We start from the raw sequence: 55567 nt of genomic DNA on the forward strand, positions 1-55567 counted from the left end.
TGGGCAGCACGGGCACGCCCTGGCCTTGCCGCGCACCCAGCGCCAGCCCCTGCGCCACCGCGCAGGCCGTGCGCAGCCCCGTGAACGAGCCCGGCCCGCGGCCGAAGGCGATGGCGTCCAGCGTGTCGAACGACAGCCCCGCTTGCGCGAGCAGCGTGCGCAGCGTGGGGATCAGCGTCGCAGATGCCTGTGCGCCACCCGGGCCGCTGTGCTGCCAGAGGGCAGTGCCGTGTTGCACGGCGATGCTGAGCGTGTCGGTGCTGGTGTCGAAGGCGAGCAGCTTCATGGCGTGATGGCGGCGGGGAGGAATATAAAAATCATAGCTTCTTACGCAGTATCAATGAGCCTTGGTTGCCAAAATCAATGCCAAAAACTGCCCCAATGCCAGCGTGCGGGACGTGGCGCGCTCGCGGCGGGGCGGACGTCGTCGGGGCTGGGGAGTTGGCCGTTGGGTTGCGGCATGGACGCCGCGAGCTCGCGCAGGCGGCGAATGCGCTCGGCGGTCGGCGGGTGCGTGCGCAGCCACGAGGGTTCGGCCTCGCCCCAGCCTGGCAGCAGCCAGGAGCGCCAGTTGCGCGCGCTGCGTTCGATTTTGGCCAAGGCCAGCGCGAGCCCTTCCGGGTCGCCACTGAGCTGTGCGGCGGTCTGGTCGGCGTCGAACTCGCGCACGCGCGACAGGCCCAGCTGCAACAGCATGGCCAGCTGGGGCGAGAAAGCGAGCAGCAGCAAACCCGGCCAATACACCTGCGCGAGCCCCGTGGCGAGCCAGGGCAGCGCGAGCAGCAGCATCATTTGTCCGGCGAGCGCAAACATGCCCGTGAGGCGGCTCACGTAATCGGCCAGTCCGAGCACGCGCAGGTCTTCGTGGGCGATGTGCGCGACCTCGTGCGCGAGCACGCCCGTGAGCTCGCGCGGCGAGAGCGTGCGCAGCAACCCGTCCGTGAGCGCGATCACGGCGCGACGCCGGTTGCCTATCGTGAAGGCATTGACCACGGCGCTGGGCACGTAATAAGGCTGCGGCACGCTGGGCAGGCCCGCGCGCTCGGCCAGCTGGCGCAGCAGCGCCCACAGCTGCGGCGCCTGCTGCGGCGTGATGGGCTGTGCGCGGTACAGCCGCAGCGTAAGCCGGGCGGCAGCGGCGGGTTCGAGCAGCAGCGCCGCAGTGCCAAACCCGAGTGCGAGCCACAAACCCGTGCGCCCGAGCAACATTTGGCCCGCGAGCGCGCAAATACCCAGCAGCAAGCCCACGAGTGCGAGGGTTTGCAGGCGATTCGAGAGGCGGTGGCGAGTCCAGGCAGAGGGCATGGCGAAATATCGGCAACAGTGAGCAAGCGAATGAAGCCACCCCAGCAGCCTGTCGGACTTTGGAATCGTCGGCTGCGAATGCGCCGCAGCGGCCCATTTTTACCGGCTTCTGGCCCCATAGTCCCGCTATGGGGGCTGCGAATCCGGCAAAAACTGGCCTCGCTGGGGCCCATTCTCGCTATCGACGCCCAAAGCCCTACAGGCTGCCAGGGAGGCAGCGCAGCGCCCATTTTGATGCAAGGCAAAAAGCGAGGTGCGGCGGGATTTTCGTACACGCGCAAGCCTTGAAAACAGCCCATGCTTCCTTAACTGAAGGATGAAAGGTGCTGTGAGAAGTGCCTGAACCAGAACCGATAGAGAAAGGAGCTAGATTTATGTATTACCGTTCTCTCTTTCCGGGCTCCGTGCTTGCAGACCTCGACCGCCTGCAGCGCGAAGTACAACAAGCATTGGGCTTGGGGCCGAGCATTCGCGGTTTTGCGCGCGGTTTTCCGGCGCTCAATATCGGCGGCACGCCCCAGTCGGTCGAGATTTACGCCTTCGCGCCCGGTCTCGATCCAGCGAGCTTGGACGTGCAAATCGAAAAAGGCATTTTGACGCTCTCGGGCGAGCGCAAGGCCCCCGAGGTGCCTGAAAAAGCCACCGTGCACATCAACGAGCGCTTTGCGGGGCGTTTCCGCCGCGTCATTTCGCTGCCGGACGACATCGATCCCGCTTCGGTGGCAGCAAAGTATCGCGATGGCGTGCTGCACGTGCGCATCCAGCGCAAAGAAGAAGCCCAGCCGCGCCGCATCACCATCGAATGATTGAGGAGGGTTGCACCATGAGCGAAAACAAAGTCACCCAAACCGCCCCCAACGCGGTCAACAAAGCAGCCGACAAAGCGCAGGAAGACTTCACGCTGCAGCCAGCCGTGGACGTGATCGAGGATGCTGGCGGCATCACTTTGTATGCCGACCTGCCCGGCGTGCCCAAGGACAAGCTGAACCTGCAAATCGAGTCCGACACGCTCACGATCGAAGGGGAGGTCGCGCTCGACATACCGCAAGACATGGAGGCAAGCCACGTCGAAGTCGGCCTGCCGCGCTACCGGCGCGTGTTCACGCTCTCCAAGGAGCTCGATCCCGCCAAGACGCAGGCGAAGTTCGATCAAGGCGTGCTGAGCCTGCGCATCCCCAAAGCCGAGCACGCCCAACCGCGGCGCATCGAAGTGCAGGTGGCCTGAGCGCGCTTGGCCAGCAAAAACGCTACGCCTGGTGTATTGCCAGGCGTTTTTGTTCAATGGAGGTTGGCGATGAAAGTGGAGTCCTTGAAAGAAAACGTCGGTGCCCTGTGGGACAACCTCGCCGAGGGTTGGCGCAGCCTTACGCGCTTTGCGGCGGGGGCTTTGACGCGCTTCAAGCCCGGTGCGCAAACGCAGCTGCCGGCGAAGTCTGAAATGGATGAGGATTTTTTCCTGCCCTCACGCAACTGGGCCGTGCTCGGTGCCGATGTTTTCGAAGATGAAGAGCGCGTGGTCGTGCGGCTCGAACTGCCGGGCATGGACAAGAGCGACCTGCGCGTCGAGGTGCGCGGCGACACGCTCGACATCAGCGGCGAAAAGCGCTTCGAACGCGAAGGTACACAAGGCCGTTGGCGCGTGATGCAGTGCGCCTACGGCAGCTTCCAGCGCAAGGTGCCGCTGCCGGTTCCCGTGCGCGCCGATGGCGCCCGTGCGACCTACAAAAACGGCGTGCTGCGCATCGAGCTGCCCAAGGCCGCGCCTGGCAAACCACTGCCGATGAGCGTGCCGGTCGAGTAAGGCGCAGGTGCAGCGGCATCGGGGCGTTCTACACTCGCCTCCCATGTCGGGCGCACCTTTTCTTTCATATTCGGTGGCCCGTGGGGTCTTCGGCATTTCGCTGGGGGCCGCCCGGGCTTTTTGCGTGGCCGTCCTCTGCGTCGGTATGGCCAGAGCCCAGCCGACGGCGGCGGATACTTCTCCTTCGGTAGCAGCCTCCGCCTTGCCTGCGGTCGTAGAAGCCGCTTTGGCACGGGCGCAGCTGCCGCGTGAGGCGCTGGCTGTCTGGGTGGCCGACGCGCAGGACATACGCCAGCCGCCGCGCCTGGCGCACCGGGCGCAGTCGCCCATGAATCCGGCCTCGGTCATGAAGCTGGTCACCACCTACGCGGCGCTCGACCTGCTCGGCCCGTCCTTCACTTGGCAAACGCCCGTCTATGCCGATGGCACGGTGCAGGGCGGCACGCTGCACGGTAACTTGTACCTGCGTGGCCAGGGTGACCCCAAGCTCGTGGCCGAGCGCCTGTGGCTGCTGCTCAAGCGCGTGCAGGCGCAGGGAATCGAGCGCATCGCTGGCGACATCGTGCTCGACCGTACGGCCTTCGAGCTGCCGCCGCAAGACCCGGCCGATTTCGACGGCGAGCCGCTGCGCCCCTACAACGCCGCGCCCGACGCGCTGCTGCTCAACTACCAGGCCGTCGCCATGACCTTCGTCCCCGACGAGGCCGCGGGCATCGCGCGCATCCAATACGATCTGCCGCTCGCGGGCGTGCAGCGCCAGACGCAGGTGCCGCTCGCGCCTGCCGGCACGCCCTGCGGCGACTGGCGCGCGGGCCTGCGTGCGGAGCTGGCCGACCCGCGGCGCACGCTATTTCGCGGCAGCTACCCGGCGGCCTGTGGCGAGCGCCTCTGGCCCGTGGCGGCGGCCGATCCGCAGAACTTCGCCGCGCAGGCGATCGCGGGTTTGTGGCGCGAGCTCGGTGGGCGGCTCGATGGCAGCGTGCGCTACGGGCGCGTGCCTGCGGGGCTGCAGCCGATGTTCAGCGCGAGTTCACCCACGCTGGCCGAAGTGGTGCGCGACGTGAACAAGTTCAGCAACAACGTCATGGCGCAGCAGATCTTCCTCACGCTCGCGCTGCAAAAAAACGGCGTCGCCACGCGCGAGGGTGCACGCGCCATCATGCGCCAGTGGTGGCGGGAGCGCCTGCCCGACGCCGCGCCGCCGCAGCTCGACAACGGCGCGGGCCTGAGCCGCAGCGCGCGCATCAGCGCGCAAGCGCTCGGGCGCATGCTGCAAAGCGCCTGGCGCGCGCCCGTGATGCCCGAGCTCGCCGCCTCGCTGCCCATTCTCGGCGTCGATGGCACCTTGCGCCGCAACCAGGCCGGCGCCATAGGCCAGGCGCACCTCAAGACGGGCAGCCTGCACGACGTGGTGGCCATCGCCGGCTATGTCGATGCGCCCAGCGGCCGGCGCTGGGTGCTCGTGGCGCTCGTCAACCACCCCAACGCCGCGGCCGCCCGCCCGGCGCTCGAGCGTCTCGTCGAGTGGGTGCACGTGCAGCCCTGACGAACGCCCATCATCCTTTTGCGCTGGGTTGAACCCAGATTGTCCATTAGGCGGCGCTTCGCGCCTACGCGGGCGCTGGCGGACGTCTGACGGTCATTTTGGCCGCGGCTTCGGCGTCCATGGCACCGGCCATGGACTTCTCAGCCGCAACCAAACTGCCTCGCCACCCGCCTCGCCATCATCCCGCGTCCTAATGAACAATCTGGGTTGAACCCAGATTGTCCATTAGGCGGCGCTTCGCGCCTACGCGGGCGCTGGCGGACGTCTGACGGTCATTTTGGCCGCGGCTTCGGCGTCCATGGCGCCGGCCATGGACTTCTCAGCCGCAACCAAACTGCCTCGCCAGCCGCCTCGCCATCATCCCGCGTCCTAATGAACAATCTGGGTTGAACCGCACGCTGGCAGCCCGATATGCAAGGCAGCGAATCCTTCCCCGTTTTCCACTGCGAGACCACCATGACCGAAGCCTTGCACATCGTCTGTCCCCATTGCCACACCACGAACCGCGTGCAGTCCACGCAGCTGCGCAGCGCGCCCAACTGCGGCAAATGCCACAAACCCTTGTTCACGGGCGCGCCGCTGGAGCTCGATGCACAGAGTTTCGAGCGCCAGATCGGGCGCAACCAGATTCCCGTGCTGGTCGATTTCTGGGCGCCTTGGTGCGGTCCGTGCCGCCAAATGGCGCCGGCCTTTGCCGAGGCCGCGCGCCAGCTCGAACCCGAAGTGCGCCTCGCAAAACTCAACACCGAAGAGCACCAGGACATCGCTGCACGCTATGGCATTCGTAGCATCCCGACCATGATCCTGTTTCGCGGCGGGCGCGAAGCGGCGCGCGTCTCGGGTGCCATGGGCGCGGCCGACATCGTGCGCTGGGTACGTTCGGCGCGCTGAGTCAATGCGTCGATGGCTGTAAGGCTTGGGCCACCGCAGCCACGCGCGCAGCGTGGATCAGTTCACCGATTTTTTCGCCGCCGAGGCCCTTGCTCTGGGCGCGGGCAGCTATTTCACTGGTAGCAACCGATTGCACCGCCGCGAGCGCCGCACGCAGCCGCGCGGCCTGCGGGTAGGGCGCATCTTCGCAGTCCAGGCGCCCGCGCACGTCGCATTCGCAGGCGAGCAGGATTTCTTCGAAGCGCTGGGGTTTGCGGATCGCGTCGCAGCGCTCGAGCAGGCGTACCAGCGCGGCGGCGCCCAGGTCGCCGCTGCGGTGGATGTTGCCGTGCTCGCGCGCCACGACTTCGGCGAGTTCGCGGCAGTCGTTGGGCACACGCCAGCGCGCGCACAAGCCCTTGAGCAACTGCACGCTGCGCTGCTCGTGGCCGATGTGGCGCGGCAGGATGTCGGGCGGCGTGGTGCCTTTGCCCAGGTCGTGCGTGAGGCAGGCAAAGCGCACCGTGAGCGGCGCGTGCAGGCGCGCGGCCATGTCCAGCACCAGCAGCAGGTGCACGCCGGTGTCCACCTCGGGGTGGTGCTGCGGCGGCTGCGGCACACCCCAGAGCCTGTCCACCTCGGGCAGCAGCACGCGCAGCGCGCCGCATTCACGCAGCACCTCGAACATGCGCGAGGGTTTGTCCTCCATGAGTCCGCGTGCGAGCTCCTGCCACACGCGCTCGGGCACGAGGTGGTCGGCCTCGCCATGCGCCACCATCTCGCGCATCAGCTGCAGGGTCTCGGGCGCCACGCTGAAGTCGGCAAAGCGCGCCGCAAAGCGCGCCACGCGCAGGATGCGCACCGGGTCTTCGCGAAACGCGTCGCTCACGTGGCGCAGCACGCGGCGCTGCAAATCCTGCACCCCGCCATAAGGGTCGATAATGGCTCCAGCGCTTGCTGGATCAGCGCTGAGTGCTATTGCATTGATAGTCAAGTCGCGCCGTGCGAGGTCTTGCTCCAGCGTCACGTCGGGCGAAGCCTGAACCACGAAGCCGCGGTAGCCGGGCCCGCTCTTGCGCTCGGTGCGCGCCAGCGCATATTCCTCGCGCGTCTGCGGGTGCAAAAACACCGGAAAGTCGCGCCCCACGGGCAGGTAGCCCAGTGCCGTCATCTGCTCGGGCGTGGCGCCCACCACCACCCAATCGTGGTCGTTCACGGGCCGGCCCAGCAACTGATCGCGCACCGCGCCGCCCACCATGTAGATTTGCATGGGGCAAGTGTAGTGGCGGCGCGGCCGACGGGTTGGGCAGCGCGGTTCTCAACGCTGCAGCCGATAAGGCTCCTCGAACGCGCGGAAGTCCTGTTCGGCCAGCGCGCCGGCAATCCAGTCCTGCACGCCAGGCAGGGCACGCACGCGCTCGACGTAGGCGGCAATGTGCGGTGGCACGGGCAGGCCGTAGGTGATGAGGCGCATGCACACCGGCGCGAAATACGCGTCTACGTTGCTGAAGTAACTCTGCAGTTGATGCGGCGTCAACAAGGCAATGCGTTGCAGAGGGGCTCCCAGAGTCTTCTCGAGCTTTGATCTTGTGTTTGGGCACGGCATCGGCCAAACGATCGAATTTGATAGCACTCCAGCTAGGGCGCTAGGGGTGCAATTGACCTTTTAGAAAGTAGGGAAGGCATATGTGTGAGTTGCCAGTGGTTCACTAAGTCGGCGAATCTGCGAATCAGATGGTTCGCTATGCGATACATTGAACCAAAAAACACCACGCACCAAGATTCCGTGCTAGGATTAATAAATCAACGGGATCGGTAATACAGAAAACAAACCGCGCGATCCAAAAAATTCAGTTAGTAAATAGGTGAAAACCCTAGTCTATTATGCGTGAGCAGGAGTGGCTAGCTTTCTCTTGAAGCATGTGCATTGTTCGCGCTGGGCTACGTATTGTTTTAAGAATATGCTGTGGAAAAATAGCGAAAAATTTTAGATCGTAGAGAAGGTTTCGTGGGATTTTTTTGGCTTTGAGTTGAAATCTTTGCGTTACTTTGCTGGGATAACTCTGTAAGCTTTACTTTTAAAATGAAGGCTATAGAAGTGAAAAATGAAAGATCGTCAATTTGTTAATGCGTTGGCGCGTGGCCTCGAGTTGCTTAAATGTTTTAATCCTAACGATCAGTATGTAGGAGTAAGCGAGCTCGCCCGCCGCACTGGCATTCCAAAGCCGACAGTGTCACGACTAGCCGGTACGTTGAGTAAACTCGGTTATTTAGAATACTCAGATTCGTTGGGTAAATACAGCCTAGGAATTGGGGTGTTGGCTTTAGGCCACGCAAAAATCGCGAATTTAGATGTCAGATCTGCTGCAAGACCATTGATGGAGGAATTGGCGGAGTATTCCCAAATTTCAGTTTCCATAGGAATGCGCCATGAACTGAGCATGATATATGTCGACACCGTGCGCAGCAGTGCTCCAATTAGTTTGCAAAGAGGAATAGGCGCACGACTTCCAATTGGGACGACATCCATAGGGCGAGCTTATATCTGTGGAGCATCAGACGAAGAAAGAAATGAAATCTTCGAGGGTCTGCAAGCAAAAAATAAGGAGGACTGGGTAAAAATCAGGGATGGCATTAGAGAAGCTCTCAAAGACTACGCAAAATATGGTTTTTGTATATCGATAGGTGATTGGGTGACTGATATATGGGCTGTCGGTGTGCCTTACAAAAGCCCTGATGGAAAGTTATTGTCATTTAACTGCGGCGGCCCCGCGTTTATGCTGAAAGAGGAGAGGCTTAGAAATGATATCGGCCCACGGCTGCTTGAAATGGTAAACAAAATAAAAACTATTTACAAATAGAATTTAAACTAAAATGAGCTGTGATCCAGTTCCATGTGTCCCAAAGGAGGTGCTTCCCAGATTAAATGCATTTGTAAGACACGCAATTTTTTAGCTTAGTGTTTAGTATTCGATATTAATTAAATTAGGAGATATTATGAGAAAAATGTTTTTAAAAGGTGTAATTGGTAAAGCTGCCCTTTTCATTTGTGCGTGCGCTTCTGCTCAAAGTTCGGTTCAGGTGGCAGGTGTTCTTGATGTTTATGCTGGATCAATGCGTTTTGCTGGGGACGCAGCCAGAGTTAGTGCCGTTGGGAGCGGAGGTCTTACAAGTTCATGGTTTGGCTTGCAAGGTTCTGAAGACCTGGGAAATGGAATCAAGGCTAATTTTTCGCTGACGAGTTTTGTCAGAATGGATACTGGTGAGCCAGGACGATTTACAAATGATCCATTTTTTTCAAGATCTTCTAATGTGGGGTTGTCCGGTGGATTTGGTAGTTTTTATTTAGGCAGAGGCCTTGCTCCAAGTTTCATGCCGGGAGTTTTAGCGAATCCATTCGCCGCTTCTACTACCGTTTCGCCTTTGCTTGTGCACATGTACGTTCCGTCAGCGCATTGGGTTACAACTGTTCCAGCAGATACGGTCTGGCCAAATCAGATAGTGTACACAACTCCTAATATTTATGGGCTGAAGGCAACTTTGCAGTATCAACTTGGTGAGATTCCCGGTGATAATGGCAAAAAGAATGTAGGGGGTAATTTAATATATACCAAAGATGCGTTGACATTGACGGCATTTTATGAAAGTGCTCAAATAAAAAACTTTCCCCCTATTTCTTATTCCGGGACTACGAAAAAGGATTGGATGATTTCTGGGGCCTATGACTTTAATGTGGTTAAGACATACTTAAGCTACGGGCAGTCTAAAGCTGACAATAATCCAAGTAAGGCCAAGACTACACAAATTGGTGTTTCAATACCAATATTTACATCGGGCAAAATTCTCGGGTCTTTTGCAGAAACCAAAAGAGACGTTGTAGATACTTCCAGAAAAACACTTACTGTAGGCTATGACTATAATTTTTCCAAGAGGACAGATGTGTATGCGGTGGCAATGAGCGATAAATTAACAAACACAACAACAGGGAATAGTTTTCTGGTTGGAATAAGGCATGGGTTTTGAGATTCGATTGGTCAACTTTTAAGGAGATTATTATGACAGAAGTTGTTGAGAATTTTGTATCAGCTAATGGGCTGACTTCGTGCGTGCTTACGGCAGGCAACCCAAAAAATCCCGCTGTATTTCTTTTGCATGGAGCGGGGCCTGGGGCAAATGCTGCAGCCAATTGGTATCATTTGATGCCTGATTTAGCAAAACATTTTTTTGTCATTGCTCCAGATTTGATTGGTTTTGGCAAGTCAACGATACCAAGCCCCGCGCCTGACAACATTATGAGATGGATAGGAATTCGCGTGGAGCAATGTTTGGGTTTGATGGATTATTACCAAATTAAGATAGCTCATGTAGTTGGGAACTCGATGGGGGGGGCCCTTACTTTACAAATGATAAGTGAACAACCGGATCGTTTTGACAAAGTTGTGCTCATGGGTTCGATAGGGGCGCCTGCACCAAGAACTCCTGAATTGGTGAGATTGCTTTCTTTCTATTCCGACCCTAGATTTGCAAGGTACAAGCAACTTATGCACAGCTTTGCCTACGATCCTGATTCTTTCGAAGGGATGGATGAAATAATAAACAATAGATATAAGATTGCTACCGATCCAGAGACAATGGAGGTGGCTGCAAAGATGATTGATTCAATGAAAGTTGGCATCGAAGCACTAGCTATGCCTCCTTCGATTTTGAATAAGTTACCCCATCAAGTTTTAATATTCCATGGGCGTCAAGATAGAATAGTTCCATTGGATACTAGTCTTTATTTATTGCAACACCTGAAAAATGCAGAACTTTATGTTTTGGATCGATCTGGACATTGGGCGCAACTACAACGGTGGGATGCTATGGGCCCAATGATTAAGAAGCATTTCGGGGTTGTTAATAATAGCTGAAGAGCATTATTAGCCTAACTATTCAAGGTGAAGGTATTGTTTTGAATTAAACCCAGATCGTTCATTCTGGTTGTATCATCTGAATGTGAGTGGTAGCAAATTTGGGCGCGGATAAGAAGCCGATGCCCCTTATCATGGGCGTTGACGCTGCTCCCAAATTGCCCGGCAGGTGTTACTGGAGGCATGGTCCATCGCGAAATGGACAATCTGGGTTAAATTCACTCTTCCTTTTGTTTTGATAGTTGTCGTCAACACGATTTAATAAAATCGCTTGACCGTAATAGATCGGTCGACTGAGTTCTTAAAGATTTAAGTCGAGTCAGTTGAGTGGAGATTATGATAATTTTATTTTTCCAATTTTAAAATCAGAAGAGAGGTTTATCTATGATTTATAATGCTTTATACGCGAAAGAAATTAAAAAGTAGGTTGGTAATCTTGTTTGTGGCTGTCGAATCCAGATTAAAACGTTTGGTTGAAGATCTCGGCTGCGGATATAGCTACGAAGGCTCGTGGCAGATGTATTTGATGTCGAAACTTAGGTTTCCCGAATGAATAAGATCTGGTGAACTAAATTTACTAATCGCTCAAGGTTATATCTAATATTAAACGCTGAAAGCTAGTGCTGAAAAATTTCTTTCAATAAACGCTGATTTATTATTTCAATAATTCTTAAGATAAAATGGAGCTTAATATGGAGACGCAAAATATATATCTACGTTCTGCAATAACCAAAGTTCAGCGAAAGTTGGTGCCTATTTTTGCTGTGTTATTGCTTTTGTCCTTTATCGATAGATCTAATGTGGCATTTGCTGCACTGGAGATGAATAAGGATCTCGGATTCTCTCCAACTGTATACGCCACGGCAGTTAGTATATTTTTTATAGGATATATAATTTTTGAAATTCCGTCGAACTATGCTCTTGGGATCTTTGGTGCAAAAAAATGGCTTGGATTGATAATATTTTTATGGGGCATTGCTTCGACCTGTTTGTTTCTTGTTAAGGACAGTCAGAGTTTTTATTTGCTTAGATTTTTGCTGGGCGTGGCTGAAGCGGGACTTTTGCCTGGTATTTTGTTGTATATGACATATTGGTTTCCTCAGGAGAACAGAGGGAAGATAAATGCATGGATTTTGGTGTCTATGCCATTGTCTATTGTGATTGGTGGCCCTGTTTCTGGCTTAATATTGGGGATGCCATTTTTTAATGGATTGCTTGGACTGAAGACTTGGCAGTGGATGTTTATCATCGAAGGGTTGCCGGCTGTCATTGCCGGGGTTCTGATTGCGATTTTTCTTCCTAATAAACCAAAAGATGCTAAGTGGCTTAGTTCGAATGAACTTATGGCACTCCAGTCGTTGTTAGATAGCGAAAAAGCGGTTGCTGTGAAAAAAGAAGCACACGGCTTTTTGCGGGGGATATTTTCGCTCCCAGTTTTGCTTCTTGCTGGTGCATCTTTCGGTTCTCAATTTAGCGGATTCGGTTTGATATTTTGGATGCCGCAAATATTGAAAGGCTTCTCATTTTCCGTTTCGCAGATCGGTTTTTTGGTTGCCTTGCCATATATCTTTGCGCTACTAGGGGTATTGTTATTTGGTTACCTTGGCGATAAAACGGGACGCTACGTAACTTTTGCTGCGGCGCCAATGATTGCCGCCTCCATAGCCTTGATTGTTTCAGGGTTTTCGCATCAACCTATTTTGACGATAGTTTTGTTTTGTATTGCAGCTATTGGTATATTTGGCAATATGCCTTCTTTCTGGGCATTGCCGGGTAAGTATCTTAAAGGTGATGCCGTAGCAGGAAGTTTTGCAACTATTAACACGATCGGAGCTTTGGGGGGGTTTTTTGGGCCGTATGTAGTTGGCAGGCTCAAGGAGTCAAGTGGAGGGTTTACGGAGGCTTTGGTAGTACTTGGTTGCGGCGCTATTTTGCTGCCGATATTTTTGGCAATTTTTGTCAAATATAACCATAAGCAAGGTGAAGTTTATGCTAAGTAAGTCATTGATAGAAAATTTGGCTTTGGAATTGGATGATTGCGAAAGAAATCGAAAGCAAACAAAGCAATTTTCTCTTAGGTATCCAGAGATGACCCTGGAGGATGGTTATGCGATTGCGCAAAAATGGGTTGAGTTGAAATCCAAGAATGGTCAGCGCATTGTTGGGCACAAAATAGGCCTCACCTCTAAAACCATGCAGAGGTATAGCAGGATATCTGAGCCTGATTACGGAGCTCTATTTGACAAAATGGTTTATGAGGCGAATGGGGATGTGCCTATGTCTAATTTCATTGAGCCGAAGGTTGAGGTCGAGTTGGCCTTTGTGCTAAAAAAGAAAATTGAAGGTTCTAATATTCGTATTGATGATGTAATTTCTGCGACGGATTTCGTTGTTCCTGCGGTTGAAATAATCGATGCGAGAATTGAGCGTGTTGATAAAGATACGGGCAAAATGCGTACGGTATTTGATACCATTTCAGACAACGCTGCCAACGCAGGTGTTATCTTGGGCAGTACTGCAGTAAAGCCAGAAAGTATTGATTTGCGTTGGGTGGCTTCACTCTTGTATAAAAACGGTACTATCGAGGAATCGGGCGTGGCCGCGGGAGTATTGAACCATCCAGCTAACGGGATTGTGTGGCTCGCAAATCGGTTAAGCAAATGGGGGCAATCTTTGCAACCAGGGGAAATTGTCCTTTCAGGATCTTTTACGCGCCCAATAGATGTTTCGCCGGGGGATGTATTCCACATTGATTATGGGGCAATGGGCTCTATTCCATTTAGGTTTGCTTGAGGCGGCTAAATGTATACTCATGATAATAAATTCAAAAATAATCTCAAGGAGCCTGGGGTTCAATGTGGTGTGTGGTGTGTTTTGTCTAACCCATGCTCTACCGAGCTCGTCGCTTCTATTGGTTTTGATTGGATTCTGCTGGATGTGGAGCATGCCCCAAACGATTTGCGTTCCATTTTGGCCCAATTGCAGGCCGTAGCTCCATATGACTCGACGCCCATCGTCCGACTTCCTGATCACAGTATTACTGCAATAAAGCAATACCTTGATATTGGTGTTAAAAATTTATTAATACCAATGGTTGAAAATGCAACTCAAGCAAGAGAACTTGTATCTGCAGTGCGTTATCCACCAAGAGGTGTTCGTGGAATTGGCGCGGGATTGGCAAGGGCTTCGCGTTGGGGGGCGATAAAAAATTATTTGCAAGACGCGGATGAGCAAATATGCTTGATTCTTCAGATTGAAACTGAGGATGGCTTGAATAATTTAGAAGAGATATTGGATGTTGAAGGCGTTGGCGCGATTTTTTTTGGGCCTTCCGACCTGGCTGCATCAATGGGTTTCATAGGGAATCCATCTGCTGATGCTGTAAAAAAAATAATTTGCGAGGGAATTTTTGCTGCCAAAAAGAGAAATGTTCCAACAGGAATACTTTCTTTCAATAAGTCCGATATCGTGGAGTACGTAAAAAGTGGTATTAATTTTATTGCGACTGGAGCAGATTCGTATATTTTGAGAGTGGGTGCTGAAGCGTTGCTGAGGGAGGGAAGATCTCTGACTAACTTAAGCCTTCATTCTTAAAATATGACCTTCAGGTCTTCGCGAAACGCGTCGCTCACGTGGCGCAGCACGCGGCGCTGCAAATCCTGCACCCCGCCATAAGGGTCGATAATGGCTCCAGAGCTTGCTGGATCAGCGCTGATAGCTATTGCATTGATAGTCAAGTCGCGCCGCGCGAGGTCTTGCTCCAGCGTCACGTCGGGCGAAGCCTGAACCACGAAGCCGCGGTAGCCGCGCCCGCTCTTGCGCTCGGTGCGCGCCAGCGCATATTCCTCGCGCGTCTGCGGGTGCAAAAACACCGGAAAGTCGCGCCCTACGGGCAAGTAGCCCAGCGCCGTCATCTGCTCTGGCGTGGCGCCCACCACCACCCAGTCGCGGTCGTTCACGGGCCGGCCCAGCAACTGATCGCGCACCGCGCCGCCCACCATGTAGATTTGCATGGGGCAAGTGTAGTGGCGGCGCGGCCGGGTGGCGCGGGTGGTGCAGGGCGCCGGGCGGCGCAGTTTTCAGCGCTGCAGCCGATAGGGCTCCTCGAACGCGCGGAAGTCCTGCTCGGCCAGCGCGCCGGCAATCCAGTCCTGCACGCCGGGCAGGGCACGCACGCGCTCGACGTAGGCGGCGATGTGCGGCGGCACGGGCAGGCCGTAGGTGATGAGGCGCATGCACACCGGCGCGAAATACGCGTCCGCGATGCTGAAGCGGCCCAGCAGCAGCGGGCCGCCCGACGCCTGCAGCAAGGCGTCCCAAAGCTCCACCAGACGCTGCACGTCAGCGCGCACGCCGGCCTGGTCGCGCCAGACGAGGGCACCGATGTCGGGCAGGCGGGCTTCGATGTTCATCGGGCAGTGGCTGCGCAGCGCGGTAAAGCCGCTGTGCATCTCGGCGCAGGCGCTGCGGCCCTGCGCGCGGGCGGCGGGGTCTTGCGGCCAGAGTTGTTTGGCCGGGTACTGTTCGGCCAAGGTCTCGGCAATGGCCAGAGAGTCCCACACGACGAGCGGGCCATCGACCAGCACGGGCACCTTCCCCGCAGGACTGATGCCTTGCAGGCTGCGCTTGAATTGCGAGTCGGGTGCGAAGCTGTCGAAACGTACCTTCACCTCATCGAAGGCGATGCCCGCCTGGCGCATCAGCACCCAGGGGCGCATGGACCACGAGGAGTAGTTTTTGTTGCCGATGTAGAGCTTGGGCATGGTCGGTTCCTTGGAAGTGGGTGTCGCGAAAACAACGCCGATTCTGCACGGGGCGGTCAGCCGATGGCGAAGCGGCCTGCGCTTGCAAGTGCGCAAGAATCGGATGGATGCACGGGGCTTGCATCCGCTATCGTGGCGCCTGCTTTCATTCCATAGCAATGCCATGAATACCGCCAGCCTCGTTCGTCTGCTGCTTTTGTCCGCCATCTGGGGCGCTTCATTCCTGTTCATGCGCATTGGCGTGCCGTTCTTGGGCCCCTCCTTGCTGATTTTTGCGCGCGTGGGGTTTGCAGCCGTTTTTTTGCTGCTGGTAGGTGCCTACCTGCGCAAGCGCCTGCAGGTTCGCCAGCACTGGCGGCATTACCTCGTGCTGGGGCTGTTCAACTCGGCACTGCCCTTCGTCTTGTTTGCCTATGCGGCGCAAACGCTGTCGGCGTCCTTGCTGTCCGTCCTCAATGCGACGGCGCCGATATGGGCCGCAGCCATCGGTGCGGTTTGGCTGCGCACGCGGCTCACGCCCAAGGCGCTGTTCGGCATGGGGTTGGGCGTGCTGGGGGTGGCGCTGTTGGCCGGGGTCGAGGCGCTCACGTTGCCCCAAGGCGGCGCGCTGGCCATTGCGGCCGGCCTTGGGGCTGCTTTTTCGTATGGCATCGCCACCACGTACACCAAAACGGCCAAGTCGGCAGAGCCTTTTGCCAACGCCCACGGCAGCATGTGGGCGGCCACCTTGCTGCTGGCGCCGTTCGCTTTGCATGCGCCCGCGCTGCCGGGCGTGCCGCCGTTGCACGTCATGCTTTCGGTCGTGGCGCTTGGGGTGGTGTGCAGCGGGGTAGCGTATTTGCTGTACTTTCGCTTGATCGCCGACCTTGGCGCCGCGCCTGCGTTGACCGTGACCTTTCTCATCCCGGTGTTCGGCATCCTCTGGGGCGTGATCTTTCTGGGCGAGCACGTGGGTTGGCACACCTTGGTGGGCGGCCTGACGGTGTTGTGGGGAACGGCCTTGGTGACGGGGTTTTCCATTACCACCGTATTCCCCGGGAGGAAGCCCGATGCCGCTTGATGAATCCGCCGAGCAAAGCCGGCAATATGCACTCGTGGCGCGCGCCATTGCTTTCATCCGCGGGCACGCCACGCAACAGCCCTCGCTCGAAGAAATTGCCGCGGCCGTGCATGTCAGCCCTTTTCACCTGCAAAGGATTTTTGCGCAGTGGGCGGGCATATCGCCCAAGCGTTTTTTGCAGTATCTGACTAAGGAATACGCCAAGCAGCAGTTGCTGGCATCGCGCGATGCCTTGTCGGTCACGGAAAACGCGGGGCTGAGCAGCGTCAGCCGCCTGCATGACTTGATGGTGAGCTGCGAAGCCATGACGCCCGCCGAAGTCAAGGCCTCAGGAGCAGGGGTGGAAATTTCTTTCGGCTTTGCCGCATCCCCTTTTGGCGAGGCCATGGTCGGCTGGACGCAGCGCGGGGTTTGCCATTTCGCGTTTTGCATTGCAGATCAACACGCTATGTTCGAGGAACTGGCCACTCGCTGGCCGAGGGCCAACTTGGAGCAGGATGACCTCAGCGCGCAACGCTTGCTGCAGCAAATCTTCCCCGCCACGCCGACCAAGGGGAGCGTGCACCTGGTTCTACGTGGTACCAATTTCCAGATCAAGGTGTGGGAGGCGCTGATTCACACCGAATTCGCCCAGGTGGTTTCATACCGGCAACTGGCCCAGCACGCCGGCTTTGCGCACGCCCAGCGCGCCGTGGGCCATGCGCTGGCAGTCAATCCGATCGGGTTTTTGATTCCGTGCCATCGCGTCATCCGTGAAAGCGGCGCGGCAGGCAACTACCGCTGGGGCGCCGATCGCAAGCTGGCGATGCTGGCGTGGGAGGCGGCCAGGCGCGGCGAACGATCTACACCGGCCACATCACCCCATGGTCGTTGAGGATCGCGTCAAGCGGCTGGTCGTGCGGCTCGGGCTCGAAGTCGTCGATGAAGCCCGGCGCAAAGCCCAGCCCCACGGTGGTGGAGCGTGGCGCCCACCACCACCCAGTCGCGGTCGTTCACGGGCCGGCCCAGCAGTTGATCGCGCACCGCGCCGCCCACCATGTAGATTTGCATGGGGCAAGTGTAGTGGGCTGCGGCAACCCTGACCGCCCCGTGCTGCCTCGCTAAATGGTCGCATTCGTACACGACATCTACAATGTTTTACGTTCTTTGCTAGCAGCCTGTCGGACTTTGGGCGTCGAAAGCGAGAATGGGCCCCAGCGAGGCCAGTTTTTGCCGGAATCGCCGCCCCATAGCGGGACTATGGGGCAAGAAAACGGTAAAAAATGGGCCGCTGCGGCACATTCGCAGCCGACGATTCCAAAGTCCGACAGGCTGCTAGAGTCGCGTTCCGTTTCATTCACCCAGGCCCAGGGAACACCACCATGCGTACTTGGAAAGTCAGCCACCGTCTGCTGGCTGCGTTCGGTTTGATCATTCTTCTGTTGCTCGGTGTTGCGGTCTATAGCTTGTACGTCACGCGCAGCATCGACTTGGCCTTGAGTGCCAATGCTACGCAAAACGTGCGCATCCAGCGTGCCGCCATCAACTTCCGGGGGTCGGCGCACGATCGCTCGATCGCCGTGCGTGACGTGGTGCTCGCGCCCACCGAAAAAGAGCGCGACGCAGAAATCCAGGCCATCCAACGCCTTGCCGCTTTTTATGCCGAGGCGGGGCAGCAGCTCGACAAAACCCTCGCAGACAATGCGGGCAGTGTGCCGCTGGAAGTCCGCGCCATGGCGCAGGCGATTCACGAAGTCGAGCAACGCGCCGTGGCCAGCACCGCGCAAGTCGTGCAACTCGTGCAAGCCGGAGATCGACAGGCCGCAGAGGCTTTGCTGTGGCGCCAGGCCAAGCCCCAATACGTCGAATGGCTCGCGGCGATCAATCGTTTGATCGATTTCGAGGAGCAGCGCATCATCGCGAATACCGAATACGCCAACCATGCGGCAAGCCAATTCGCGGTCGTCCTGAGTGTCATCACGGTGCTGGCGGTGCTGATCGGCGCGGCCGCGATCGTCTGGGTTTCGCGCAGCATCACGCACGAATTGGGTGCCGAGCCCAATCAGGTTCGCGCCGTCGTGCAAGCCCTGCAAGAAGGCAATTTGGTGGTCGCCGTCGCGACCAAACCGGGCGACGAGTCGAGCGTGATAGCAGCGGTGCGGGAGATGCGTGCGCGCTTTCACAACCTCGTGGCCAAGGTGCGATCGAGTGTGATCCGCCTGCGCGATACCAGCGGCGAAATTTCACGCAGCAACCAAGACCTCGCCGAGCGCACGGAGCTGGCGATCCAGAGCCTCAGACAAACGACGCAAAGCATCGATCAGCTGGCAACCCTGGTGCAGCACAACGAACAGTCTGCGCACCAAGCGCGCGACTTGGTGTCTGCCGCAGCCGCGGCCGCCAGCGACGGCGGCGAAGTGATGCAGCGTGCCGTGCGCACCATGCAGGAAATCCACAAGAGCAGCCAGCAAATCGCGGACATCATCGGCGTGATCGACGGCATTGCCTTTCAGACGAACATCCTGGCGCTCAATGCCGCCGTGGAAGCTGCGCGCGCCGGTGAGCAAGGGCGCGGTTTTGCCGTCGTCGCTGCGGAGGTCCGGCGCCTTGCGCAGCGCAGCGCCGAAGCGGCCAAAGAAATCACATCCTTGATCCAGTCGAGCGTCGAAAAAATCGATTCGGGCAGCAAGTTCGTCGCCGACGCGGGGGCGCGCATGGAGCAGATCGTCGCAGGCGTCAAAAAAGCGGCGGAAATCATTGCAGAAACGAGTGCTTCGGCCGTAGAACAAAGCCAAGGCATCGCACAGGTCAATGGCGCCATTACCCAGCTGGAGCAAATGACCGAGCAAAACGGTGAAATGGCACGCAAAAGCCGAGAAATCGTGCAAAAACTGCAAGAGCAAGCCGAGGAGCTTGCACGGCTCGTCGAGGCGTTCCGCGTCGAAGACGATCCGTCCATGCGCACGGCCGCCCTGGTGCAAGGACCGCGCGACTGGCGCGTGCAAAACCGCCCGCAGCTGCGTTGAACCCAGATTGTCCATTTGGACGCGGGATGATGGTTCCCCGTCATTGCGAGGGCCGAAGGCCCGCGGCAATCCATGGGGCCTTGGCAACAGCGCCTGCGCACGCTGCGAAGGACAGGACTGGATTGCCGCGCCCCTGCGGGGCTCGCAATGACGGGTTTCTTTGTTGCGGCCAAAACCACCGCCAACGCCCGCGTAGGTGCGCAGCACCGCCTAATGAACAATCTGGGTTGAAAGCTACACCGGCCACACCACTCCATGTTCGTTGAGGATCGCGTCGAGTGGCTGGTCGTGCGGCTCGGGCTCGAAGTCGTCGATGAAGCCCGGCGCAAAGCCCAGGCCCACGGTGGTGGGGCGCGGCTGCAGCGCGGCCAGGGTGCGGTCGTAAAAGCCGCCGCCGTAGCCCAGCCGGTAGCCGCCCGGCCCGTAGCCCACGCAGGGCACGAGCAGCAGCGTGGGCACGATCAGCTCGGTGTCCTTGGGCTTGGGAATGCCGTAGGCGTCTTGTTCCATGGGGCAGCCGGGGTACCAGGCGTGAAAGCTCAGCGTCTTGTGCGTCTTGTCGATCACGGGCAGGCCGATGCGCCGGCGCACGGGCTGGCTTTGCAGCTCGCCGTCTTCCTTCCAGCGGTGCAGCGCGGGCAGCGGGTCGAACTCGCCCTTGATGGGCCAGTACGCGCCGATCACGGTGTCGGGGCGGCCGAGCAGCCAGATGCGCAGCACCTGCTGCAGGGCACGCACGCGCTCCGCGCGGTCGGGCAGGTTCAGGCGCTGCGCTACCAGGGCGCGCCGCAGGGCTGTTTTGTCCATCGGATAATCCTCTCCCATGCAATGGTCGAAGATTTTGACATCGCTCGCCGCCGTGCTGGCCGTGAGCGCACCACTGGCGTTTGCGCAGCCACAGGTGCCCAACCCCGGCGACGACACCATCCTCGAGATGCAGCAGGCCTTTCGCAAAGGCGACAAGCAAAGGCTGCAACAGCTTTTGCCCGCGGTGCGCGGCCACGCGCTCGAACCCTGGGCCGCGTATTGGGCGCTGCGCGCGCGCCTCGACGAAGCCAGCGCGCAGGAGGTGCAGGACTTTTTACAGCGCTACGCCGGCACCTACCAGGAAGACCGCCTGCGCAACGACTGGCTGCTGCTCTTGGGTCAGCGGCGCGACTGGGCGCAGTTTGCGGCATTTCTGCCCGGCTACCGCATGGGCGACGACCATGAGGTGCGCTGCTACGCGCTGCTGATCGACGAGGTCGAGGGCCGCGCCGACGCGCGCGCCGCCGACGAGCTGCGCCGCCACTGGTACGCGCTGCGCGAGGCTGACGACGGCTGCACACAGGCCGCGAGCCGGTTTTACGCCGACGGCAAGATCAGCGCGCTCGACGTCTGGCGCAAGGCGCGCCTGGCCGTGGAAGCGAACAAGCCGCGTGCAGCGCGCAATGCCGTGGAAATCGTCGCGCCCGAGGCCCTGCCCGAGGCGCGCAGCATGTTCGAGTCGCCAAGCAAATACCTGCTCTCATTTGCCACCACGCGCGGCAGGCTGCGCCAGGAGCTCGTGACGCTCGCGCTGATCCGCCTCGCCGCCAGTGACGTGGACAACGCCGCGCGCCTGCTCGACGCGAAGTGGGCCGGCCAGCTTTCGCCCGAAGAGCGCAACTGGGCTTGGGGCGCAATAGGCAAGCAGGCGGCGCTGCGCCTGGCGCCCGAGGCGCTCGACTACTTTGCCAACGTCACGCGCGAGCGCGACCTGAGCGACGACATGCTGGCCTGGCAGGTGCGCGCCGCTTTGCGCGCGGGCCAGTGGAAAGCCGTGCGCCAGGCCATAGATGCGATGAGCGAGGACGCGCGCCGCGACAGCACCTGGGTGTATTGGAAGGCGCGCGCCCTGCTTGCGGGGCGCCACGTGAGCGACGCCGAGCGCACCCAGGCGCGCCAGCTGCTCGAGAGCATCGCCGGGCCGCAGGGCTTTTACGAGCAGCTCGCGCTCGAAGAGCTGGGCCAGCGCGTCAGCGTGCCGCCCGCGCCCGCGCCGCTCACGCCAGAAGAAAAAGCCGCCGCGCGCGCCAATGCGGCCTTGCAGCGCAGCCTCTACGCGATCGCGCTCGGCCTGCGCAGCGAAGGCGTGCGCGAGTGGAATTACGCCACCAATCTGCACACCCCCGGCGGCATGGGCGAGCGCGAACTGCTCGCGGCGGCCGACCTGGCCTGCGATCGCCACGTGTGGGACCGCTGCATCAACACCAGCGAGCGCACGCGCAGCGTGATGGACTACCGTCAGCGCTTTCCCATGCCGCTGCAGTCGCTCGTGGTGGCGCGCAGTCAGGCCATTGGGCTCGATCCGGCTTACGTCTATGGCTTGATCCGGCAGGAGAGCCGTTTCGTTCTCGACGCGCGCTCGGGCGTGGGCGCAGCGGGCTTGATGCAGATCATGCCCGCGACGGCGCGCTGGACGGCGCGCAAGATCGGCCTGACCGGCCTCACGCCCGATCAACTGGCCGACCGCGACACCAATGTCACGCTGGGCACGGCGTACCTCAAACTCGTGCTCGACAGCTTCGACGGCTCCATGCTGCTCGCCGCTGCCGCCTACAACGCCGGCCCGGGCCGTCCACGCAACTGGCGCAACGGCCCCGTGCTCGAAGGTGCGATCTGGGCCGAGAACGTGCCATTCAGCGAAACGCGCGACTACGTGAAGAAGGTGCTTGCCAACACCACCAACTACGCGGCAGTGCTCACGGGCCAGCCGCAGTCGCTCAAGGCCCGCCTGGGCCAGGTGGGGCCGCGCAGCGATGCGCAGGCACAGACGAACGCCGACCTGCCTTGAGGCGCAGGGTGGGTGCGGGCAGCGCTGCCCGCACGCCCGCACCGGGGCTCAGGCATTGATCAGCACATCGCCTTCACGCCGTGCCGCGCCCGAGCGCACGAGCTCGTCCGCCAAGCTCTCGAGCCAGGCGCGGCGGCTCTGGTCGGCGAAATAGTTTTCATGCAGCATGCAAAAGTACGGCGTGCCCTCGCCCCAGGCGCAAATGAAGGTCAGCGTGGTCTGCTGCCATTCGAGCAGCTTGTATTTGAGTAAGACCTTGGCGGCATAGAGCGCGTGCTTGCGCGGGTCTTGCATGAAGCCCTCGAGGCGCCGGCGCGCCACGTCGAGTGCGCGCGCCACGTCGCTGAACATGGGCCCATGGCCCGGCAGCACCAGGCGCGGCTGCAGCGATTCGATCACGTCGAAGGTGGCGCCGACCTCGGCAAACGCGCTCTCGCCTTCGAGCTCGGGGAACACCACGCCAAAGCCGTTCGCCCAGAGCGCGTCGGCCGAGATCAGGATGCGCTCCTGCGGCTCGAACAGCACCACGGCGTGCGGATCATGGCCCGGCGCGGCATGCACCTGCCAGAGCCGGTCGCCGAGCGGGATTTCGCTGCCCGGCTCTAATACGCCGTCGATCTGAAAGCGCGGGCATTCCTGCCCCGTGGGTGTGTAGCTCAGCGCATACGGGTCCCAGTCGCGCACGTGGGCCGCGAGGCCGGGCGGGATGACGGTCTGCACCTCGGGCCAGGCACTTTGCAGGGCCGCGTTGCCGCCGCAGTGGTCGCTGTGCAAATGCGTGTTGAGGATGCGCTCGAGCGGCCGCCCGCCGAGCGCGGCGCGCACCAGTTCCACGGTCTGTGCGCCGTGGCTGTGGTAGCCGGTATCGACGATGGCCGTGCCGTGGCGGCCCTGGAAAATGATGCTGTTGGCCGATAGCCAGCCGCGCTCGAACAAGGCCATGTCTGGCGGGAGTGTGGGCGGTGCAGATGCCATGGTGGTGAAATTTCGAGTGCAGTAAAAGGGCGGTGCAGGGGCGACGTGATGGCAGCGGGCTCTGCGCAGGTTCGCTGAGCGAACGGTTGTTTGGTAAGGTTGCCCGATTTTGCCAATTTTCCGCCGGTTGCGTACAGCCGGTGTTTCGGCAAGGACGTGGACGGCAATGACCCAAAGGAGTGGACATGAATGCACGCTGGCAGCGCGCCGTGGTGTTGGGTTCCTGGCTTGCATGGATCGCCTGGATGGCCTGGCAATGGCCGCGCTCGCCCGCCCATGCGCTTGCGGGCTGGGCCCTGGCCTGGGGGGTGTACGGGCTCGTGCAGGCGCTGCCTTTCATTTTCATGTGGCGCGCCAACCGGCGCGAGCCCGTGCCGCGCCCCGGTTTGGCGCAACTGCTGCACGCCTGGGCCGCCGAAGCGCTGCAGGCTTGCGTGGTGTTCGGCTGGCGCCAGCCTTTTTGCGAACATGCCGGACCCGACTGGCTGCCCGAACCGTCGCCGCAGGGGCAGGCGGCGCGCCGCGGCGTGGTGCTGTTGCATGGTTTTTTGTGCAACCGCGGCTTCTGGCTGCCCTGGATGCGCATGCTGCGCGCGCGCGGTCATGCCTATGTGGCGCTGACGCTGGAGCCCGCGTTCGGCTCGATCGACGACTACGCCCCGGACATAGACGCTGCGGTGCGCCGCGTGACGGCAGCCACGGGCATGCCGCCCGTCATCATCGGCCACAGCATGGGAGGCCTCGCGGCGCGTGCGTGGTTGCGGGCCTACGCCGGTCTTGGCAATGAAAAAGCCGGCACTGCAGACGCAGAGGCAGTAGAGCGTCGCGTGCACCGCATCATCACGCTGGGCTCACCGCACGGGGGCACCTGGAGCGCGCGCTTCAGTGCTGCCGACAACGCGCGCCAAATGCGCCTGGGCAGCGCCTGGTTGCGCGCCCTGCAGCGGCAAGAGCCGGCGAGCCGCGGCGCGCTCTTTACCTGCTGGTATTCGAATTGCGACAGCGTCGTCTTTCCCGCGCGCACGGCCACACTGCCCGGCGCGGACAACCGGCTGGTGCCAGGGGTTGCGCACTTGCAGATGGCTTTCCATGCACCACTGGTGCAAGCCTGCCTGGAACTGCTCGACGCTTGAGCCCCAACGCGGATGGCCGCCATAAGGGCTATTACTTACCCCCAAGAGCGCAGACCACTTCTACAGTTGGGGTAGTACCACAATTTTGTTGCAGCGCAGCAAACGCGGGCGGATAATGCCGGGCATTAGGGTAAACCCTAGGATGAAACCATGATCGCTAGCCAAGACCAGAACAAAACCTCTTCCGAGGCGGCCCCAAATGCGCCGCAGGTCCGTCCTGCTGCCGCTTTTCCATCGCAGCAGACGCACCACCGCCTGCCCGTGATGGTGCCGATTCGCGCGCTCGGGCCGCAGCACCGTGAGCGCATCAAAGCCCATTTGCTGCAACTCGATGCGCGTGACCGCTACCTGCGCTTCGGCTACGCCGCGACCGACGAGCAGATCGAGCGCTACGTCGATTCGATCAATTTCGATCGCGACGAAGTGTTCGGCATCTTCAACCGGCGCCTGGAGCTCATCGCCATGGCGCACCTGGCGTTCAGCGAGCACCCCGAATACAAGCACTGCGCGGAGTTCGGCGTGTCCGTGCTCAAGCAGGCGCGCGGCAAGGGGCTGGGGGCGCGCCTGTTCGAGCGTGCCGTGATGCACGCCCGCAATGAAGGCGTGAACATGATGTTCATCCACGCGCTGACCGAAAACGTGCCCATGCTCAAAATTGCGCGCAAAGCCGGCGCCGTGGTGCGTTACGAGGGCTCGGAATCCGAAGCCTTCTTGCAACTGCCGCCTGCAAATTTCGACACGCGCATGGCCGAGCTGGTGGAGGAGCAGTACGCCGAGCTCGACTACCAGTTCAAAAAGCAGGCCAAGCATTTTTGGGATTTTCTCTCTGGCTTGCAGGAGATCCGCCAGGGAGTGCGCGAAGCGCGCCACAAGTCTGCGCAGTGAGATGATCCCAGATTGTCCATTAGGCGGTGCTGCGCACCTACGCGGGCGTTGGCGGACGTCTGCCGGTCATTTTGGCCGCGGCTTCGGCGTCCATGGCACTGGCCATGGACTTCTCACCCGCGACCAAACTGCCGCGCCAGCCGCCTCGCCACCATCCCGCGTCCTAATGAACAATCTGGGATGATCCCAGATTGTCCATTAGGCGGTGCTGCGCACCTACGCGGGCGTTGGCGGATGTCTGCCGGTCATTTTGGCCGCGGCTTCGGCGTCCATGGCACTGGCCATGGACTTCTCACCCGCGACCAAACTGCCACGCCAGCCGCCTCGCCACCATCCCGCGTCCTAACGAACCATCTGGGATGATGGCTGCGGCCGGAGCGTTGGCGCGGCACGCTCGACGCTCCGTGCGGACGTTCTGTCGCGCCGATCCGCTATCCTAGAGGGCTGATTCGCTTTTCTCGCGTGCCGTGCACGCCAAGATCGTGTCCGACCCTTATCCCGCCCGATTTCCCGAAAAGGAAGACAAGCGCAGTTTCCTGCAAAAAGTGGCCGAGTTCATTCATCCCGGCCCGGAATCCAAGCAGGAGCTCATCGAAGTGCTCGCAGAAGCCGAGGAAAACGGTCTCATCAGCGCCGACGCGCGCGTGATGCTCGAACATGTGATCCGGCTGGCCGACATGAGTGCGGGCGACGTGATGGTCGCCGCACCGCGCATGGATTTGATCGATATCGATGCTCCGCTCGACACCTTGCTGGACCTCGTGATCCAAACCGGGCATTCACGCTTTCCGGTGTACCAGGGCGAGCGCGAGAACATCATCGGCACCTTGATGGCCAAGGATTTGCTCAAGCTGCAGCGCGCCCCGGGCCTGAGCGTGCGTGCGCTGCTGCGCCCGGCGGTGTTCGTGCCCGAGAGCAAGGCGCTCAACGACTTGCTGCGCGAGTTTCGTGCAAACCGCAACCATCTGGCCGTGGTGATCGACGAGTTTGGCCGCGTTGCGGGCCTGATCACCATCGAGGACGTGCTCGAGCAGATCGTCGGCGAGATCGAGGACGAGTTCGACGTCCCCGAAGAAGAAGGCGATATTTTCGCTTTGGCCGACGGCACCTACCGCGTGAGCGGCGACACGCCCGTGGAGCGCATTTGCGAGATGTTTGGCGCGCAGTTGCAAGGCGACGAGGCCGCAGAGCAGTTCGACACCATCGGCGGGCTGGTGGCGCACGAAATGGGCCACGTGCCCAAGCGCGGCGAGCAGCTGCAGCTCGCAGGGCTGCACTTCACGGTGCTGCACACCAAGGGCGGTGCGGTGCGCTGGTTCAAGGTGGCGCGCAGCGCCGACGCTGCGGGCTGATGGGCGCGGTTTTGCATTTGCGCGCTGCGGGGGGGGCGCTTTTCCTCGCTGCGTTGGCCGGCGTCGCGCAGGCCATGTCGCTTGCCTGGCCCGGCAGCGGTGCGCCGCAGTGGTGGCTGCAGATCGTGTCGCTCGCGGTGTTTGCGCGCCTGTTGTGCCAGCCGATTTCGTGGCGGCGCGCCGCGCTGTGGGGCTGGGTTTTCGCGACGGCCTGGCTCGCGGCGACTTTCTGGTGGCTGTTCATCTCCATGCACACCTACGCCGGTTTGGCGGCGCCGCTGGCAGCGGCAGCGGTGCTCGCGCTCGCGCTGTTTCTCGGCAGCTACTATGCCGTGGTTTCAGGGCTTTTTCGGGCATTTGCGCCCGTCCATAAAGCGTGGGCAGCTCTCTTTTTTGCTGCATGCTGGCTGTTTGCGGAGCTCGCGCGCGGCACCTGGTGGACGGGCTTTCCATGGGGCGCGGGCGGCTACGCACATGTAGAGGGGCCGCTGGCCGCGCTCGCGCGCTGGGTCGGCGTCTATGGCATCGGCGCCGTGGCGGCGGCGCTCGCGATGGGGCTGGCGCAGCTCCACCTGCAGGACTTGCGCCGCACGCGCACCTGGGTGCTCGTGGCCGCGCTGGCGCTGCTGCTGGCCGCGGCGCACGGGCAGCGCGCCTGCGCTTTGGGCGCGCTTGACGGGGTGCCTGGTTGCGCCCGATCGGTGGCGGGCACAGAAGGTGGGGCGCAGGCGGCGGGGGGCGTGAGTCTCGCGCTGCTGCAAGGCAATATCCCGCAGGACGAAAAATTCCAGCCCGGCACGGGCGTAGCGCTGGCGCTGCGCTGGTACGGCGAGTCCTTGCGCAGCGCGCAGGCGGCGCTGGTGGTGGCGCCCGAGACGGCGATCCCGCTGCTGCCGCAGCAGCTCATCCCCGGCTACCTCGAGGGCATTGCGGCGCATTTCACGCAAGGCGCGCAGGCGGGCCTGCTCGGCATCCCGCTGGGCGATGCCGACCTCGGCTACACCAATTCGGCGCTGGGTTTCGCGCCGGGGCAGGCTGCGCCGTACCGCTACGACAAGCACCACCTCGTGCCCTTTGGCGAGTTCATCCCGCCGTTTTTCCGCTGGTTCACCGAGATGATGAACATCCCGCTGGGCGACTTCAGCCGCGGCGCCGTGCCCCAGCCTTCGTTCGCCTGGGCCGGGCAGCGCTTTGCGCCCAACATCTGCTACGAGGATTTGTTCGGCGAGGAGCTCGCCGCGCGCTTTGCCGACGCGGCGCAGGCGCCCACGGTGTTCGTCAACCTCAGCAACATCGCGTGGTTCGGTGACACGCTGGCCATAGACCAGCACTTGCAGATCAGCCGCATGCGCGCGCTCGAGTTCGAGCGCCCCATGGTGCGCGCGACGAACACTGGCGCCACGGCCATCATCGACTACCGCGGCGTGGTCACGCACCAGCTCCCGCGCTTCACGCGCGGCGTGCTCTACGGCGCGGTGCAGGGCCGCGGCATGAACGCCGCGCAAGATGGCGACCAGCGCACGCCCTACGCGCGCTGGGCTGCGCGCTGGGGGCTTGCGCCGCTGTGGTTTGCGGCGGTGCTGGTGCTTTTGTGGACCTGTGTTGCGCGACCAGGACGCGACCAGGGCGTGCGGTGATTGGATAATCGCTGTTTTGCGCACAGTACGCGCGGCCGGGGCGCAAGCTTTTTTGCCCCATCTTGGAGCACGTTTGACATGGTAGATTCTTTTTCCTACGAGCAACTGATCGCCTCGGCAGAAGGCCGGTTGTTCGGCCCCGACAGCGGCCGCCTGCCGCTGCCGCCCATGCTGATGTTCGACCGCATCACGCACATCGACGACGATGGCGGTGCGCATGGGCTGGGAAAGATCCGTGCCGAGCTCGACGTGCGCCCTGACCTCTGGTTTTTTGCCTGCCACTTCAAAGGAGACCCGGTGATGCCGGGCTGCCTCGGGCTGGACGCCATGTGGCAGCTGATCGGCTTTTACCTGACCTGGCTGCGCCTGCCGGGCCGCGGGCGCGCGCTCGGTGCGGGCGAGGTCAAGTTCACCGGCGAGGTCGGACCCGAGGCCAAGCTCGTGAGCTACGACATCGACATCAAGCGCGTGATCAAGCGCAAACTGGTCATGGCCATAGGCGACGCGCGCATGTGCGTCGATGGTCAGGAAATCTACGTCGCCAACGACCTGCGCGTGGGGCTGTTCCAGAAGGACAAGGGGCTCGGCGCCGGCGCGCAGCAAAGTCCAGTCTCAGCTTAGCCTTGAGGAGTCACAGCATGAGCAGCAAGCAACGCGTAGTCATCACCGGCACCGGCATCGTCTCTTGCATAGGCAACGACAGCGCCAGCGTTACGGCGGCGCTGCGTGCGGGGCGTTCGGGCATTCGCGCCATGCCCGAATTTGCCGAAATGGGCCTGCGCAGCCAGGTTGCGGGCGTGCCGCAGATCGACCTTGACGCGCATATCGATCGCAAGCAGCGGCGCTTCATGGGCGACGCCGCAGCCTATGCGCATGTGGCGCTGGCGCAGGCGATCGCGCAGGCGGGCCTCACGCCGGCCGAAGTCTCGCACCCGCGCACGGGGCTCATCATGGGCTCGGGCGGCGGCTCGCCGGCCAACCAGATCGAGGCTGCCGATATTTTGCGCAGCAAGGGCATACGGCGCGTGGGGCCCTATCAGGTCACGCGCTGCATGAGTTCCACCGTCTCGGCGTGCCTGTCCACGAACTTTGGCATCAAGGGCATCAACTATTCGATCACCTCGGCCTGCAGCACCTCGGCGCACTGCATAGGCGTGGCCGCGCAGCAGATCGCTTTCGGCCTGCAGGACGTGATGTTCGCGGGTGGCGGCGAGGAGCTGAGCTGGGGCATGGGCATGCTGTTCGACGCCATGGGCGCGATGTCCAGCGCCTACAACGCCACGCCCGAAAAAGCCTCGCGCCCCTACGATGCGCACCGCGACGGCTTCGTGATCGCGGGCGGCGGTGGCGCCGTGGTGCTCGAAAGCCTCGCACACGCGCAGGCGCGCGGCGCCACCATCCTCGGTGAGGTGGTGGGCTTTGGCGCCACCTCGGATGGCGTGGATATGGTTGCGCCCTCGGGCGACGGCGCCGTGGCCTGCATGCGCCAGGCGATCGCGGGCCTGCACGAGCCCATCGACTACATCAACACGCACGGCACCTCCACGCCCGTGGGCGACGTGCCCGAGCTGCGTGCGATCCGCACCGTGTTTGGCGATGCGATTCCGCCGTTTTCCTCGACCAAGTCGCTCACCGGCCACTCGCTCGGCGCGACGGGCGTGCAGGAGGTCATCTATTGCCTCTTGATGCTGCAGCAAGGTTTCATCGCGGGCTCGATCAACGTCGAGACGCCCGATCCTGCGGTAGAAGGCATGCCGCTCGTGCGCGAAACGCGTGACGCGGCTATCCGCACGGCCTTGTCCAACAGCTTCGGCTTCGGCGGCACCAACGCCTGCCTGGTGCTGCGCCGTTGGGACGGCGCTTGAGGGCGCGCGCCGCCATCTTCCGTCTCTTTTCCAATCACCGACCGCCGCGCGGCACCCAGGCCGCGCGCTTCACGCCATGCTCAACTTTCAGCAAATCATCCTCACACTGCAGCAATACTGGGCTGCCCAGGGCTGCGCGCTTTTGCAGCCTTATGACATGGAAGTCGGCGCTGGTACTTCGCATACAGCTACATTTTTAAGAGCAATCGGCCCCGAACCCTGGAAGGCCGCCTACGTGCAGCCCAGCCGCCGCCCCAAGGACGGTCGCTACGGTGAAAACCCCAACCGCCTGCAGCACTACTACCAATACCAGGTCGTGCTCAAGCCCGCACCGAGCAACATCCTCGAGCTGTATCTGGGCTCGCTCGAGGCGCTGGGGTTCGACTTGAAGAAAAACGACGTGCGCTTCGTCGAGGACGATTGGGAAAACCCCACGCTGGGCGCTTGGGGGCTGGGCTGGGAGGTGTGGCTCAACGGCATGGAGGTGACCCAGTTCACCTACTTCCAGCAGGTCGGCGGCCTGGACTGCCGCCCGATCACGGGCGAAATCACCTACGGTCTGGAGCGTCTGGCGATGTACCTGCAAGGCGTGGACAACGTTTACGACCTGCAGTGGACCGAGGGGCTGAGCTATGGCGACGTGTACCTGCAAAACGAAAAAGAGCAGTCCGCGTACAACTTCGAGCACAGCGACGCGGCCTTTTTGTTCACGGCCTTCGACGCGCACGAAAAGCAGGCCAAATACCTGATGGAGCAGCAGCTCGCGTTGCCCGCCTACGAGCAGGTGCTCAAGGCCGCGCACACCTTCAATTTGCTGGACGCGCGCGGCGCGATCAGCGTGACCGAGCGCGCCGCCTACATAGGCCGCATCCGCAACCTCGCGCGCGCCGTGGCGCAGAGCTACTACGACAGCCGCGAGCGCCTGGGCTTTCCGATGGCGCCGCGCGAATGGGTGGCGCAGCTCGCGCCCAAGGCGGCCTGAGCGGTGCGCGATGGGGCGTGCGGCCTCTACAATGTAGATACGAGTATCTACATTTGCGCCGCGAAAGGAGCCGACCATGGGAGCGAATGACCTGCCCACCGAGGGCCTGGACTTGACCGTGAGCCGCTGGGGCAACAGCCTCGCGGTGCGCCTGCCCGCAGCGCTCGCGCGCGAGCTCGGCGTGCGCGAGGGCGACACGCTGCACCTGCAGCCGCCCGAAGCCACGCCGGGCGGTGCCTGGCAGCTGTCGGCACGGCGCCAGCGCCCCAAGCTGAGCAAAGAGGAATGGATTGCGCGTGCGCGGGCGCACCTGGCCAGCATGCCGCTGACCGAGTCGGTGATCGAGGAAGTGCGCGCCAATGAACGCTATTGACAGCGCCTTGAGCACCTGCCGACGCAAGCCCCCCAATCCTCCATGCCCCTCACGACCCTACACCGCCCGCAGCGCCGCTGGGACGCCACCTACGTCGATACCAGCGTATGGTGTGCCTACTGCTTTCATGAAAGCGAAGGCGCAGCCGTGATCGATTGGATGGCGCAGGCCGACATGTCGCACCTGGGCACCGCCTGGTGGGCCGAGACCGAATTTGCCAGCGCCTTGAGCATCCAGGTGCGCAAAAAGGCGCTCACGGGCCCGCGCCTGCAGCTGGCACGCGAGCGCTTCATCGAAGCCATGGACATGGTGCACCGCCTGAACGTGATCGAGGCCGATTTCCTGCAAGCCGCCGACTGGGTGGCCGATGCGGCAAGCGGTCTGCGCGGCGGCGACGCGCTGCACCTTGCGGTGGCGCAGCGCCACGGCTGCAAGGCCGTGGCCACGCTGGACGCCGCGATGCAGGCGAGCGCGCAGCGGCTCGGGTTTCGAATCGTTGAACTTTTGTCATAGGAATGGAATGAACGCCAACGCGAATCTGCTGGTGGAATTGTTCGTCGAAGAACTGCCGCCCAAAGCGCTGAAGAAACTGGGCGAGTCTTTCGCCGGCGTGCTTGCCGAGCAGCTGCGCGCGCAAGGGCTGGCCGCGGCCGACGCCAAGGTTACGGCCTATGCCTCGCCGCGGCGCCTGGGCGCCCACATCACTGGCGTGGCCGCCAAGGCCGCCGACCAAGCCGTGCGCCAAAAGCTCATGCCCGTGGCCGTGGGGCTGGACGCGCAAGGCAATCCGACGCCAGCGCTGCGCAAAAAATTGCAGGCCCTGGGTGTGGACGTGGGCAGCGACGCTGCGCTCGCCGCGGTGCTCGCGCGCCTGCAGCGTGCCTCCGACGGCAAGACCGAGGCGCTGTTTCTCGACAGCGTGGCGCCGGGCGCAACGCTCGCCGTGGGCTTGCAAAAAGCCCTGCACGAAGCCATCGCCAGGCTGCCCATCCCCAAGGTGATGAGCTACCAGCTCGAAACCGATTGTGAGCTGCCGGGCTGGAGCACGGTGCACTTCGTGCGCCCCGCGCATGGCCTGGTGGCGTTGCACGGCGCGCAGGTGGTGCCGGTGCACGCGCTGGGCCTGCGCGCGGGGCGCCACACGCACGGCCACCGCTTCGAGGCGCAGGCCGAGCCGATCGAGCTGGCGCACGCCGACGCCTACGCCGAGGCGCTGCGCACGCAAGGCGCGGTGATTGCGCACTTCGGCGAACGCCGCGCGGTCATCGAATCGCAGCTGAATCAGGCTGCAGCCAAGGCAGGGCCAGCGCTGACAGCTATCAAAGACGATGCACTGCTGGATGAGGTGACGGCGCTGGTCGAGCGCCCGAACGTGCTCGTGTGCGAATTCGAGCGCGAGTTCCTCGAGGTGCCGCAGGAGTGCCTGATCCTGACCATGCAGGCGAACCAGAAATACTTTCCGCTGCTCGACGCGGCGGGCAAGCTCACGAACCGCTTTCTCGTGGTCAGCAACATCTGCCCGCAAGACGCGAGCGCGGTGATCGGCGGCAACGAGCGCGTGGTGCGCCCGCGCCTCGCGGACGCCAAATTTTTCTTCGACCAGGACCGCAAAAAGCCACTCGCGAGCCGCGTGCCGCAGCTGGCCAAGGTGGTCTATCACAACCGGCTCGGCACGCAGCTCGAGCGCGTGCAGCGCGTGCGCGCGATCGCGCGGGCGATCGTGCAGCAGCTCGCCGCGGCGGCCGAGGCCGAGGCTGCGGGCGCGTGGCGCGCGCTGGCCTTGCAGGCCGACCAGGCCGCCGAGCTCGCCAAAGCCGACCTGCTCACCGACATGGTGGGCGAATTCCCTGAGCTGCAAGGCACCATGGGCCGCTACTACGCGTTGCACGACGGCCTGCCGGCGGAAGTGGCCGACGCCATCGAAGACCATTACAAGCCGCGTTTTGCGGGCGACAGCCTGCCGCGCGGCCCCGTGGGCGTGGTGGTGGCGCTGGCCGACAAGCTCGAGACGCTGGTGGGCATGTTCGGCATCGGCAACCTGCCCACGGGCGAGCGCGACCCGTTCGCGCTGCGCCGCCACGCGCTCGGCGTGATCCGCATGCTGATCGACAAGGCGCTGCCGCTGGAGCTCGACGCGCTGCTCGGCGCCGCCGTGCCCGCGTTCGGCAGCCTGATCGAAGACCCGCGTGTGCCGCTCGCCGACTTCATCTACGAGCGCCTCGCGGGCCTGCTGCGCGAGCAGGGCTACGCGGCGCGCGCGGTCGAGGCCGTGCTCGCGCTGCGCCCGCAGCGCCTGGCCGACGTGCCTAAGCGCCTGCAGGCCGTGCGCGCGTTTGCCACGCTGCCCGAGGCCGAAGCCCTGGCCGCGGCGAACAAGCGCATCGCCAACATCCTCAAAAAAGCCGGCGACGCCGAGGAAGTGGTCGATCCGCACGTGAGCGAGTTGCTGCTGCAGGAGCCTGCGGAAAAAGCCCTCTACGCGGCCATGCTGCACACCGTGCCGCGCGCCGATGCGCAGTTTGCCGCGGGCGACTACACCGGGTCGCTGCGCACCCTGGCAGCGTTGCGCACGCCGGTGGATGCGTTCTTCGACGACGTGATGGTCAACGCCGAACAGCTCGACGTGCGCCTGAACCGCCTGGGGCTGCTCAAGGCGCTGCACCTCGCGATGAACCGCGTGGCCGATCTCTCGCGCCTGGCCGTGTGACGCCAGAACGCCCATTTGCGCAGGAGCCCTCCCATGAAGCTCGCGATTCTCGACCGTGACGGCACGCTGAACCTGCCGGGAGACGGCTACATCGCCTCGCCCGACGAGTGGATCGTGCTGCCCGGCGCGCTCGAAGCCGTCGCGCGCCTCAACCGTGCGGGCTGGCGCGTCGTGCTTGCGTGCAACCAGCCGGGGCTGGGGCGCGGCCTGTTCGACGTGACGGTGCTCAACGCCATCCACGCGAAGATGTACCGCCAGCTCGCAGCGCTGGGGGCGCGCATCGATGCGGTGTTTTTCTGCCCGCATGCGCCGCAGGACGCCTGCGACTGCTGCTTGCCCCGGCCAGCGCTGCTCGCGCAGATTTGCGAGCGCTACGGCGTCGAAGCGCCGCAGTTGCTCGTGGCGGGCGCCAGCGCGGCCTTGCTGGAGGCCGCCAGCGCGCTGGGCGTGCGCGCTTTGCACTGCGTGGCTGCGAATGCGCCGCACGCAGACTTGCCCGCGGGTACGCAGGTGCACGCGAGCCTCGCGGCGATGGTCGAGCAGGTGCTGCAAGAGGCGCAGCCGCCCCTCGCGGCCGCTACGCCCGGCGCGCGCGATGCGCCAGTACCCACCGAGGCGCCGCTGCCCTTGCCGGTGGCGCCCACGCCCGGTGCGCCGCACGCCGCATGAGGCCGCTTTCGGGCAGATGCTATGCCGGGCGTTCGAGCACACCGCGTATTTGCTTGCATAATGGTAGCTACCAGCGCACGTCTAGCAATGGCTACACTGCAAAAACACTCTTGAAGATCTGACGCATGGCCCTGTTGCGCTCTCTGCTCCATCTGCTCTGGATGGCCATCACCGTCGTGCCCTATACGCTGGCGATTTTGCTGTGCCGCGTCTTGGGCGCGTCCAAGGCGGTGCTCTACCGCATCGCCCGCGCCTGGCTGGCGCTGTCCATCCACGCGGCGCAATGGTTTTTGGGCATACGCCCGCGCATCCAGGGCATGGAAAATCTGCCCACCGACCCGCGCCAGGGTGTGGTGCTGCTGTGCAAGCACCAATCGACGTACGAAACCTTTCTGATGCCGGCGATCATGCCGCACCCCTTGGCCTACGTGTTCAAAAAGGAGTTGCTGCGCATCCCCTTCTTCGGCTGGTCGATCGGCAGCCTCGACATGATCCACATCGACCGCAAAGATGGCGTGCGTGCGTTCCAAAAGCTCGTGCAGCAAGGGCAGCGCCTGCTCGACCAGGGCACGTGGATCATCATGTTTCCCGAGGGCACGCGCATCCCGCGCGGCCAAAAGGGCGAATACAAAAGCGGCGGCACGCGCCTGGCCATACGCACGGGCGTGCCCGTGGTGCCGATCGCCGTGACCTCGGCGCGCGTGTGGCCACCCAAGGCTTTCGTCAAGCGTCCCGGCGTGGTCGATGTCTCCATCGGCAAGCCCATCCCGAGCCAGGGACGGCGGCCCGACGAACTGATGCAGGAAGTCGAAAACTGGATAGAGGCCGAAATGCGCCGCCTCGATCCCGAAGCCTACCCGGCACAACCTTCCGAGCCATCCAAGAAGGGCGCCGACCAGCCATGATCGCGCAGCTGCTGCAAGGATTGCTGGATGGCTGGGGCGCTGCAGCGCAACCGGACGCGCTGCAAAGTTCAAGGCAAAAAAGCCTTGTAAACAAGACAGATCAAGCGCCAATAGCTCCTGAAAACGAAGCTACTGTGGTGTTTTTTCGGCATCCCGCGGCGCAGCGGCAGGTCGTGCTTGGCGGCGTGCTGGTGGCGTATGCGCTGCAGCGTGTGCGTCGGCGCAGCATAGGCTTCGTGGTCGATGGGGAAGGGCTCACGGTGCGCGCGCCCGCAGGCGTGGCGCTGGCCGAGATCGAGCACGCGCTGCACGGCAAGGCGGGCTGGATCGTGCGCAAGCTGCACGAGGTGCGCGTGCTGCAGCAGCGCCGCGAAGCCGGGCGCATCGTCTGGGCCCACGGCGCGCAACTGCCCTACCTGGGTGCGCCGCTGGGCTTGCATTTGGACGGCATGCAGGGTGGGCGGGTGCAACTGGTGCAAGAGCCGGCGCAAGAGCCGGCCTCTGTGCCCGCGCGCGCACTGCGTCTTCCGTTGCAGCCAGAGGCCACGGCGCAGCAGATACGCACGCGGGTGCAGGCGTGGTTCCAGCGCCAGGCGCGCAGCCACTTTACCGCGCGGCTCGAGCACTTTGCGCCGCAGCTCGAGGTGCGCTGGCAGCGGCTCAGCCTCTCGAGCGCACGCACACGCTGGGGCAGCGCGAGCGCCGACGGCTCCATCCGGCTGAACTGGCGCCTGCTGCACTACACGCCGGCGCTGATCGACTACGTGGTGGTGCACGAGCTCGCCCACCTGCGCGAGATGAACCACAGCCCGCGTTTTTGGCGCATCGTCGAAGGCGTGTTGCCCGATTACGCCACGCGCCGTCAGCAATTGCGTGCCCAGCCTGCGCCGTTGTGGGACTGAAGCGCAACGTCCCGCCCGAAGATCGAGCCATGACCACCCCAACCGATCCCGCGCCTGCAACGCACACCAGCGCCGGCAGTGCGCCTGCGCCACCATCGCTCGCTTACCTGCCCGTGGCCTTGTTCACCACCGTGATGGGCGTGGCGGGGCTCGCGCTGGCCTGGGCCAAAGCCAGCGCCCTCGCGGGTGCGCCCGCGCTGCCCGCGCTGTGTCTGCGCGGGGTGGCGACGGCGCTGTATGTGGTGCTTTTCGTGCTCTATGCCCTCAAGGCGCTGCGCTACCCCGCGCAGGTGGCGGCCGAGCGCGCGCACCCGGTGCAGGTCAACTTCTTTCCGGCGATCTCCACCGGCATGGTGCTGCTGTCCATCGCCTGGCTGCCCACGCTGCCGGGTGTGGCGCATGGGCTGTGGAGCGTGGGCGCCGCGGCGCATCTGGTGTTGACCCTGCACGCCGTGGGCAGCTGGATCTTCCATCCGCACTACAGCATCCAGCACGCGAGCCCCGCCTGGTTCATCCCCGCCGTGGGCAACGTCCTCATGCCTATCGTCGGCATGCAGTGGGCGCCGCCCGACATCAGCTGGTTCTTTTTCAGCATCGGCGTGGTGTTCTGGCTCGTGCTCATGACCATCGTGCTCTACCGCCTGTTTTTCCATGAGCCGCTGCCGCCGCCCATGCGGCCCACGCTGGCGATCTTGCTCGCGCCGCCCTCGGCGGGCTGCGTCGCCTACCTGGCGCTCACAGGGCAGGTCGATGGCTTTGCGCGTGTGCTGTATTCGATGGCGCTGTTCGTCTTTTTGCTGCTCGCAAGCCATGTGCGGCAATTCGCGCGCCTGCCTTTTTCCACGGCGGCCTGGGGCTACTCGTTTCCGCTCGCGGCGTTCACGATGGCGAGCTTCGAGATGGCGCACCGCAGCGCCTACGCGTGGTACGCCGTGCTGGCCTGGGCCGGGCTGGCGTTGCTCACCGTGGTCGTCACCTGGCTGGCTTGGCGCACGCTGCGCGCTGCCCTGCACGGGCAGTTCAGCCGGCCACAATGAGCGACGGACAGGCGCGGCGTCTCGATGCTGGCGGCCTGGCTGAAAAATGGGCCCGTGCAGAATTTGCCGTTTTCGTGTTTTACTCCCCCACGCCATGTTTCCTCTGCAACTTTTCGACCCGCAGTCGAGCTCCTACACCTACGTGCTGCACGACCCGGCCACGCGCGAGGCGCTCGTCATTGACCCGGTCGATGAACAGCTCGAGCGCGACCTCGGCGTGCTGCAGGCGCAGGGCTTGCGTCTGCGCTGGGTGCTCGAGACGCACGCGCACGCCGACCACGTGACGAGCGCAGCGCGCCTGGCCGAGCATACGGGTGCGCGCCTGGCCGCGCCTGCGGGCTGCGGCATAGGCACGGCCGCGGTACAACTGCAACACGGCGACACGCTGACATTCGGCGCCGAGACCCTGCGCGCGCTGCACACGCCCGGGCACACCGCGGGCAGCATGTGCTACCTCTGGCGCGACCACGTGTTCACCGGCGACACGCTGCTGATCGACGGTTGCGGGCGCACCGACTTCCAATCGGGCAGCGCCGCGGCGCTGTACCGCAGCATCCACACGCAGCTGTTCACGCTGCCGGGCGACACCCTGGTCTGGCCCGGCCACGACTACCACGGCCGCAGCCACTCGACCATAGGCGCCGAAAAAGCCGGCAACGCGCGCCTTGCGGGGCGCAGCGAGGATGAGTTCATCGCGCTCATGGCGCAACTGAAGCTGCCGCGCCCGCAGCGCATGGACACCGCCGTGCCAGCGAATCTGCACTCGGGGCTGCCTCCGCATCCGCGCCATGATGCCGACGGCGCCGCTGCTGCCGCCCAGCAGCCGCGCCCCGCGAGCGGCTACGCGGGCGACATCCCGCCCCAGCTGGCCTGGCAATGGGTGCAGCAAGGCCGGGGCGTGCTCGTCGATGTGCGCAGCGACGCCGAGCGTGCCTGGGTCGGCGAAGTGCCCGGCGCCCTCGCCGTGCCCTGGAAGCAGTGGCCCGACATGCTGCCCAACCCCGACTTCGACGCGCAGCTGTGCGCCGCCGTGCCGCGCGGCATGCCGGCGCTGCTGATCTGCCGCAGCGGCGTGCGCTCCATCGCCGCCGCGCGCCGTGCGACCGCGCTGGGCCTCACGGCGTACAACGTGCTCGAGGGCTTCGAGGGGGATCTCGACCTGCACGCGCAGCGCGGGCGCCTGGGGGGTTGGCGCTTCCATGGCCTGCCCTGGCGCCAGAGCTGAGGCCGAGTGCTGTCGCGCCGATGGCCTCACGTGCGCTGCGGCTGCGCGAGGGTAGCTGAAACCCCATAATCCGCCCATGACATTCCTCGCCATAGACGTCGGCAACACGCGCCTCAAGTGGGCTTTGTACGACGCGCACCGCCCGGGCGCCGCGCTGCTCGCGCAGGGCACCGAGTTCCTCGAGCACATCGACCGCCTGGCCGAAGGCAGCTGGGCGAATCTGCCAGCCCCCAAGCGCATGCTCGGTTGCGTGGTCGCAGGCGACATCGCGCGGCGCCGCGTGGTCGAGCAGATGGAGCTGTGGGACGTGACGCCGCAGTGGGTCGTGCCCTCGGCGCAGGAAGCGGGCCTGACCAACGGTTACGACTACCCCTCGCGCCTGGGTGCAGACCGCTGGGTGGCCATGATAGGCGCGCGCCACCATGTGCTTGCGCAAGGCGCGCCGCGCCCCATCGTACTCGTGATGGTGGGTACGGCCGTGACCGTGGAGTGCATAGATGCTGCGGGCAACTTTCTCGGCGGCCTGATCCTGCCGGGCCACGGCATCATGCTGCGCGCGCTCGAGGCCGGCACGGCGGGCCTGCACGTGCCCACGGGCGAGGTGCGGCTCTTTCCCACGAACACCAGCGACGCGCTCACGAGCGGCGGCACCTACGCCATCGCCGGCGCGGTCGAGCGCATGTACCAGCACCTGCTGCAGCGCTGCGGCGAAGAGCCCGCCTGCCTCATGACCGGCGGCGCGGGCTGGAAGATGGCGCCCAGCATGACGCGCCCATTCGAGCTCGTAGAGAACCTGATCTTCGACGGCTTGCTGCAGATTGCGATGCGGCGTTTTGGCGACGCGGACTGAGCAAAAAACCGTAATTGGGGTCAGATTTTCCAATTTCCGGGCGGTGGTGACGGGGCAAAGGGCGGGTGCCGGGATGTGCGCCCGGCGGCGCACCTACTTTTCTTGTCTCGCCAAGAAAAGTAGGCAAAAGAAGGCGACCCTGCTGTCTGCGTCCCTGTGCGCCTCACGGCGCCCAGGGCAACCTGCGGTGCTCGCGCCCGGCGGGGTCGCGCGAAACTCGCTGCGCTCAAACAATCGCGCGCCCTTGATCCGCCGGGCGCTGCGCTCCTCGGCGCATACAGAAGGGCCAGGGATACCGCACGGGCCATCGCTACGCTCGGCCTTTTGCAACGCCCCCGTTTCGCTGCAAAACAACCCGTCATTGTGGGCCCCGCAGGGGGTGCGGAACCGTAATTGGGGTCAGATTCCAATTTCCGGGCGGTGGTGACGGGGCAAAGGGCGGGTGCCGGGATGTGCGCCCGGCGGCGCACCTACTTTTCTTGTCTCGCCAAGAAAAGTAGGCAAAAGAAGGCGACCCTGCTGTCTGCGTCCCTGTGCGCCTCACGGCGCCCAGGGCAACCTGCGGTGCTCACGCCCGGCGGGGTCGCGCGAAACTCGCTGCGCTCAAACAATCGCGCGCCCTTGATCCGCCGGGCGCTGCGCTCCTCGGCGCATACAGAAGGGCCAGGGATACCGCACGGGCCATCGCTACGCTCGGCCTTTTGCAACGCCCCCGTTTCGCTGCAAAGCAACCCGTCATTGCGGGCCCCACAGGGGGTGAGGGAATCTAGGAGCCTGTCGGACTTTGGGCGTCGAAAGCGAGAAGGTGCCCCAGCGAGGCCAGTTTTTGCCGGATTCGCCGCCCCATAGCGGGACTATGGGGCAAGAAGACGGTAAAAATGGGCCGCTGCGGCGCATTCGCAGCCGACGATTCCAAAGTCCGACAGGCTGCCAGAGCGCTGGGAGTGACCTTACGTGCCCATTCCGTTTTGCGCCTTCACCACCGCGTAGCGCGCGAGCGTGCGCAGGCGGGCGCTGGCGTGCTCGACGATGGGAAGTGGGTAGTCCTGCCCCAGCGTGATGCCCGCGGCCTGCTGGGTGTGGCGATCCATGGTCCACGGGGCGTGCAAAAAGGGCAGGGGTACGCGCGCGAGCTCGGGGACGTAGCGGCGGATGAAGTCGCCCTGGGGGTCGAACTTTTGCGACTGGCTCACGGGGTTGAAGATGCGAAAGTACGGCTGAGCGTCGCAGCCGCTCGAGGCGGCCCATTGCCAGTTGCCGTTGTTTGCGGCAAGGTCGAAGTCGTTGAGCTGCGCGGCAAAGTGGCGCTCGCCCAGGCGCCAGTCGATCCCCAGGTCTTTGCACAGGAACGAGGCCGTGAGCATGCGCAGGCGGTTGTGCATCCAGCCGCAGTGCAGCAGTTGCCGCATCGCTGCGTCAACGAGCGGGTAGCCGGTGCGCCCGGCCTGCCACGCGGCCAGGCCCTGTGGCCAGTCGTCCCATTCGATCGCGTCATATGCGGGTTTGAACGCGCGCTCGACCACGTGCGGGAAGTGGTCGAGGATCATGAAGAAAAAGTCGCGCCAGATGAGCTCGTCGAGCCAGGCGTCGGCGCGCAGGGCGAGCGCGTGGCGCACGAGTTCGCGGATCGCGATGGTGCCAAAGCGCAGATGCACCGAAAGATAGCTCACGCCGCGGCGTGCGGGGTAGTCGCGCAGGTCCGCATAGCGCTGGATGCGCCCCTGCGCGAACGACTCCCAGAGCGCGCGTGCACCGGGCATGCCGGGCGTGATGCCGAGCTCGGGCAGGTTCGTTGCTTCGAAGCCGATGTCGGCGAGCGTAGGGATGCCGGTCGACAGGTGGGGCGGCGGGCTTGCGATCGGGCCTGCGCAGGGGTGCGCGGCAAGGTCGGGTAGCTCGTCTGGCGGCGCGTGCGGGGATGCGTGCTGCAGCAGGCGTTGGCGCCAGGCATTTTTGTAGGGCGTGAAGACGGTGAACGGCGTGCCCGCGCGTGTGCGCACGGCGTCACCGTCGAAGACCACCTGGTCTTTGTGCAGGTGCAGCGCGATGCCCAGTGGCGCGAGCGCGTGTGCCACGGCCTGGTCGCGCGCCTTGGCGGCGGGCTCGTAGTCGCGATTCGCGTGCACGGCGCCCACGGCGAGGGCCTGGGCGAGCGCCGGAATGTGCTGCACGGCGCGGCCATGGCGCACGATCAGGGCGCCGCCGCGCGCGCGCAAGGCGGCGTCGAGCGCCTGCAGGCTGCCGTGGATGAAGTGCACCCGCCGGTCACGCCGGCTCGGCAGCGCGTCGAGTATGTCGGTGTCGAAAACGAAGACGCAATACACCGCGCCACCCGTGCGCAGTGCGGCGCTGAGCGCGGCGTGGTCGTGGTCGCGCAGGTCGCGCCGGAACCATACGAGCGCGGGCGGCGGCGCAACTGGGTTGCGTGCGGTCATCAGCCCTCGAGCTCGGCGCGCGCGAGCTCCACGTCCAGGTGCTCGGCCGCGTCCAGCGGCGCGATGGCGGCGGCTTGCTCATAAAGCCGCGTCGCTTCGTCCATTTTGGGTTCGCCTTCGAGCATCATCAACGCGTTCGCGTATTCGATCAGGCCGATGGTCGATTGCGGGTGCAGCGCAAGCCCTTGGCGCAGGTGCGCGAGCGCGGTTTCCTTCTTCGCGCCGAAGGTCATCTGCCCCACGAGCGGCCCGAGCTTGTCTATGACCTCGGCGTCGAAGGCGCCGAGTGCGATGTGTGCGTGCGCGTGCTGCGGCGCAAGCGCCAGGGTTTTTTGCAGTGACTCCTTGACCGCGTTGCCCAGGCCCTGGGCGACGGCTTTGGCGACGCTGATGCTCTGGCCGTAGCGGGCGAGCGCATACGCGCGCCAGAACCAGGCGTTGGGGTTGTCGGGCGCGTCGGCGGCTTGCGCCTGCGCGCGCTCGGCCACCTGCAGCAGCAAGTCCTGGCGTGCCGACTCGCTGGGTTCGAGGTAGTTGGCGTACAGCGCCGTGGCCTTGTTTGCCACCGTGAGGCCTGCACCGCCCAGGCGCTGCCCGAGTTCGGCCGCCTCCTGGAACTGGCCGCTGTGCAGCAGCAGCCAGGCGTGCTGCAGTTTCTCGTCGCTGGGGTAGGGCTCGGCGTCGCCCGCGTGCAGGCGTGGCCACAGTTGCTTCAGACGCGCGGGGTCGAAGCGGTAGAGGTCGCTGTAGGGGAAAGGGGTCCATTGCGCCATGGTGCGTCTCCGGGCTGGGATGGGAATTTTGCAGGCAATCCGTGTGCCGGCCAGGCGGCGCCGGGGCTGGGCAGGGAGTCGCTGCGCTGAATCAGGGCCAGCAGGGCCTGGCGTTGCGGCGCGCACAGTTGGGCTGCGAGCAGGTACAGCGCGTGCTGCGTGCCGCGCGCAATCGCCGCGGGTGCGTTTTCGGGCTCGAGGGCATGGCGGGGATCGTGCAGGTATTCGAAGCTCGGCCAATAGCTGAGCACGATGGCCATATCGACCGCGGTGGCGCAGCGCACGGGCGGGGCCAAAGGCAGCAGGGCCTGGGCCTGCTCCAGGCAGCACAGCAAGGTGTGCAGCGCGTCGGTTTTTTGCCGCAGCAACTGCGGCATTTGCAGCTCCAGGCGGTGGTTGCGCGCAAGCAAGTCGTTGAGGTCGCGGTACAGGAAGCGAAATTCCCAGATGCGCGTGAGCAGGGCGTGCACGAAGTGCCAGGCCTGCCCGACTTCGCGCACGCTGCCCGCCATCTCCAGCACCGCGGGCAGCGCCAGTGCATAGCGATCGCACAGGGCGTTCACGAGTACCTCTTTGCCAGCGAAGTGGTAGTACAGGTTGCCCGTGCTGATGCGCAGCTCGGCCGCGAGCCGTGTGGTCGAGACTTGCGGTTCACCGAAACGGTTGAACAGCGCGAGCGCGGTTTCGAGAATCCGCTCGGCGGTGCGGCGTGGCGCTTTTTTGACCATGGACGGCTCTTTGTCGTGTGGGTACGCGGCGGTTTTGGCGCATGGGTACTCGTCTCCTGCCGCTACTCTAACCGAGCCGGGCTTGTGCAATGCAGCATCCGTGCAAGCGCGATGCGCAGCGATGCGAGGTAGGGGCGTCGCAACGATAATTTGCGCCCATCGGCTCGCGCAGCGCCAAAAATCATCACTGCCATGGACATTCTGCTTTTGGGTAAAAACGGCCAGCTCGGCTGGGAGCTGCAGCGCAGCCTGGCGCCGCTGGGCCATGTCACCATGCTCGACCGCCACAGCACGGCGCATTGCGGCGACCTCGCGCGCCCTGCCGATCTCGCGGCCACGGTGCGGGCGCTGCGCCCCGCGGTCATCGTCAACGCAGCGGCCTACACCGCCGTCGATCGCGCCGAGAGCGAGCCCGAATTGGCGCATACCGTCAACGCCGTTGCGCCCGGTGTGCTCGCCGAAGAGGCCGCGCGCCTGGGCGCTTGGCTCGTGCACTACAGCAGCGACTACGTTTTTGACGGCAGCGGCAGCCGTCCCTGGCGCGAGACCGACGCACCGGCGCCGCTGAACGTCTATGGCCGTAGCAAGTGGGAGGGCGAGCAGCGCATCCGGCAGGCGGGCGCGCAGCACCTCATCGTGCGCACCAGCTGGGTTTACGGCGCGCGCGGCGGCAACTTCGCCAAAACCATGCTGCGCCTGGCGCAAGAGCGCGAACGCCTCACCGTCATCGACGACCAATGGGGCGCGCCCACGGGGGCCGATCTGCTTGCAGACTGCACTGCGCACATGCTGCGCCATGTCCAGGTGCGGCCGCAAGACGGCGGCTTGTACCACCTCGCCGCAGCCGGTGAAGCGACCTGGTTTTCGTATGCAAAATACGTTCTAGAGCAGGTGCGGCAAGCGCTTCCAGCTCTCGAAATAAAAGCAAAAGAGCTGCTTCCCATCCCCACGAGCGCCTACCCCCTGCCGGCGCCGCGCCCGCACAATTCGCGCCTCGATTGCCGCCGCCTGCAGGAACGCTTCGGGCTCGTGCTGCCGCCGTGGCAGCAGGGCGTGGCGCGCATGTTGCAGGAGGTTTTCCTGCCATGAAGTGCCATGCGCGCAGGCCCCGGGCTTGCGGCGCCAGCAAGTTTTATGATGCGCGCCCTTGCGCTCGCGTCTGGCGTGCGCATGCGTCCCGTGCCCCCGCCTTCATCCTTTCGGAGAACCCGCCATGTTGACCGCCGAGCAGCTCGAAGCGTCCGCCCGCCCAGCCCCCAGATTGCCTTGGTACAAGATTCTTTACGTGCAGGTGTTGATTGCCATTGCGATTGGCGTTGCACTGGGCTACTTTTGGCCCGACACGGGCGCGGCCATGAAGCCGCTGGGCGACGCTTTCATCAAGCTCGTGAAGATGATCATCGCGCCGGTGATCTTCCTGACCGTCGTCACCGGCATCGCGGGCATGAGCAACCTCAAGACCGTGGGGCGCGTGGTCGGCAAGGCGATGGTGTATTTTTTGACCTTTTCCACGCTCGCGCTCGTGGTCGGCATGGTCGTGGCCAACGTGCTGCAGCCGGGCGCGGGCATGAACATCGACCCGGCATCGCTCGATACCAGCAAGGTCGCCAGCTACGTGAGCAAGGCGCACGACGCCACCATCACCGGCTTTTTGCTCAACATCATCCCGAACACGGTGGTGAGCCCGCTCGTCGAGGGCGACATTTTGCAGGTGCTGTTCGTGGCGGTGCTGTTTGGCATTGCGCTCGCCTCGGTCGGTGACAAGGGCAAGCCGATCCTGAGCTTTTTCGAGCACATGTCGGTGCCGGTGTTCAAGCTCGTGGCGATTTTGATGAAGGCCGCGCCGCTGGGCGCGTTCGGCGCCATGGCCTTCACGGTGGGCAAATACGGCATCAAGTCGATCGGCAACATGGCCTACCTGATTTTGGCCTTCTACATCACGGCCTTGCTGTTCGTGCTCGTCGTGCTCGGCCTGGTGGCGCGCTACAACGGCTTTTCCATCGTCAAGCTCATTCGCTACATCAAGGAAGAATTGCTGCTCGTGCTCGGCACCAGTTCGTCCGAATCGGCGCTACCCAATCTGATGCACAAGATGGAAAAGGCCGGCTGCGGCAAGTCCGTCGTGGGCCTGGTGATCCCCACCGGGTACTCGTTCAACCTCGACGGCACCAACATCTACATGACCATGGCCGCCTTGTTCATCGCGCAGGCGCTGAACATCCACCTGAGTCTGACGCACCAGATTTTGCTGCTGCTCGTGGCCATGATCAGCTCCAAGGGCGCGGCGGGCGTGACCGGCGCGGGCTTCATCACGCTCGCGGCCACGCTCGCCGTGGTGCCCGAGCTGCCCGTCGCGGGCATGGCCCTGATTCTGGGCATAGACCGCTTCATGTCCGAATGCCGTGCGCTGACCAACTTCGTTGGCAATGCCTGCGCCGCCGTGGTCGTGGCGCGCTGGGAAGGCCAGCTCGACCAGGAAAGGCTCGCCTACGTGCTCGACCATCCCGAGGTCGTGCACGAGGAGCTGCTGGTCGGGCCGACGGCGGACGACTGACGATGCGGCGCACATTGGTACCAGGGCTGCAATGGGTGGCACATTTGCGCCGCGCGGCCCAGGCGTGCGCGATGGTGGCCATGCTGCTCGTCGCGGGTACGGCTGCGGCGCAAGATGCCACGGCAGCCGCACCACCCAGCAGTTCCACGGCCATGACCCAGGCGCCGCCTGCTTCGGCGGCTGTTGACATGGCGCCGCGCGTGCGCGCCTGCACGCTGTGCCACGGCAAGGAAGGGCGCGCGACGCCCGAGGGCTACTTTCCGCGCATCGCGGGCAAGCCGGCGGGTTATCTGGCGAACCAGCTGTTCAACTTTCGCGACGGGCGGCGCAATTACGCGCCCATGAGCCACCTGCTCGAAACGCTCAGCGACGCCTACCTGCACGAGATCGCGGCCTACTTTGCGGCGCTGGATCTGCCCTATCCGCCACCGCCCGCGCCGCAGGCCGCGCCCGCACAGATCGCGCTCGGGCAGCGCCTCGTGCAGCACGGCGACGCGGCGCGCCGCCTGCCCGCGTGCGTGCAGTGCCACGGCAGCGCCATGACGGGCGTGGCGCCCGCCATTCCCGGCCTGCTCGGGCTGCCGCGCGACTACCTCAACAGCCAGCTCGGCGCCTGGCAGACCGGCCAGCGCCACGCGCAGGCGCCCGACTGCATGGCCGAAGTGGCGCGCAAACTGTCGGCCGACGAGGTCAGCGCGATCTCTGCCTGGCTCGCCGCGCAGCCCGTGCCCGCGCACGGCAAACCCGCGGCGCAGCTGCCCGCGCCGCTGCCGCTGCGCTGCGGCGGCGTCGCGCTGCCCGCGGCCGACCAGAGGGGGCGCACATGAAGCGCGTGCGCTGGACGCTGGCCCTGGTGCTGCTGGTGCTGCTGGTGCTCGCCGGCGCGGTGGGCGCTTTGCTGCTGCGCGAATTGCAGGGCGCAGGGGAAGAAGGGGCTGCGGCCGCGCGCGCTCCGGCGGCGGCTTCTGCCGCAGCCCAGGCCGACTTGCGCGCACGTGGCGCCTATCTGGCGCGCGTGGGCAACTGCATGGGCTGCCACACCGCGCGCGGCGGCGCGCCCTACGCGGGCGGGCGGCCCATCGAAACGCCCTTCGGCACGCTCTACGGCCCCAACCTCACGCCCGACGCGCAAACGGGCCTGGGCCGCTGGACGGCCGACGACTTCTGGCGCGCGCTGCACCACGGCCGCGCGCGCGACGGGCGCCTGCTGTACCCGGCCTTTCCGTACCCCGACTACACCCACGTCACGCGCGCCGATGCCGACGCGATCTACGCCTATCTGCAAAGCCTGCCGCCCGTGGCGCAGCCCAGCCGCGCGCATGCGCTGCGCTTTCCCTACGACACGCAGCTTGCGCTCGCGGCCTGGCGCGTGCTGTTCTTCACGCCCGGGCGCGGCGACGGCGCAGCCGCAGACCCCGCGCGCGACGCGCAGTGGAACCGCGGCGCCTACCTCGTGAACGGCCTGGCGCACTGCGGCGCCTGCCACACGCCGCGCAACCTGCTCGGCGCGAGTCGGGCCGACCGGGCGCTCGGCGGCGGCCTGATTCCGGCGCAGAACTGGTACGCGCCCGCGCTCGACGCGGCGAGCGAGGCCGGCGTCGCGCACTGGCCGCTCGACGACGTGGTCGCGCTGCTGCGCACGGGCGTCACACGCGCAGCATCCGCCACGCCACAGGCCAGCGTCAGCGGCCCCATGGCCGAGGTGGTGTTTGGCAGCACGCAGTACCTGAGCGAGGAGGATGCGCGCGCCATGGCCGTGTACCTGCAAGCGCTGCCCGAGCGCGCCGCGCCCCCCGCGCCGCCCATTGCCGCGCCGCCGCGCAGGCTGATGCAGCGCGGCGCAGAGATTTACCACGACCACTGCGCCCAGTGCCACGGCGCGCAAGGGCAGGGCGAGCGCGGCGCCTTCCCCGCGCTCGCGGGCAACCGCGCCGTGCTGCTGGCCGAGCCGACGAACCTCGTGCGCATGATCCTGCAAGGCGGCTACGCGCCCGCCACCGCTGGCAACCCGCGCCCCTACGGCATGCCGCCCTACCACCAGCTGCTGGGCGACGAAGACGTGGCCGCGGTCGCGACCTTCGTGCGCAATGCCTGGGGCAACCATGCCGCGGCGCTCGATACCATAGACGTTTATCACGTCAGGGAGCGGCGCTGACTCCCTTGCGCTACGCGCCACCGCGCTGCGTTTTGCTGCCTGTGCGGGGTTTTGTTCGCTACTTCTTTTTTTGATGGGCTTTCGCATGTCCACCACTGCCACCCCAGCCACCTCCGACCCCGCGCGCGGCTGGTGGGCCATTTGCCTGTGCGCCGCCTGGTGCGGCACCTGCGGCAGCTACCGCGCGGTGTTCGACGCGCTCGCAGCTGCGCACCCGCAGGTGCGTTTCGAGTGGGTGGACATCGAGGACGAGGCCGATCTCGTCGATGAGCTGGACGTGGAGACCTTTCCCACGCTGCTGCTGGCCGACGGGCGCACGGCGCGCTTTTTGGGCCCGCTACTGCCGCAAGCCGGGGCGCTCGCGCAACTGCTCGCGCGCCTGCCACGCGAGTCGGGCACCGACGCCGGCCCCGAGGCACAGGCCGTGTTCGAGCGCGTGCGTGCTGCGCGCGAAGGCTGATTTGCTATCTAAATAGTAGCTAATAGCGCTTGATAAATAAGCGCTAGGAGCCTGTCGGACTTTGGGCGTCGAAAGCGAGAATGTGCCCCAGCGAGGCCAGTTTTTGTCGGATTCGCAGCCCCATAGTGGTGCTATGGGGCAAGAAGCCGGTAAAAAATGGGCCGCTGCGGCGCATTCGCAGCCGACGATTCCAAAGTCCGACAGGCTCCTAATGGCCTTTTTCTCAAAAAATCCGCGGGTCTCTTGGCCGCGCTGCGCTCGTCACCGCGGGCATGCCGGGCGTGTGTCAACCCAGCAGCGCCACGGCCTTGATCTGCGCCCACACCGGCATGCCCACGGTCAGGTGCAGCTGGTCGCAGGAAAAGCGCGTGATGCGCGCGAGCAGCGGCGTGCCGCCGGCGTCCAGGCGCACCAGCGTGTGCGCGGGGGTGTCGGCGCTGCAGAGGCCCGTGACGGTGGCGGGCAGGCGGTTGAGGATGGAGCTGCCCGGCGCGGGCGCGAGCGCCAGGCTCACGTCGCGGGCCTGTACCTGCAGGCGCAGGCGCGTGCCCGGTGCGAGCGGCGTGGGGTGCGGCGCGAGTAGCTCGCCGCCGGCAAAGCCCAGGCGCAGTAATTCGTAGGCGCTGTCGTAGTCCTGCACCGTGGCCTCGATCAGCACGGCGGCGCTGGCGCTTTGTGCCGTGGGCAGGTCGATGCGCGCGAGGGTTTCGGCGATCGGGCCGCTCGCAAGCACCTGGCCCGTCGCACGGCCGCCGCCGAGCAGCACCAGGTGGTCGGCGAGCTGGATCACCTCGTCGAGCGCGTGCGAAACATAGAGCACGGGGATGTCGAGCTCGGCGCGCAGGCGTGCGAGGTAGGGCAGGATCTCCGCCTTGCGCTGCGCGTCGAGCGCGGCGAGCGGCTCGTCCATGAGCAGCAGCCGCGGCGCGGTGAGCAGCGCGCGCGCAATGGCCACGCGCTGGCGTTCGCCGCCCGAAAGCGTATCGGGCCGCCGCCGCAGCAAGTGACCTATGCCCAGCAGTTCGATCGCCTGCGCGCGCGGCACGCGCCGCGCCGCAGCCGGGATGCGCCGCAGGCCGTAGTCGAGGTTGCGCGCCACGTCCAGGTGCGCAAACAGGCTCGCCTCCTGGAACACATAGCCCAGCGGGCGCCGGTGCGTGGGCACGAAGCGCTGCGCGTCCTGCCAGACGGCGCCGTTGACCGCGAGGTGGCCGCCCGCGTGCCGCTCCAGCCCGGCGATGGCGCGCAGCAAGCTGGTCTTGCCCGAGCCCGAGGCGCCAAACAGCGCCGTGACGCCGCGCCCCGGCAGATGCAGGTCGGCGTGCAGCGTGAAGCCGGGGTAGGCGATGGCAAAGCGCGCCTCTATGCCGTCCCTTGCGCGGTCTGCTTCGCTTGCCGCGCCCTGCGCATGCACGGCGATGCCTTCAGCCGGCATGGCGCCTCCCCGCGCCGCGGCCATAGAGCCACAGCAGCACGACGAAGCTGAACGCCAGCATGCCGCCGGCGAGCGCGTGCGCCTGGGCATACTCCATGGCCTCGACGTGGTTGTAGATTTGTATCGACACCACGCGCGTTTGCTGCGGGATGTTGCCGCCCATCATCAGCACCACCCCGAACTCGCCCACCGTGTGCGCAAAGCCGAGCACGCCCGCAGTCAAAAAACCTGGCCGCGCGAGCGGCAGCGCGACGCTCACGAAGCGATCCCATGGCGCGGCGCGCAAGGTGGCGGCGACTTCGAGCGGGCGGTTGCCCACCGCTTCGAACGCCTGCTGCAGCGGCTGCACCACGAAAGGCAGCGAATACACCATCGAAGCCAGCACCAGCCCGCCAAAGGTAAAAGGCAGCGGCCCGAGGCCCCAGGCTTGCATGAGCCGCCCCACCGGCCCCTGCGGCCCGAGCAGCACGAGCAGGTAAAACCCCAACACCGTGGGCGGCAGCACCAGCGGGAGCGCCACCACGGCGCCCACCGGCCCCTTCCACCACGCGCGCGTGCGCGCCAGCCACCAGGCGAGCGGCGTGGCGAGCACGAGCAGCAGCACCGTGGTCGTGGCGGCAAGCCGCAGGGTCAGCGCAATGGCCGACCAGTCGTCGGGGCCGAGCAGCGAGGACAAGGCCGCGAAAGCCGGGGCTGCGCCGGCATCGGATGGAGGAGCGGAGGACATGGCGGCAGGCATGGCAGAAAGGATGGTGTGGGGGCTCACAGCCCGTAGCCGTAGGTCTGGATCACCGCGCGCGCCTTGTCGCCCCGCAGGTATTGCATGAGCGCGGCCACCGCAGGCTTGGGCTGGCTGCCAGCCGTGCCTTTGGTGAGCACGACGGCATCCTGGCGGATAGGGCGGTAGAGCTTGGCGGGCACCAGCCACATCGAGCCGCCCTTGAGCTGGCCCTGTTCATCGAGCACCTGCGCATAGGCCACGAAGCCCAGTTGCGCATTGCCGCTGGCGATGAACTGGTAGGCCTGGCCGATGTTTTCGGCCTGCACGATCTTGGGCGCGAGCGCGTCGTACACGCCCAGCGCCTGCATGGCCGCTATGCCCGCTGCGCCGTAGGGCGCGAGCTTGGGGTTGGCAATGGCCAGGTGCGTGAAATTGCCGCGCCGCAGCACCTCGCCCGCCGCATCGACCACGCCGGGCTGAGCGCTCCACAGCACCAGTTTGCCTACGGCGTAGGTGAAGTGGCTGCCCGCGAGCGCCGCGCCCTCTTGTTCGAGCCGCGCCGGGGTTTCGTCGTCGGCGGCAAGCAGCACCTCGAAGGGCGCGCCGTTCTTGATCTGCGCGTAAAACTTGCCCGTGGAGCCGAACGCGAGCACGGCCTTGTGGCCCGTGTCCTGCGCGAACAGCGCGGCGATCTTCTGCATGGGCGCAGTGAAATTGGCGGCCACGGCCACCTGCACCTCGTCGGCGCGCGCGGCGCTGGCGGCGAGGCTGAGCACCAAGGCCGCGATGAGGGCCAACGATCGGAACAGCGGGCGGGACATGGCAAATCTCCTGGTGAGCTTGGGAAAAGGAAGGAAGCGAAAAACTGCAAAAAACGGCTCAACCGAGCGCCGCGAGGATCACGCTAGACGCCTTGAACACCGCGCAGGCGCGCACGCCCGGCGCAAGGCCGAGGTTTTCCACGCTCGTGCGCGTGAGCACGGCGGTCACCGTCTTGCCGCCCGCAAGCGCCAGGCTCACTTCGGCGCTCACCGTCCCTTCGTGGATGTGGCTCACTTCACCCCAGAGCTGGTTGCGCGCGCTCAGCAGCCCCATGCCCGCGGTGCACAGCAGCAGCGAGGAAGACTTGACCAGCGCCACCACCTCCTGGCCCAGCGCCAGCCCGAGGTTGTCCGCCGAGGCGCGCGTGATCAGCGCGGTGAGCTCGGTCTGCGCATCGAGCGCGATGCGCACTTCAAAATCGACGCCGCCGCCATCGTGCAGCCCCGCCACCGTGCCCACGAACTGGTTGCGCGCGCTGGTGCGCACGGCCATGCGCCGCAGCAGCGTCTGGAACTGGTGCACGTCGTCCACGTTCAGCGCCTGCATCTGGCCCGCGAGCCGGTCGAGCGCGCCCTGGTATTCCTGCTCCACGGCGCGGTACAGCGCGATCACCTTGCGCCCATAGTCGGTCAGGCGCGTGCCGCCGCCGCGCGCGCCGCCGGTGCTGCGCAGCACCAGCGGCTCGTGGGCCAGATTGTTCATGGCATCGACCGCATCCCAGGCCGCCTTGTACGACAAGGGCACGGCCTTGGCCGCCTGCGAGATCGAGCCATGCTCGCCTATGGCTTCGAGCAGGCGGATGCGCGTGGCCCCGAGAAACGGCCCGAGCTCGGTCTCGAGCGCGAGCCGGCCTATGAGTTTGTTGGACTGGGACATCGTGGGCACCTTCTTTGGATAGCGGAATATACAAAACTACATAACCAATTGGGCCAATTCCTGACAGTCACGACGCTTGGAAGGTCTTTGTTGAAACCGATGCGAGGCAAGAGATGGAAAGCGCCAGGCGCTATGGTTGTGGATATACAGGACTTGCGCCTACACTGATCCACGCCATGCAGCAAGCATGCGCGATAGTTTCAAAGACATAACGCAACCATTTCCATTGGAAAGGAGTCACCATGAAAGTCAGTGCCCGCAACGTCTTTCACGGCAAGGTCAGCGCCATCACTGCCGGCGCCGTGAACAGCGAGGTCGAGCTCACCACCGACGGCGGCCACAAGCTCGTGGCCATCGTCACGCAGGCGAGCGTGCGCGAGCTGGGCCTCGCGCCCGGCAAGCCGGCGTTCGCGCTCGTCAAGGCCTCGTGGGTCATGCTGCTGACCGACGACGCAGGCGTGCGCCTGTCCGCGCGCAACCGTCTGCGCGGCACGGTGAGCAAACTGGTGCCAGGCGCGATCAACACGGACGTGGTGCTCACCCTGCCCGGCGGCAGCCAGGTGCACGCGGTAATCACCAGCGAAGCCGTGCGCGAACTGGAACTCAAAGAAGGCAGCCCCGCGACCGCGCTCATCAAGGCCAGCCATGTGGTGCTGGGGGTGGCAGGGTGAGGCGCTGATGCGGCCCATCGGCCACCTGTGCGTCGGCCAGTAGTTCCACTCTCATTCCAAAATCCCGGCGCAAGCCGGGATTTTTTTCGGGATGGCATTCGAATTCAGGTCGGCGCTGGAATCAATGAATGACGACGCCAGCTTCCCTGCCCTGTGCAAGCCCGCGCCCCCTCTTCCCACGCCCCCCAAAAAACCACCCGCGAGACTGCAGCATGCAAGCGGCGCATGTCCACGACGGGGCGAGTGCCGCTAAACTGTCAAGCAAACGTTTGTTTGGCTCGGCGCTCGGCGGTCTCGGGGGAATTCCAGAGATTTTGGCCGCAAAGCGCCGTGCAGCATGTGTGAGCAGCTAGGAGCCTGTCGGACTTTGGGCGTCGAAAGCGAGAAGGTGCCCCAGCGAGGCCAGTTTTTGCCGGATTCGCAGCCCCATAGCGGGACTATGGGGCAAGAAGACGGTAAAAAATGGGCCGCTGCGGTGCATTCGCAGCCGACGATTCCAAAGTCCGACAGGCTCCTAGGAATCAAGGAGTTTTCATGGAACTGGGTTTGCAAGGCAAGGTGGCCATCGTCACGGGGTCGGGGCGGGGGATTGGGGCGGAGACGGTGCGGGCGCTGGCCGAGGAAGGGGCGCGCGTGGTTGTGACCGACATCGACGGTGCGGTGGCGGCCGAGACCTGCGCGGCGCTGCAGCGCGATGGGCTGCAGGCGATTGCGCTGGCGGCGGACGTGACGCGCAGCGCCGACGTGGAGCGGCTCGTGCAGGCGGCGCTCGACGCCTTTGGCGGCGTGCACATCCTCGTGAACAACGCAGGCTTTGCGCGCGATGCGCGCATCGTCAAGCTCAGCGAGGCCGATTGGGACGCGGTGGTGGACACCATCCTCAAGGGGGCGTTTTTGTGCAGCAAGGCCGTGGTGCCGACCATGGCCGAGCAGCAGTGGGGGCGCATCATCAACATTTCTTCGCGCGCGCACCTGGGCAATCCGGGGCAGGCCAATTACTCGGCGGCCAAGGCGGGCATTCTGGGCTTCAGCAGTGCGCTGTCGCTGGAGCTCGGGCGCAACGGCATCACCGTGAACACCGTCGCGCCGGGCTTTATCGAGACCGACGGCGTGCGCAACCTGCCGCACTACGCCAAGATCAAGGAAAACGCCCTTGCGCGCACGCCCGTGGGCCGCGTGGGCCAGCCGCGCGACATCGCGAGCGCGGTGTGCTTTCTTGCGAGCGAGCTCGCGGGCTACGTGAGCGGCGCCGTGCTGCATGTGACGGGCGGGCGCTACGGCTGACGGCGCGCGGCTGCTGCGTGCCGCGGCTACGGGCACCGACCCTGCGTTGCGGCTTCTTGCGCCGGCTTTTCCCCTGTTCTCCTTTCCACCCTTCACGGAAGATGCACCATGGATTTTGGCTTTACCCCTGAACAAGACACGCTGCGCGACGCGGTGCGGCGCTTCATGCGCGAGCGTGTGGCGCCGCGCATCGACGAGTGCGAAAAGAAGCGCGAATTTGCCTGGGACTTGCTGCCGCAGCTGCAGCAGTTCGGCTACCTGGGCGGGCTGCTGCCCGAGTCGGCGGGCGGCTTTGGGCTGCGTTACGTGGACTGGGCGATCTTGATGGAAGAGGCGGGCTACTGCTGGCTGTCGCTGCGCGTGATGATGAACTCGCTCAACATCATCGCCTCGCTGCTGCACCGCCACGGCACGCCCGCGCAACAGCAGCGCTTTCTCGCGCCGCTGCTCGCGGGCCAGCTGCGCCACTGGATGGCGATCACCGAGCCCAACCACGGCTCCAACGTGGCTGGCATCGAGACGCGCGCCGAAGACCGCGGCGACCATTACCTCGTCAACGGCGAAAAGCTCTGGATCACCAACGGCATCCACGGCGACTTCGGCGTGCTCGTGGCGCGCACCTACAGCGCCACTTGCGACGGCGGCATCAGCCTGCTCCTGATCGACCGCCAGGAGACGCAGTACCAGGCGCGGCGCGCCGACGTGATGTTCATCCGCGCCACGGGCACCTCGCAGCTGAGCTTTCAAGACGCCATCGTGCCCAAGGCGAACCTGCTGGGCAAGGAGGGCGAGGGGCTCAAGTCCATCCTCACGGGGCTGAACTTCGGGCGCCTCAATGTGGCCATGGGCGCGGTGGGCGCGGCGCGTGCGGCGCTTGATTTGTCCATCGACTACGCCAAGCAGCGCAAGCAGTTCGGGCGCGTTATCGGCGGCTTTCAGCTCGTGCAAAAGCTCATCGTGGACATGATGGTGCGCTGCGAGGCGGCGCGCGCGCTCGGCTACCGCGCGGCCTGGACGCTGGACCAGGGTGGCACGGCGCGCACCGAATGCTCGATCGCCAAGCTCTACGCCGCCGAGGCCG

The 55567-nt window shown here is 64.0% G+C and carries 52 protein-coding genes and 5 pseudogenes (2 of these 57 cut by a window edge); 40 read left to right on the top strand and 17 right to left on the bottom strand.

All coding sequences use genetic code 11. From position 1 onward, the window contains the following. Both tsaB and DFR45_RS05830 read right to left on the bottom strand, forming a co-directional pair. Positions 1–286 carry the beginning of a tRNA (adenosine(37)-N6)-threonylcarbamoyltransferase complex dimerization subunit type 1 TsaB gene (tsaB, locus tag DFR45_RS05825; protein WP_114482776.1) on the bottom strand. It extends 440 nt beyond the left edge of the window, so 286 of the gene's 726 nt are visible here — the first part of the coding sequence; it begins with the start codon at positions 284–286; its stop codon lies beyond the left edge, outside the window. Between the two features lie 74 nt (positions 287–360). Further along, positions 361–1305: a zinc metalloprotease HtpX gene (locus tag DFR45_RS05830; RefSeq protein WP_114482777.1), complete on the bottom strand. Its 945-nt coding sequence runs from the start codon at positions 1303–1305 to the stop codon at positions 361–363. A 374-nt stretch (positions 1306–1679) separates the two neighbouring features. On the opposite strand from DFR45_RS05830, the gene DFR45_RS05835 reads away from it, so the two are divergent. The 5 genes from DFR45_RS05835 (at position 1680) to trxC (ending at position 5543) form a co-directional block, all read left to right on the top strand. After that, positions 1680–2111: an Hsp20/alpha crystallin family protein gene (locus tag DFR45_RS05835; protein ID WP_114482778.1), complete on the top strand. Its 432-nt coding sequence runs from the start codon at positions 1680–1682 to the stop codon at positions 2109–2111. Between the two features lie 17 nt (positions 2112–2128). Next, on the top strand, positions 2129–2530 hold the full coding sequence (locus DFR45_RS05840; protein ID WP_114483012.1) for an Hsp20/alpha crystallin family protein: 402 nt from the start codon (positions 2129–2131) through the stop codon (positions 2528–2530). Between the two features lie 69 nt (positions 2531–2599). After that, on the top strand, positions 2600–3106 hold the full coding sequence (locus DFR45_RS05845) for an Hsp20/alpha crystallin family protein (RefSeq protein ID WP_114482779.1): 507 nt from the start codon (positions 2600–2602) through the stop codon (positions 3104–3106). 145 nt (positions 3107–3251) lie between these two features. Then, complete coding sequence (gene dacB, locus DFR45_RS05850; RefSeq protein ID WP_114482780.1) at positions 3252–4652, top strand: D-alanyl-D-alanine carboxypeptidase/D-alanyl-D-alanine endopeptidase; 1401 nt, start codon at positions 3252–3254, stop codon at positions 4650–4652. 456 nt (positions 4653–5108) lie between these two features. Further along, positions 5109–5543 carry a thioredoxin TrxC gene (gene trxC / locus DFR45_RS05855; protein ID WP_114483013.1) on the top strand — a complete coding sequence of 145 codons (435 nt, stop codon included), beginning with the start codon at positions 5109–5111 and terminating at the stop codon, positions 5541–5543. A gap of 1 nt (position 5544) precedes the next feature. On the opposite strand, the gene DFR45_RS05860 is transcribed toward trxC, so the two are convergent. Next, positions 5545–6792: a multifunctional CCA addition/repair protein gene (locus DFR45_RS05860; protein WP_114482781.1), complete on the bottom strand. Its 1248-nt coding sequence runs from the start codon at positions 6790–6792 to the stop codon at positions 5545–5547. A gap of 48 nt (positions 6793–6840) precedes the next feature. Continuing rightward, positions 6841–7044 (bottom strand): annotated as a pseudogene (locus DFR45_RS05865) (glutathione S-transferase family protein); the annotation flags it as partial. A 583-nt stretch (positions 7045–7627) separates the two neighbouring features. On the opposite strand from DFR45_RS05865, the gene DFR45_RS05870 reads away from it, so the two are divergent. From DFR45_RS05870 to DFR45_RS05895, 6 genes are all read left to right on the top strand, one after another. Further along, positions 7628–8383 carry an IclR family transcriptional regulator gene (locus DFR45_RS05870; protein ID WP_114482782.1) on the top strand — a complete coding sequence of 252 codons (756 nt, stop codon included), beginning with the start codon at positions 7628–7630 and terminating at the stop codon, positions 8381–8383. A 136-nt stretch (positions 8384–8519) separates the two neighbouring features. Continuing rightward, positions 8520–9545 (top strand): porin, encoded by a 1026-nt coding sequence (locus DFR45_RS05875; RefSeq protein WP_114482783.1) that lies wholly within the window; start codon positions 8520–8522, stop codon positions 9543–9545. Positions 9546–9577: 32 nt separating this feature from the next. Next, entirely contained in the window at positions 9578–10432 is an 855-nt protein-coding gene (locus tag DFR45_RS05880) for an alpha/beta fold hydrolase (RefSeq protein ID WP_114482784.1), read from the top strand. A 692-nt stretch (positions 10433–11124) separates the two neighbouring features. Continuing rightward, a complete protein-coding gene (locus tag DFR45_RS05885) occupies positions 11125–12432 on the top strand; it encodes an MFS transporter (RefSeq protein WP_158636964.1) in 1308 nt (435 codons plus the stop codon). Further along, complete coding sequence (hpaH, locus tag DFR45_RS05890; protein ID WP_114482786.1) at positions 12422–13225, top strand: 2-oxo-hept-4-ene-1,7-dioate hydratase; 804 nt, start codon at positions 12422–12424, stop codon at positions 13223–13225. The genes DFR45_RS05885 and hpaH overlap by 11 nt, the downstream gene beginning before the upstream one ends. A 9-nt stretch (positions 13226–13234) precedes the next feature. Then, positions 13235–14026 carry an aldolase/citrate lyase family protein gene (locus DFR45_RS05895; protein WP_114482787.1) on the top strand — a complete coding sequence of 264 codons (792 nt, stop codon included), beginning with the start codon at positions 13235–13237 and terminating at the stop codon, positions 14024–14026. A gap of 14 nt (positions 14027–14040) precedes the next feature. Here DFR45_RS05895 and DFR45_RS05900 read toward each other — a convergent pair. Beyond that, positions 14041–14445 (bottom strand): annotated as a pseudogene (locus DFR45_RS05900) (multifunctional CCA tRNA nucleotidyl transferase/2'3'-cyclic phosphodiesterase/2'nucleotidase/phosphatase); the annotation flags it as partial. Between the two features lie 66 nt (positions 14446–14511). Then, entirely contained in the window at positions 14512–15195 is a 684-nt protein-coding gene (locus tag DFR45_RS05905) for a glutathione S-transferase family protein (protein ID WP_114482788.1), read from the bottom strand. Between the two features lie 163 nt (positions 15196–15358). On the opposite strand from DFR45_RS05905, the gene DFR45_RS05910 reads away from it, so the two are divergent. After that, the gene (locus tag DFR45_RS05910; protein ID WP_114482789.1) at positions 15359–16255 is read left to right on the top strand and encodes a DMT family transporter; all 897 of its coding nucleotides are present in this window, start codon (positions 15359–15361) and stop codon (positions 16253–16255) included. Next, entirely contained in the window at positions 16245–17129 is an 885-nt protein-coding gene (locus DFR45_RS05915; RefSeq protein WP_114482790.1) for a methylated-DNA--[protein]-cysteine S-methyltransferase, read from the top strand. The genes DFR45_RS05910 and DFR45_RS05915 overlap by 11 nt, the downstream gene beginning before the upstream one ends. On the opposite strand, the pseudogene DFR45_RS05920 reads toward DFR45_RS05915, so the two are convergent. Beyond that, positions 17098–17220 (bottom strand): annotated as a pseudogene (locus tag DFR45_RS05920) (5-formyltetrahydrofolate cyclo-ligase); the annotation flags it as partial. The gene DFR45_RS05915 and the pseudogene DFR45_RS05920 overlap by 32 nt on opposite strands. After that, positions 17216–17305, bottom strand: a pseudogene (locus DFR45_RS14810) (hypothetical protein); the annotation flags it as partial. The pseudogenes DFR45_RS05920 and DFR45_RS14810, both read right to left, overlap by 5 nt. Before the next feature lie 311 nt (positions 17306–17616). On the opposite strand from DFR45_RS14810, the gene DFR45_RS05930 reads away from it, so the two are divergent. Then, positions 17617–19260, top strand: coding sequence for a methyl-accepting chemotaxis protein (locus DFR45_RS05930; protein WP_114482791.1), 1644 nt, complete (start codon positions 17617–17619; stop codon positions 19258–19260). Positions 19261–19494: 234 nt separating this feature from the next. Here the strand turns inward: DFR45_RS05930 and DFR45_RS05935 are convergent, their stop codons facing one another. Beyond that, entirely contained in the window at positions 19495–20067 is a 573-nt protein-coding gene (locus tag DFR45_RS05935) for a 5-formyltetrahydrofolate cyclo-ligase (RefSeq protein WP_114482792.1), read from the bottom strand. A gap of 16 nt (positions 20068–20083) precedes the next feature. Between DFR45_RS05935 and DFR45_RS05940 the strand changes: the two genes are divergently transcribed. Beyond that, positions 20084–22075 carry a lytic transglycosylase domain-containing protein gene (locus DFR45_RS05940; protein ID WP_114482793.1) on the top strand — a complete coding sequence of 664 codons (1992 nt, stop codon included), beginning with the start codon at positions 20084–20086 and terminating at the stop codon, positions 22073–22075. A gap of 48 nt (positions 22076–22123) precedes the next feature. Here the strand turns inward: DFR45_RS05940 and DFR45_RS05945 are convergent, their stop codons facing one another. After that, complete coding sequence (locus DFR45_RS05945; RefSeq protein WP_114482794.1) at positions 22124–23050, bottom strand: MBL fold metallo-hydrolase; 927 nt, start codon at positions 23048–23050, stop codon at positions 22124–22126. 185 nt (positions 23051–23235) lie between these two features. On the opposite strand from DFR45_RS05945, the gene DFR45_RS05950 reads away from it, so the two are divergent. The 17 genes and pseudogenes from DFR45_RS05950 to DFR45_RS06025 all read left to right on the top strand — a co-directional run bounded on the left by DFR45_RS05950 (position 23236) and on the right by DFR45_RS06025 (position 39572). After that, the gene (locus DFR45_RS05950; protein WP_114483014.1) at positions 23236–24183 is read left to right on the top strand and encodes an esterase/lipase family protein; all 948 of its coding nucleotides are present in this window, start codon (positions 23236–23238) and stop codon (positions 24181–24183) included. A gap of 150 nt (positions 24184–24333) precedes the next feature. Next, entirely contained in the window at positions 24334–25068 is a 735-nt protein-coding gene (locus tag DFR45_RS05955) for a GNAT family N-acetyltransferase (RefSeq protein ID WP_114482795.1), read from the top strand. A 482-nt stretch (positions 25069–25550) separates the two neighbouring features. After that, positions 25551–26420: a CorC family transporter gene (locus DFR45_RS05960; protein ID WP_114483015.1), complete on the top strand. Its 870-nt coding sequence runs from the start codon at positions 25551–25553 to the stop codon at positions 26418–26420. A 74-nt stretch (positions 26421–26494) separates the two neighbouring features. After that, positions 26495–28057 (top strand): apolipoprotein N-acyltransferase, encoded by a 1563-nt coding sequence (gene lnt / locus DFR45_RS05965; RefSeq protein ID WP_241659282.1) that lies wholly within the window; start codon positions 26495–26497, stop codon positions 28055–28057. A 78-nt stretch (positions 28058–28135) separates the two neighbouring features. Next, entirely contained in the window at positions 28136–28678 is a 543-nt protein-coding gene (gene fabA / locus DFR45_RS05970; RefSeq protein ID WP_114482797.1) for a 3-hydroxyacyl-[acyl-carrier-protein] dehydratase FabA, read from the top strand. Positions 28679–28695: 17 nt separating this feature from the next. Beyond that, positions 28696–29922, top strand: a complete 1227-nt coding sequence (fabB, locus tag DFR45_RS05975) for a beta-ketoacyl-ACP synthase I (protein ID WP_114482798.1) — start codon at positions 28696–28698, stop codon at positions 29920–29922. 76 nt (positions 29923–29998) lie between these two features. Continuing rightward, positions 29999–30904, top strand: a complete 906-nt coding sequence (gene glyQ, locus DFR45_RS05980) for a glycine--tRNA ligase subunit alpha (protein WP_114482799.1) — start codon at positions 29999–30001, stop codon at positions 30902–30904. A 76-nt stretch (positions 30905–30980) separates the two neighbouring features. Continuing rightward, the gene (locus DFR45_RS05985; protein ID WP_241659283.1) at positions 30981–31277 is read left to right on the top strand and encodes an AbrB/MazE/SpoVT family DNA-binding domain-containing protein; all 297 of its coding nucleotides are present in this window, start codon (positions 30981–30983) and stop codon (positions 31275–31277) included. 42 nt (positions 31278–31319) lie between these two features. After that, entirely contained in the window at positions 31320–31790 is a 471-nt protein-coding gene (locus DFR45_RS05990) for a type II toxin-antitoxin system VapC family toxin (protein WP_114482800.1), read from the top strand. Positions 31791–31797: 7 nt separating this feature from the next. Further along, positions 31798–33984, top strand: a complete 2187-nt coding sequence (gene glyS, locus DFR45_RS05995; RefSeq protein ID WP_114482801.1) for a glycine--tRNA ligase subunit beta — start codon at positions 31798–31800, stop codon at positions 33982–33984. 33 nt (positions 33985–34017) lie between these two features. Then, the gene (locus DFR45_RS06000; protein ID WP_114482802.1) at positions 34018–34653 is read left to right on the top strand and encodes an HAD-IIIA family hydrolase; all 636 of its coding nucleotides are present in this window, start codon (positions 34018–34020) and stop codon (positions 34651–34653) included. Positions 34654–34778: 125 nt separating this feature from the next. Next, positions 34779–35558: a lysophospholipid acyltransferase family protein gene (locus tag DFR45_RS06005; protein ID WP_114482803.1), complete on the top strand. Its 780-nt coding sequence runs from the start codon at positions 34779–34781 to the stop codon at positions 35556–35558. Further along, the gene (locus tag DFR45_RS06010; protein WP_114482804.1) at positions 35555–36460 is read left to right on the top strand and encodes a M48 family metallopeptidase; all 906 of its coding nucleotides are present in this window, start codon (positions 35555–35557) and stop codon (positions 36458–36460) included. Before DFR45_RS06005 ends, DFR45_RS06010 begins: the two co-directional genes overlap by 4 nt. A gap of 29 nt (positions 36461–36489) precedes the next feature. Beyond that, positions 36490–37497 carry an SLAC1 anion channel family protein gene (locus DFR45_RS06015; protein WP_114483017.1) on the top strand — a complete coding sequence of 336 codons (1008 nt, stop codon included), beginning with the start codon at positions 36490–36492 and terminating at the stop codon, positions 37495–37497. A 94-nt stretch (positions 37498–37591) separates the two neighbouring features. After that, positions 37592–38269, top strand: a pseudogene (locus DFR45_RS14795) (MBL fold metallo-hydrolase); the annotation flags it as partial. After that, the gene (locus DFR45_RS14800; RefSeq protein WP_421781579.1) at positions 38243–38722 is read left to right on the top strand and encodes a rhodanese-like domain-containing protein; all 480 of its coding nucleotides are present in this window, start codon (positions 38243–38245) and stop codon (positions 38720–38722) included. The pseudogene DFR45_RS14795 and the gene DFR45_RS14800, both read left to right, overlap by 27 nt. 76 nt (positions 38723–38798) lie before the next feature. Continuing rightward, complete coding sequence (locus tag DFR45_RS06025; RefSeq protein WP_114482806.1) at positions 38799–39572, top strand: type III pantothenate kinase; 774 nt, start codon at positions 38799–38801, stop codon at positions 39570–39572. Positions 39573–40522: 950 nt separating this feature from the next. Here the strand turns inward: DFR45_RS06025 and DFR45_RS06030 are convergent. Genes DFR45_RS06030 through DFR45_RS06040 form a run of 3 tightly spaced genes read right to left on the bottom strand, consistent with a single transcriptional unit; the run spans position 40523 to position 43508 of the window. After that, on the bottom strand, positions 40523–42007 hold the full coding sequence (locus DFR45_RS06030) for a cryptochrome/photolyase family protein (protein ID WP_114482807.1): 1485 nt from the start codon (positions 42005–42007) through the stop codon (positions 40523–40525). Continuing rightward, a complete protein-coding gene (locus tag DFR45_RS06035; RefSeq protein ID WP_114482808.1) occupies positions 42007–42780 on the bottom strand; it encodes a tetratricopeptide repeat protein in 774 nt (257 codons plus the stop codon). The genes DFR45_RS06030 and DFR45_RS06035 overlap by 1 nt, the downstream gene beginning before the upstream one ends. Continuing rightward, a complete protein-coding gene (locus DFR45_RS06040; RefSeq protein ID WP_114482809.1) occupies positions 42720–43508 on the bottom strand; it encodes a TetR/AcrR family transcriptional regulator in 789 nt (262 codons plus the stop codon). Before DFR45_RS06040 ends, DFR45_RS06035 begins: the two co-directional genes overlap by 61 nt. A gap of 192 nt (positions 43509–43700) precedes the next feature. On the opposite strand from DFR45_RS06040, the gene rfbD reads away from it, so the two are divergent. The 5 genes from rfbD to DFR45_RS06065 all read left to right on the top strand — a co-directional run bounded on the left by rfbD (position 43701) and on the right by DFR45_RS06065 (position 48677). Beyond that, entirely contained in the window at positions 43701–44597 is an 897-nt protein-coding gene (gene rfbD, locus DFR45_RS06045; protein WP_114482810.1) for a dTDP-4-dehydrorhamnose reductase, read from the top strand. 124 nt (positions 44598–44721) lie between these two features. Next, positions 44722–46062, top strand: coding sequence for a dicarboxylate/amino acid:cation symporter (locus DFR45_RS06050; RefSeq protein ID WP_114482811.1), 1341 nt, complete (start codon positions 44722–44724; stop codon positions 46060–46062). Positions 46063–46064: 2 nt separating this feature from the next. Further along, entirely contained in the window at positions 46065–46889 is an 825-nt protein-coding gene (locus DFR45_RS06055) for a c-type cytochrome (protein ID WP_114482812.1), read from the top strand. Next, positions 46886–48217 carry a cytochrome c gene (locus DFR45_RS06060; RefSeq protein ID WP_114482813.1) on the top strand — a complete coding sequence of 444 codons (1332 nt, stop codon included), beginning with the start codon at positions 46886–46888 and terminating at the stop codon, positions 48215–48217. The genes DFR45_RS06055 and DFR45_RS06060 overlap by 4 nt, the downstream gene beginning before the upstream one ends. Before the next feature lie 85 nt (positions 48218–48302). Next, the gene (locus tag DFR45_RS06065; RefSeq protein WP_241659284.1) at positions 48303–48677 is read left to right on the top strand and encodes a thioredoxin family protein; all 375 of its coding nucleotides are present in this window, start codon (positions 48303–48305) and stop codon (positions 48675–48677) included. A gap of 286 nt (positions 48678–48963) precedes the next feature. On the opposite strand, the gene modC is transcribed toward DFR45_RS06065, so the two are convergent. The 4 genes from modC to DFR45_RS06085 are packed head-to-tail and all read right to left on the bottom strand — an operon-like array spanning position 48964 to position 52531. Then, entirely contained in the window at positions 48964–50112 is a 1149-nt protein-coding gene (gene modC, locus DFR45_RS06070; RefSeq protein ID WP_194161649.1) for a molybdenum ABC transporter ATP-binding protein, read from the bottom strand. Then, positions 50102–50839, bottom strand: a complete 738-nt coding sequence (gene modB / locus DFR45_RS06075) for a molybdate ABC transporter permease subunit (protein WP_114483018.1) — start codon at positions 50837–50839, stop codon at positions 50102–50104. The genes modC and modB overlap by 11 nt, the downstream gene beginning before the upstream one ends. Positions 50840–50874: 35 nt before the next feature. Continuing rightward, a complete protein-coding gene (modA, locus tag DFR45_RS06080) occupies positions 50875–51654 on the bottom strand; it encodes a molybdate ABC transporter substrate-binding protein (protein ID WP_114482816.1) in 780 nt (259 codons plus the stop codon). 58 nt (positions 51655–51712) lie between these two features. Next, a complete protein-coding gene (locus tag DFR45_RS06085; RefSeq protein ID WP_114482817.1) occupies positions 51713–52531 on the bottom strand; it encodes a TOBE domain-containing protein in 819 nt (272 codons plus the stop codon). A 242-nt stretch (positions 52532–52773) separates the two neighbouring features. Here DFR45_RS06085 and DFR45_RS06090 point away from each other — a divergent pair, with 242 nt between their 5' ends. The 3 genes from DFR45_RS06090 to DFR45_RS06100 form a co-directional block, all read left to right on the top strand. Then, the gene (locus DFR45_RS06090) at positions 52774–53202 is read left to right on the top strand and encodes a TOBE domain-containing protein (protein WP_114482818.1); all 429 of its coding nucleotides are present in this window, start codon (positions 52774–52776) and stop codon (positions 53200–53202) included. 534 nt (positions 53203–53736) lie between these two features. Beyond that, the gene (gene fabG / locus DFR45_RS06095) at positions 53737–54486 is read left to right on the top strand and encodes a 3-oxoacyl-ACP reductase FabG (RefSeq protein ID WP_114482819.1); all 750 of its coding nucleotides are present in this window, start codon (positions 53737–53739) and stop codon (positions 54484–54486) included. Positions 54487–54594: 108 nt separating this feature from the next. Next, positions 54595–55567, top strand: the 5' portion of a protein-coding gene (locus DFR45_RS06100; protein WP_114482820.1) for an acyl-CoA dehydrogenase family protein. The gene runs 176 nt beyond the window's last position; 973 of the gene's 1149 nt are visible here — the first part of the coding sequence; it begins with the start codon at positions 54595–54597; its stop codon lies beyond the right edge, outside the window.

It is taken from the genome of Extensimonas vulgaris (assembly GCF_003337425.1).
Classification (GTDB): domain Bacteria; phylum Pseudomonadota; class Gammaproteobacteria; order Burkholderiales; family Burkholderiaceae_C; genus Extensimonas; species Extensimonas vulgaris.

Bases quoted from the DNA above. Each gene is read 5' to 3' on its own strand.
- DFR45_RS05830 (WP_114482777.1), bottom strand. From the start codon at position 1,305: ATGCCCTCTGCCTGGACTCGCCACCGCCTCTCGAATCGCCTGCAAACC.
- DFR45_RS05835 (WP_114482778.1), top strand. From the start codon at position 1,680: ATGTATTACCGTTCTCTCTTTCCGGGCTCCGTGCTTGCAGACCTCGAC.
- DFR45_RS05840 (WP_114483012.1), top strand. From the start codon at position 2,129: ATGAGCGAAAACAAAGTCACCCAAACCGCCCCCAACGCGGTCAACAAA.
- DFR45_RS05845 (WP_114482779.1), top strand. From the start codon at position 2,600: ATGAAAGTGGAGTCCTTGAAAGAAAACGTCGGTGCCCTGTGGGACAAC.
- dacB (WP_114482780.1), top strand. From the start codon at position 3,252: ATGGCCAGAGCCCAGCCGACGGCGGCGGATACTTCTCCTTCGGTAGCA.
- trxC (WP_114483013.1), top strand. From the start codon at position 5,109: ATGACCGAAGCCTTGCACATCGTCTGTCCCCATTGCCACACCACGAAC.
- DFR45_RS05860 (WP_114482781.1), bottom strand. From the start codon at position 6,792: ATGCAAATCTACATGGTGGGCGGCGCGGTGCGCGATCAGTTGCTGGGC.
- DFR45_RS05870 (WP_114482782.1), top strand. From the start codon at position 7,628: ATGAAAGATCGTCAATTTGTTAATGCGTTGGCGCGTGGCCTCGAGTTG.
- DFR45_RS05875 (WP_114482783.1), top strand. From the start codon at position 8,520: ATGAGAAAAATGTTTTTAAAAGGTGTAATTGGTAAAGCTGCCCTTTTC.
- DFR45_RS05880 (WP_114482784.1), top strand. From the start codon at position 9,578: ATGACAGAAGTTGTTGAGAATTTTGTATCAGCTAATGGGCTGACTTCG.
- DFR45_RS05885 (WP_158636964.1), top strand. From the start codon at position 11,125: ATGGAGACGCAAAATATATATCTACGTTCTGCAATAACCAAAGTTCAG.
- hpaH (WP_114482786.1), top strand. From the start codon at position 12,422: ATGCTAAGTAAGTCATTGATAGAAAATTTGGCTTTGGAATTGGATGAT.
- DFR45_RS05895 (WP_114482787.1), top strand. From the start codon at position 13,235: ATGTATACTCATGATAATAAATTCAAAAATAATCTCAAGGAGCCTGGG.
- DFR45_RS05905 (WP_114482788.1), bottom strand. From the start codon at position 15,195: ATGCCCAAGCTCTACATCGGCAACAAAAACTACTCCTCGTGGTCCATG.
- DFR45_RS05910 (WP_114482789.1), top strand. From the start codon at position 15,359: ATGAATACCGCCAGCCTCGTTCGTCTGCTGCTTTTGTCCGCCATCTGG.
- DFR45_RS05915 (WP_114482790.1), top strand. From the start codon at position 16,245: ATGCCGCTTGATGAATCCGCCGAGCAAAGCCGGCAATATGCACTCGTG.
- DFR45_RS05930 (WP_114482791.1), top strand. From the start codon at position 17,617: ATGCGTACTTGGAAAGTCAGCCACCGTCTGCTGGCTGCGTTCGGTTTG.
- DFR45_RS05935 (WP_114482792.1), bottom strand. From the start codon at position 20,067: ATGGACAAAACAGCCCTGCGGCGCGCCCTGGTAGCGCAGCGCCTGAAC.
- DFR45_RS05940 (WP_114482793.1), top strand. From the start codon at position 20,084: ATGCAATGGTCGAAGATTTTGACATCGCTCGCCGCCGTGCTGGCCGTG.
- DFR45_RS05945 (WP_114482794.1), bottom strand. From the start codon at position 23,050: ATGGCATCTGCACCGCCCACACTCCCGCCAGACATGGCCTTGTTCGAG.
- DFR45_RS05950 (WP_114483014.1), top strand. From the start codon at position 23,236: ATGAATGCACGCTGGCAGCGCGCCGTGGTGTTGGGTTCCTGGCTTGCA.
- DFR45_RS05955 (WP_114482795.1), top strand. From the start codon at position 24,334: ATGATCGCTAGCCAAGACCAGAACAAAACCTCTTCCGAGGCGGCCCCA.
- lnt (WP_241659282.1), top strand. From the start codon at position 26,495: ATGTCGCTTGCCTGGCCCGGCAGCGGTGCGCCGCAGTGGTGGCTGCAG.
- fabA (WP_114482797.1), top strand. From the start codon at position 28,136: ATGGTAGATTCTTTTTCCTACGAGCAACTGATCGCCTCGGCAGAAGGC.
- fabB (WP_114482798.1), top strand. From the start codon at position 28,696: ATGAGCAGCAAGCAACGCGTAGTCATCACCGGCACCGGCATCGTCTCT.
- glyQ (WP_114482799.1), top strand. From the start codon at position 29,999: ATGCTCAACTTTCAGCAAATCATCCTCACACTGCAGCAATACTGGGCT.
- DFR45_RS05985 (WP_241659283.1), top strand. From the start codon at position 30,981: ATGGGAGCGAATGACCTGCCCACCGAGGGCCTGGACTTGACCGTGAGC.
- DFR45_RS05990 (WP_114482800.1), top strand. From the start codon at position 31,320: ATGCCCCTCACGACCCTACACCGCCCGCAGCGCCGCTGGGACGCCACC.
- glyS (WP_114482801.1), top strand. From the start codon at position 31,798: ATGAACGCCAACGCGAATCTGCTGGTGGAATTGTTCGTCGAAGAACTG.
- DFR45_RS06000 (WP_114482802.1), top strand. From the start codon at position 34,018: ATGAAGCTCGCGATTCTCGACCGTGACGGCACGCTGAACCTGCCGGGA.
- DFR45_RS06005 (WP_114482803.1), top strand. From the start codon at position 34,779: ATGGCCCTGTTGCGCTCTCTGCTCCATCTGCTCTGGATGGCCATCACC.
- DFR45_RS06010 (WP_114482804.1), top strand. From the start codon at position 35,555: ATGATCGCGCAGCTGCTGCAAGGATTGCTGGATGGCTGGGGCGCTGCA.
- DFR45_RS06015 (WP_114483017.1), top strand. From the start codon at position 36,490: ATGACCACCCCAACCGATCCCGCGCCTGCAACGCACACCAGCGCCGGC.
- DFR45_RS06025 (WP_114482806.1), top strand. From the start codon at position 38,799: ATGACATTCCTCGCCATAGACGTCGGCAACACGCGCCTCAAGTGGGCT.
- DFR45_RS06030 (WP_114482807.1), bottom strand. From the start codon at position 42,007: ATGACCGCACGCAACCCAGTTGCGCCGCCGCCCGCGCTCGTATGGTTC.
- DFR45_RS06035 (WP_114482808.1), bottom strand. From the start codon at position 42,780: ATGGCGCAATGGACCCCTTTCCCCTACAGCGACCTCTACCGCTTCGAC.
- DFR45_RS06040 (WP_114482809.1), bottom strand. From the start codon at position 43,508: ATGGTCAAAAAAGCGCCACGCCGCACCGCCGAGCGGATTCTCGAAACC.
- rfbD (WP_114482810.1), top strand. From the start codon at position 43,701: ATGGACATTCTGCTTTTGGGTAAAAACGGCCAGCTCGGCTGGGAGCTG.
- DFR45_RS06050 (WP_114482811.1), top strand. From the start codon at position 44,722: ATGTTGACCGCCGAGCAGCTCGAAGCGTCCGCCCGCCCAGCCCCCAGA.
- DFR45_RS06055 (WP_114482812.1), top strand. From the start codon at position 46,065: ATGCGGCGCACATTGGTACCAGGGCTGCAATGGGTGGCACATTTGCGC.
- DFR45_RS06060 (WP_114482813.1), top strand. From the start codon at position 46,886: ATGAAGCGCGTGCGCTGGACGCTGGCCCTGGTGCTGCTGGTGCTGCTG.
- DFR45_RS06065 (WP_241659284.1), top strand. From the start codon at position 48,303: ATGTCCACCACTGCCACCCCAGCCACCTCCGACCCCGCGCGCGGCTGG.
- modC (WP_194161649.1), bottom strand. From the start codon at position 50,112: ATGCCGGCTGAAGGCATCGCCGTGCATGCGCAGGGCGCGGCAAGCGAA.
- modB (WP_114483018.1), bottom strand. From the start codon at position 50,839: ATGTCCTCCGCTCCTCCATCCGATGCCGGCGCAGCCCCGGCTTTCGCG.
- modA (WP_114482816.1), bottom strand. From the start codon at position 51,654: ATGTCCCGCCCGCTGTTCCGATCGTTGGCCCTCATCGCGGCCTTGGTG.
- DFR45_RS06085 (WP_114482817.1), bottom strand. From the start codon at position 52,531: ATGTCCCAGTCCAACAAACTCATAGGCCGGCTCGCGCTCGAGACCGAG.
- DFR45_RS06090 (WP_114482818.1), top strand. From the start codon at position 52,774: ATGAAAGTCAGTGCCCGCAACGTCTTTCACGGCAAGGTCAGCGCCATC.
- fabG (WP_114482819.1), top strand. From the start codon at position 53,737: ATGGAACTGGGTTTGCAAGGCAAGGTGGCCATCGTCACGGGGTCGGGG.